We start from the raw sequence: 57,671 nt of genomic DNA, 5'->3' as shown, positions 1-57,671 counted from the left end.
GTCACCGCAGCGGCGGAGGGCCAGACACGACCCGTGCGACTTTCGGTTAAAGCGAACAATCGCGCCGGTAGTTCACCTTTCGGGTGGGCCCGGTTCATGCGTCCGCTCCTTGAGAACTCAACAGCGTGCCATAGAAGTCAGTGCCATATAACCCCGTCTGTGGGTGGTGCTGGTCTGGGTCCTTCTTTTGGGGGGTTTGGGCTGGTGTTGTCTGCAGGTGGTTTTGTAATTCCTTTGGCATATGACGGGACGATCTACTTGATCTTCTGTCTTTATATGCCGGGGCATCTCCCCGTCGAGGGGTTTTAAAGCATCGATGGAGAGTTTGATCCTGGCTCAGGACGAACGCTGGCGGCGTGCTTAACACATGCAAGTCGAGCGGACCTTCGGGTTAGCGGCGAACGGGTGAGTAACACGTGGGCAACCTGCCCCAGGCTCTGGAATAACTCCGGGAAACCGGGGCTAATGCCGGATATTCACATGCTCGGGCATCTGGGTGTGTGGAAAGATTTATTGGTCTGGGATGGGCCCGCGGCCTATCAGCTTGTTGGTGGGGTGACGGCCTACCAAGGCGACGACGGGTAGCCGGCCTGAGAGGGCGACCGGCCACACTGGGACTGAGACACGGCCCAGACTCCTACGGGAGGCAGCAGTGGGGAATATTGCGCAATGGGCGAAAGCCTGACGCAGCGACGCCGCGTGAGGGATGACGGCCTTCGGGTTGTAAACCTCTTTCAGCAGGGACGAAGCGAGAGTGACGGTACCTGCAGAAGAAGCACCGGCCAACTACGTGCCAGCAGCCGCGGTAATACGTAGGGTGCAAGCGTTGTCCGGAATTATTGGGCGTAAAGAGCTCGTAGGCGGCTTGTCGCGTCGGCTGTGAAAACCCGGGGCTCAACCCCGGGCCTGCAGTCGATACGGGCAGGCTAGAGTCCGGTAGGGGAGACTGGAATTCCTGGTGTAGCGGTGAAATGCGCAGATATCAGGAGGAACACCGGTGGCGAAGGCGGGTCTCTGGGCCGGAACTGACGCTAAGGAGCGAAAGCGTGGGGAGCGAACAGGATTAGATACCCTGGTAGTCCACGCCGTAAACGTTGGGCGCTAGGTGTGGGGGACCTTCCACGGCCTCCGTGCCGCAGCTAACGCATTAAGCGCCCCGCCTGGGGAGTACGGCCGCAAGGCTAAAACTCAAAGGAATTGACGGGGGCCCGCACAAGCGGCGGAGCATGTGGCTTAATTCGATGCAACGCGAAGAACCTTACCAGGGCTTGACATGCGGGGAAATCCTCCAGAGATGGGGGGTCCTTAGGGGTCCCGCACAGGTGGTGCATGGCTGTCGTCAGCTCGTGTCGTGAGATGTTGGGTTAAGTCCCGCAACGAGCGCAACCCTTGTCCTATGTTGCCAGCGGTTCGGCCGGGGACTCATAGGAGACTGCCGGGGTCAACTCGGAGGAAGGTGGGGATGACGTCAAGTCATCATGCCCCTTACGTCCTGGGCTGCACACATGCTACAATGGCCGGTACAATGGGCTGCGATGCCGTGAGGTGGAGCGAATCCCAAAAAGCCGGTCTCAGTTCGGATCGGGGTCTGCAACTCGACCCCGTGAAGTCGGAGTCGCTAGTAATCGCAGATCAGCATTGCTGCGGTGAATACGTTCCCGGGCCTTGTACACACCGCCCGTCACGTCATGAAAGTCGGTAACACCCGAAGCCGGTGGCCCAACCCTTGTGGAGGGAGCCGTCGAAGGTGGGACCGGCGATTAGGACGAAGTCGTAACAAGGTAGCCGTACCGGAAGGTGCGGCTGGATCACCTCCTTTCTAAGGAGCGCATGCCGTTTCCGGATGTTCATGCCGGACGGTTGCTCACTGGCGTGGAACACTGACTTCCAGAGGCTGTCGACGGCCTGGTTTGTGTCTAGTACTCCCTATCTTTTTGCGGGGTGGGGGTGGAACGGGCGGCCGGGCTGGTGGATGGTTCTTGTATGGTGCGCTGTTGGGTCCTGAGGGAGCGGAAGCTTCTTCGGTGGCCATGGAGCCCTCGGGTCCTCGTTGGTTGAGGGTTCGGGGGCTGGCTGCGGTACGGACCATGTCCTCCGTGAAACTGCCCTTGTGGGTGTGTCCGGGTGTGGGTGTGGGGTCGTCCGTTCTTTGAGAACTGCACAGTGGACGCGAGCATCTTTGTGGCCAAGTTAGTAAGGGCGCACGGTGGATGCCTTGGCACCAGGAGCCGATGAAGGACGTGGGAGGCTGCGATATGCCTCGGGGAGCTGTCAACCGAGCTGTGATCCGAGGATTTCCGAATGGGGAAACCCGGCAGGATGCCAAGTCCTGTCACCGCCATCTGAACTCATAGGGTGGCTGGAGGGAACGCGGGGAAGTGAAACATCTCATTACCCGCAGGAAGAGAAAACAACCGTGATTCCGCGAGTAGTGGTGAGCGAAAGCGGATCTAGGCTAAACCTGTGTCGTGTGATAGCCGGCAGGCGTTGCGGCATGGGGGTCGTGGGATTTTCCGGGTTGGGCTGCCGCCCTTCCAGAGAGTCAGAAAACAGTGTGTTAGTCGAGCGGTCTGCGAATGGCCGGCCATAGTGGGTAACAGCCCCGTAGGCGAAAACATGCTGTCTCTCGGAGATATTCCCAAGTAGCACCGAGCCCGTGAAATTCGGTGTGAATCTGGCGGGACCACCCGCTAAGCCTGAATACTCCCTGGTGACCGATAGCGGACTAGTACCGTGAGGGAAAGGTGAAAAGTACCCCGGGAGGGGAGTGAAATAGTACCTGAAACCGTGTGCCTACAATCCGTCGGAGCTGGGTTTCGGCCTGGTGACGGCGTGCCTTTTGAAGAATGAGCCTGCGAGTTTGCGGTGTGTGGCGAGGTTAACCCGTTGTGGGGTAGCCGTAGCGAAAGCGAGTCCGAACAGGGCGTTTGAGTCGCATGTCTAAGACCCGAAGCCGGGTGATCTACCCATGGCCAGGTTGAAGCGCGGGTAAGACCGTGTGGAGGACCGAACCCACCAGTGTTGAAAAACTGGGGGATGAGCTGTGGGTAGGGGTGAAAGGCCAATCAAACCCGGTGATAGCTGGTTCTCCCCGAAATGCATTTAGGTGCAGCGTCGTGTGTTTCGTGCCGGAGGTAGAGCACTGGATGGGCTGGGGGGCTTACCAGCTTACTGAACTCAGCCAAACTCCGAATGCCGGTACGTGAAGCGCGGCAGTGAGACTGCGGGCGATAAGGTTCGTAGTCGAGAGGGATACAGCCCAGATCGCCAGCTAAGGCCCCTAAGCGTACGCTAAGTGGAAAAGGATGTGGAGTCGCACAGACAACCAGGAGGTTGGCTTAGAAGCAGCCACCCTTTAAAGAGTGCGTAATAGCTCACTGGTCAAGTGGTTCTGCGCCGATAATGTAGCGGGGCTCAAGCGTACCGCCGAAGCTGCGGCATTCGCACGTGTAGCCTAGCTGCCTCATGCGTGGGGTGGTTCAGGTGTGTGGATGGGTAGGGGAGCGTCGTGTGGCGTGTGAAGCGGCCGAGTGATCGAGCCGTGGATGCCATGCGAGTGAGAATGCAGGCATGAGTAGCGAATGACGGGTGAGAATCCCGTCCGCCGGATGACCAAGGGTTCCTGGGGCAGGTTCGTCCGCCCAGGGTGAGTCGGGGCCTAAGGCGAGGCCGACAGGCGTAGTCGATGGATAACGGGTTGATATTCCCGTACCGGCGCTGGTGCGCCAATACTGAATCTTCCTGTACTAACCTCCTGTCGAGGTCCTTTCGGGGGCTGAGATGGTTGGGATCTTGGGGGGTAGTAGGTAAGCGATGGGGTGACGCAGGAGGGTAGTCCATCCCGGGCGGTGGTTGTCCCGGGGTAAGCGTGTAGGACGATGTGTAGGTAAATCCGCATGTCATGTGTCTGAGACGTGATGCCGAGCCGATTGTGGCGAAGTGGATGATCCCATGCTGTCGAGAAAAGCCTCTAGCGAGTGCCAGGGCCGCCCGTACCCGAAACCGACACAGGTGGTCAGGTAGAGAATACCGAGGCGATCGAGTGAACTGTGGTTAAGGAACTCGGCAAAATGCCCCCGTAACTTCGGGAGAAGGGGGGCCACCACTGGTGACGGCACTTGCTGTCTGAGCTGGTGGGGGCCGCAGAGACCAGGGGAAAGCGACTGTTTACTAAAAACACAGCTCCGTGCGAAGCCGTAAGGCGATGTATACGGAGTGACGCCTGCCCGGTGCTGGAACGTTAAGGGGACGGGTTAGCTCTTCGGGGCGAAGCTCAGAACTTAAGCGCCAGTAAACGGCGGTGGTAACTATAACCATCCTAAGGTAGCGAAATTCCTTGTCGGGTAAGTTCCGACCTGCACGAATGGCGTAACGACTTTCCTGCTGTCTCAACCACAGACTCGGCGAAATTGCACTACGAGTAAAGATGCTCGTTACGCGCGGCAGGACGGAAAGACCCCGGGACCTTTACTGCAGCTTGATATTGGTGTTCGGTCCGGCTTGTGTAGGATAGGTGGGAGACTGTGAAGCGGCCACGCCAGTGGTTGTGGAGTCATTGTTGAAATACCACTCTGGTCGTGCTGGATGTCTAACCTAGGCCCGTGATCCGGGTCAGGGACAGTGTCAGGTGGGTAGTTTAACTGGGGCGGTTGCCTCCTAAAGAGTAACGGAGGCGCCCAAAGGTTCCCTCAGCCTGGTTGGCAATCAGGTGTCGAGTGCAAGTGCACAAGGGAGCTTGACTGTGAGACCGACGGGTCGAGCAGGTGCGAAAGCAGGGACTAGTGATCCGGCGGTGGCTTGTGGAAGCGCCGTCGCTCAACGGATAAAAGGTACCCCGGGGATAACAGGCTGATCTTGCCCAAGAGTCCATATCGACGGCAAGGTTTGGCACCTCGATGTCGGCTCGTCGCATCCTGGGGCTGGAGTAGGTCCCAAGGGTTGGGCTGTTCGCCCATTAAAGCGGTACGCGAGCTGGGTTTAGAACGTCGTGAGACAGTTCGGTCCCTATCCGCCGCGCGCGTAGGAGTCTTGAGAAGGGCTGTCCCTAGTACGAGAGGACCGGGACGGACGAACCTCTGGTGTGCCAGTTGTCCCGCCAGGGGCATGGCTGGTTGGCTACGTTCGGAAGGGATAACCGCTGAAAGCATCTAAGCGGGAAGCTCGCTTCGAGATGAGGTCTCCCACAGGGTCAACCTGGTAAGGCCCCCGAGAGATGATCGGGTTGATAGGCCAGAAGTGGAAGCACTGCGAGGTGTGGAGCTGACTGGTACTAATAGGCCGAGGGCTTGTCCTACAAAGATGCTACGCGTCCACTGTGCGGTTCCCGAGGAACGGCAGACCACCCCCAACCCCCCTCTGCTAGGGGTGTGGGTTGGGGTGAGGTGCCGATATCTCGATAGTGTTTCGGTGGTTTCAGCGGGGAGGGTACGCCCGGTCCCATTCCGAACCCGGAAGCTAAGTTCCCCAGCGCCGATGGTACTGCCCGGGAGACCGGGTGGGAGAGTAGGACACCGCCGAACAATCATTCCGGAACGCCCCCACACCTGACGGTGTGGGGGCGTTCCGCATTCCCGGGAACACTCCCCGGCGAGACCACCAGACGACCCGATGGCCGCCGGGAACACCCGGTCAGGCAGACCCCAGCCGGCCGCGAAGCCCGCGAGGTGGCCCCGGCACCCAGTGGAACGGGTAGATGATCCAGCTCCGGAGGCCCGCGCGGCCGACCGACGCGCGCCGCGGAACGCGGAGATCACCCGGCTCCGAGGCCTCACACTCGATCGCGCGGAGCGCGGAACGCCTGTTAGAAGCACTCAGCAGGCCCTGATCCTGAGGACCGCATCGACTTCGAACAACGCATCACCCCGCCAGACACGAAGACGATCTCCGCGTTCCGCGGCGCGCGCGCCAGGCCTCGTCAGTCAGCGATGGTCCGCGGCCGAAGCGGCGCGGAAGAGTCGCCGCCGTCACGACACCGATGCTGGATGGTCATGCGCAAGTGTGTATAGACTTGCGCTCAAGTCTGATCGCGCGGTTCGACCCGCGCGTGGGTCGAGGTGCAGCAGACTCGGACATCAGGAGCCCCCGACCGGTCGCGGGGCCGCGGACGTGATGCTCGGACGGGAGCGGGACCACACATGAACATCAGTGAGCTCAAGGGCGAGAGCGTCGCGTTCTTCGCGTCGGGCGGGCTCGACAGCTGCACGGTGACCCATTGGATGGCCTCTCACGGCGTCAAGGTCATCTGTTTCACCGCTGACCTGGGGCAGCCGGACGAGACCGAGGGCCTCGACGTCGTCGCGGAGCGGATGAAGGCCTGCGGCGCGGTCGAGGCCGTGATTGTTCCGCTCCGCACCGAGATGGGCGAGGCTGGGATTCAGGCGATCCAGGGCCTGACCCGGTACGAGGGTCGCTACTGGAACACGACGCCGCTGGGCCGGTACGTGACCATCCGGGGCGTGCTGCCGCATCTGCTGGAGCGCGGCATCAAGATCCTCAGTCACGGCGCCACCGGTCGGGGCAACGACCAGGCCCGCTTCCAGCTTGTCCCGAACATGCTGACGCCCAGCATCTCGGTCTATGCGCCCTGGCGGGACCAGAGCTTCCTCGACGCCTTCGGCGGCCGCGAGGAAATGATCGACTACTGCGAGAAGCGCAATCTGCCGATCCGGGCCACCCGCAAGTCCCCCTACTCCACGGACGCGAACCTGCTTGGGCTCACGCACGAGGCCGGCGTGCTCGAATCCCTCGAGACGGGCGCGAACTTCGTCAGCCCGATCATGGGGGTGCGGCCGGTGGACGCTCCGGACGCCCAGGAGCTGGTGACCATCGTGTTCGAGAAGGGGCGCCCGGTGTCGATCGCCGGCGAGGCACTTTCGGACCCGGCGGACATTCTGGAGAAGGCGAACGCGATCGGTGGCCGACACAGCGTCGGCATCAACCTGCACCTGGTGGAGAACCGGTTCGTCGGCGTGAAGTCGCGTGGCGTCTACGAGGCGCCGGGCATGGAGCTGATCGGCAGTGCCTACGAGTACCTGCTGCAGACGATCCTCGACCGGCGTGCCCGCCGGATCTTCCACTTCGCTGCCGACTTCCTGGGTGAGCAGCTCTACCAGGCCTACGGCGAGGATCTCGGCTCGCGGCTGGCCCGCAAGGTCGTCGACGAGGTCGCCGAGCTGGCGACCGGAACGGTGACCTTGGAGCTCTACAAGGGAACGGTGAACTTCGCCGGAGCCAAGGACATCCCGCACTCGCTCTACAGCGAGGAGAACGCGTCGATGAGCCGGGTCGGTGCCTTCGACCACAAGGACTCCGAGGGATTCCTGCAGGTGCTCGGCGTCGGCGCCCGTACCGCGTCGCACGCCGGCCAGGTGCCTGGCGTCCTCGAGACCAGCTAGCCCAGCCCAACCCGGGCGCTGAAGATTGGTCCGGGCGGGATCGTGCCGAGACCCGGGTTCGCAGCCACAAGGGCTGCGGATCCGGGTCTCCGCGCGTCGCGGGCGCGCCGAGCGTGCCCGACAAAGCTCGGCGTCCGTGGCCCGCGGTTGGACCCGTGGCCGACAGGTTGGCGGGCCGGCGAGTTACCGTAATAGGTGAACGGGCCGCGATCGTCCTGATCGTGGCCGCTCTGGCCGGGCCGGCTGAGGTACGCCGCCGACCTGGCGGGGGGTGTATCGCGTCGGTCAGCAGGGACCGCCGCGGCATCAGTACCCTTCGAGGTCTTCCCGGCACGGCTCAGGCGACGGAGCCGGGTTCGCCGCTGGCCGCAGGCCAGCGCCGGAGATCAAACGGAATGTTTCGTGGGTCCGCTTTCCGGGCCAACGGAAGCGGAGATGGACGCCCCTCGCGCCTGCGGGGACGGCGTCGATGACCGGCAGCGGGCCGGTGCTCATCCAGAAGTCAACAGTGGACCGCCCACGATGGTGTGGGCTGATCGGAAGCGATAGACCATGTCGAGCTCTGCAGTCCCTCCCTCATCTTCAGGCGGGGAGCCGACCCATCGGTCGTCTTCCGGGTCCACCTCGTCCGGACCGAGGCGCGCGGGCCGGGCCGGCGGCGCCGCCGGGCACGGCGGCGGTTTCCGTTCCGGCGGCGGGCAGGGCGGCGGTTTCCGTTCCGGCGGCGCTGGTGGCGCACGCCGGGCGGGCGGGCCGCCGCGGCCGGCCGGGGCAGGCGGCGGGCAGCGGCCCAGGTTCCGTGACAGCGCGGACGGGCCGAGCCGGGCCGGCACGTTCCGTCGCGATGACCGCCCCGGCGATGACCGGCCGCGCGGCGAAGGACGTTCGTGGTCCTCCGACCGGCGGGACCGGTCCGGCGGAGGGGACGCCCGTGGCGACCGGTCTGGCGGACAGGGCGGACGTTGGAACGACAGTGGTCGACCGCGCGGATCCGACGGTGGCTCGCGCCCGGGCGGCGGCGGTGGCTACCGCGCCGCGGGCGCGGACCGCGCAGGTGGCGCGGAGCGTGGTGAGCGCCGCCCCTTCTCCGGCGGTGACCGCCGAGAGGGGGGCTTCCGGCCCGGTGGCAGGCCGACCGGTGGTGGCTTCGACCGCCGCGGTGGCGACCGGGACCGGCCGGGCACGGGAGCTCGCCCAGGCGGTGGCTACCGGGCGCAGGGCGGCGCCGACGGCGCCGACCGGCGCCCCGAGCGAGGCGGCGAAAGCAGGTACGAACGCGGTGGTGACGGCGGCTACCGCGCGCAGGGAAGTGCTGACAGCGGCGACCGGCGCCCGGAGCGCGGTGGCGACAGCCGGCATGAGCACGGCGGTGACAGCCGTCCCGGCGGTGGCTGGTCGTCGTCCTCGTCGGCTGGGCCCCGTCGCTTCGGCCAGTCCGGTGCCGGGCCGCGCGGCGCGCGCCCCAGCGGCCAGGACAGGCCGAGCTGGCAGCAGCGGTCTGGCAGCGGTGAGCGCCGCGAAGGCTGGAACCCCGACCGCGGCTCTTCAGACCGTGCTGGCTTCCAGCGCGGCGGAGCGGACCGCGGTGGGCCCGAGCGCGGCGGCGCGGACCGCCCGTGGCAGGACCGTGGCGAGCGTGGGAACTTCCGTCCGCCGAGGGACGGCGCGCCGCGCTCGTTCGACCGCGGCACGGACAACGCGGCGCGTCAGCACCGCGGGCCCGGCGACCGGAACCAGGGCGGCCCTCGTCGCGACGGCGCGCAGGGCGGCTGGACGGGCGCCCGGCCGGCCGGGCCGAGCCGACCGGACCGTGGCGACGGCCCCCGGGAGCGCTCCGAGCGGCCGAGGCCGTACACCCGGCCGGACGACCAGCGGGGTGGGAACTTCCGGACATCCTCCGACAGCGCGCCGCGTCGGTACGACGGCGACAGCGGGTCGCGCCCGGACCGAGGCGGCCCCGGCGGCCGGTCGCCCGGCGGGTTCCGCGGCGACCGGGGTACCGGCGGCGGTACCGGTGGTTACCGAGCGGGCGGCGACCGCCCGACGAGCCGTCCGTCCGCCGGTGGCGACCGGCGTGACGGCGGTCGGGACGGCTTCCGCGACCGGTCATCGGGTGGGTACCCCCGCCGGGACGACAGCCGCGGACCGCGCGACAGCCGCGGCGGTCAGAGCGGCGGCGGCGGTCAGAGCGGCGGCGGCCGTCGGGACGGTCACTTCCGGTCGGACCGGGACACCGGGTCTGGCCGTCCGTCGGGCCCCCCGGCCTGGGCGCTGCCCGCGGACCAGCAGATACCCGCGACGCCGGCACAAGATGAGGGCGCGACCCGAGGTCCGGCCACGACCGCTGGCCCCGGCGCGGACCAGACTGGTTGGTCGGCCGCGTCGGCGAGCGGCGTAAGCGCGCCGTCGGCGCCCGCCGGAGCGGGACCGAAGCCGGCGACGGGCGGATCGGCCCCGGCCGGTGGCGACGACGGTTCGGCGCCCCGCTCGACCGGGAGCTGGGCGGCCGCCGGCCGGCCCACCCACAACAGCGAGGGGGCGGCGCGGGGCGACCGTGGCGGCCGGTTCGGCGACCGGCCGCGCAGCGGCGGCCCGGGACGGTCCGACGGCCCTCGGGGCGGGTCTCGGGCTGCTGGCGGCCAGTCGGTACGCCGTGCCGGCCGGACCACCGCCGAGCGGCGGTCCGCGCCGCCCGAGCGTCGGGTCACGCCGACCACCAGGCCCAAGGTCGAGGCCCCGCCGCTGCCCGAGGAGGCACAGCCCGAGCTGCTCGACTTCGAGGTCCGCAAGGAGCTGCGCGGCCTGCCGACCGGCCTCGCCGACATCGTGGCGCGGCACCTCGTCGCCGCCGCGATGCTGCTGGACGAGGACCCGGCGCTCGCGCTGGCGCATGGCCGGACGGCGGCGAGCCTCGCGGCCCGGCTGCCCGCGACACGGGAGGCCGCCGGGATCGCGGCCTACCACGCTGGTGAGTACGCGACCGCCCTGATCGAGCTGCGGGCCGCCCGGCGGATGGACGGTTCTCCTCGGTACCTGCCGATGATCGCCGACTCGGAGCGCGGCCTCGGCCGCCCGGAGCGGGCCGTCGCCTACCTGACCGACCCGGCCGCCGACGCGCTGGACCCGGCGGGCAAGGCCGAGCTGCTGATCGTCGGCTCGGGCGCCAGGCGTGACCTCGGCCAGCCCGAGGCGGCCGTCGTCCTGCTCGCCGACGAGGCCAACAGCCCAGGCGCGCCCCGGCCGTGGACCGCGCGGCTGCGTTACGCCTATGCCGAGGCGCTGCTCGACGCGGGCCGCCAGGCCGAGGCGCTGCGGGCCTTCCAGTCCGCGGCGGCGATCGACGAGGAGGGGGAGACCGACGCGGAGGACCGTGCCTACGACCTGAGCACCCAGCTCCCCGCCGAGCCGGAGCCCGCGGCCGAGCCCGCCCTCGCCCAGCCCGCGGCCACGCCGGCCCTCGCCCAGCCCGGCCCGGCCCAGCCCGCGGCCACGCCGGAGGCCTCACCGGGCGCGCCGACCGGCCCGGAGCGCGGCCTGCCCGCGCCTGTCGTCGGGAAGGGCGCGCTGCCGGTCGTCTTCGACGACGGCAGCGCCCGGCGCGCGCAGGCCGCCGCCGAGGCGGCCGAGCGGGCGAAGGCGAACGCCGCGCCGGCGCTGCCCGACCTCAGCGTCCTGTTCAGCGACCTGGGACTGCGTGAGGTTCCGGTTGGGGAGCGTCGTCCCGTCGCGCCCCCGGAGGTCGAGGCCGCCGCCGACGACGTGGTGGACATCCTCGACGTGGACGACGTGGACCAAGACGAGGACTCGGACGACGACGCTGACCTGGAAGGCGACGCTGACCTGGAAGGCGACACGGACCCGGCCGACGACTGAGACCGGCCGACGACTGAGACCGGCCGACGACTGAGACCGGCCGACGACTGAGACCGGCCGACGACTGAGACCGGCCGAAGGGCCGGCCCCCGCGCTCGCGGAGGCCGGCCCTTCGGCGTGGTGGGGCCGGTCAGCCCTCGTCGAGGAGGCGGATGAGCAGCCCGGTGCGCGGCTTCGGGGTGAAGAGGGTGGACTTGCGCGGCATGCGCTCGCCGGCACCGGCGACGGCGGTCACGTCGGCGACCGGGGTCGGGTTGAGCAGCAGGGCGGTCCCGCTGTCCCCCGCGGCGGCGATCGCCGCCGGAGCGTCATGGAAGTAGTCGACGACGCCGGCCTTGTCCTCCAGCCCCCAGACGTCGCTGATCAGCGTGAGGTGGGCGACGGTCACATCGAGACGACGGAACGCCGCCGAACGGTCGGCGGGCAGGCTGCGGGCCAGCGCGTCGGCGCTCGGCTCGGTCAGCAGATAGGCGTCGCGCCCATCCGTGATCACGAACGCGTGGCCAATCTGGCCAGCCTTGGCCAGCTCGTCGAGCAGCGGCGAGACGCCGGCCGCCTCCAGCCGGCGGACCGTGAATGCCCCCTCGGCCCGGCGGGCGGCCTCGGCCACGCCCAGGCCGCGCACGGCCCGGTGGATGGGATGCACCCGCGGGCCGGACACCGTCGCGTCGACGAGGAAGGTCAGACCGAAGTCCCACGGGCCCGCGCCGCCGCCCGCCGCGCGCCGCTCGGCCTGGTAGTGCCGGTAGGTGGCGTACCGGTGATGGCCGTCCGCGATGACCGCGCGGCGTCCCAGCAGGTCCGCGGCGATCGCGTCCAGGGTCGCCGCGTCGGTCACGGCCCAGATCCGGTGCGAGACGCCGTCGTCGGTGGTCGTGGCCAGCAGCGGCGGGGTGGCCACGGTCGCGGCCACCATCCGGCTGGTGTCACCGCCGCCCTCATAGAGCAGGAAGATCGGTTCGAGGTTGGCCCTCGTCGCCTGTTGCAGCGACAACCGGTCGGTGACCGGGCCGGCCATGGTGTTCTCGTGCGGCAGGATGATGCCGGCGTCCGGGTCGGCCAGCGCGACCGCGCCGACCAGGCCGCGCTGCCGGTGGCCGTCCTGCTCCTCCTCGTAGACGTAGAGCGCGGGCGCCTCGTCGCGGGCCAGGACGCCGCCGCCGAGCCACTCGGCGAGCGTGGCGGCGGCCCGTTCGTAGCGGCTGCCCGGCTCGCCGTCCCGGTCCCGCGGCAGGATCAGCCGCACCGCGTTGTGCGGGTCGGCGGACTCCAGCGACACCACGCCCGCGTCGTCGATCACGTCGTAGGGCGGCGCGGTCAGCGCCGCGAGGTTCGCGTCCGCGCCGGCGGCGGAGGTGAACCGGACCGCCCGGAACGGCGCGAGCACCAGGCCGGGGGGTGTCGGAACGGCGGCAGCGGCGGCGTCAACCATGGCCCGCATCGTAGGCCGGCGGCCCGCTCGTCCGGCTGACAGTCGCGCCGCGCCCGCCAGCCGGCGCCGGGCCGTGGAGGCCTGGCGGGTCCGGCGGCCGGGCCGAGGCGGTCGATCAGGGCGCGGCCGGGTACGTCGGTGAGGTTGGGCGGAACGCGCGAAGGGACGTACGCGGCACGTCTTTGCGGCGACACTGGACGGCGGGCCGGTATCCCGTTTCCCGGTTCCGGCGGGTCGTCGGCGGTTGTTCGGGCGTCCACGGGAATGGCTGACGGTCCACCGGGTTGGCGTGGAACGGCTTGGGAGGTGCTGATGTCCGAGCAGGACGGCGCGGGCAGGGAGTGGCCGAACGGTGCGGGCACGCCCGCCGGCGAGGTTTACGACTGGTACACCCGCGGGGTCGCGCTCCATGGTCATGGCGACGCGAACGCGGCGGTGCAACTGCTCGGGCACGCCGCCGCCGCCGAGCCGGCGTCACGCAGCGTGCGGGAGGCGCTGGCCCGGGCCCAGTTCGACGCGGGCCAGTACGACGCCGCGCTGGAGACCTTCGCCTGGATCGTCGCCCAGGACCCGACCGACGACTACGCGCAGTTCGGCCTCGGGATGGCGGCCCGGCGGACCGGCGACCTGCCGACGGCGATCGAGCACCTCGCGCTCGCGGCGGCGATGCGCCCCGACATCCAGCACTATGGCCGCGAGCTGCGCGGCGCCCGCGCGCAGAACAACCGGGCTCGCTCGGCGTGACGGTCGACCTGGCCAACCCGGCGGCGCCGGGGGCGGTGCACCCGGCCTACGGGCCGCCGCTCGCGGCCTCAGCCGCCCCGGCCGAGCGGTTCGACGTCGCGCTGCTCGACCTGGACGGGGTGGTCTACCGGGGCGAGGGCGCCGTGCCGCACGCCGCCGAGGCGATCGGTGCCGCCGGGAAGGACGGGATGCGCGCCGCCTACGTCACGAACAACGCCCTGCGAACCCCGGAAGCGGTCGCGGACCGGCTGGTCCGGTTCGGGGTCCCGGCGCGGGCCGAGGATGTGATCACCTCCGCGCAGGCGGCGGCGCACGTGCTCCGCGAGCGGCTGCCGGCCGGGGCGGCGGTCCTGGTGCTCGGTGGCGAAGGGCTGCGGGCGGCGGTGACGGCCGAGGGGCTGCGCCCGGTGACCTCGGCCGACGACGAGCCGTCGGCGGTCGTCCAGGGGTTCGACCCCGAGCTGACCTACGCCCGGCTGGCCGAGGGGGCGCTGGCGGTGCGCGCCGGGGCGCGGTGGGTGGCCAGCAACGCCGACCTGACGGTGCCGACCGAGCGGGGCATCGCGCCGGGCAACGGCTCGCTGGTGGCGATGATCCGCGCGGCGACCGGCGCCGAGCCGCTGGTCGCCGGCAAGCCGGAGCCCGCGATGCACGCCGAGTCGGTGCGCCGCTCCCGGGCGCAGCGGCCGATCATCGTCGGCGACCGGCTCGACACCGACATCGAGGCCGGCACCCGATCCGGAACGCCGACGCTCCTGGTCCTCACCGGGGTGACGGACGGGTCGGAGCTGCTCGCCGCTGGCCCGGCCAGCCGGCCGACCCTGCTCGCCGCCGACCTGCGCGGCCTGCTGCGCCCGCACCCCGCCGCCGACCGGGAGCCGGACGGCACCGCCCACTGCGGAGCCTGGACCTGTCAGGTCGACGCCGAGGGCACGCTGCGTTGGCATCAGTCGCTCGCCCCCGGCGGCTCCCGGCGAGACGGCGGACCTCCCGACGACGGGCTGGACGCCCTGCGGGCCGCCTGCCAGGCCGCCTGGGCCGCTTCCGACGCCGGCCGTCCGGCCCGCCGGCTCGCCGACGACAGGCCGTCCTCCTGCGCGGACCTGACGGTCTAGAGCAGGGAGCGGACGCGCAGCAGGTCGCGGACGCTCGCGTCGACCTTGAGCCGGCCGGTCGCCCAGGCGGTCGTCACCGCGAGCCGGCCCGAGGTGACGGCGATCAGGTCATCGCTGCTGAGGGTGAAGGTGATCTGGGCGGCCCGCGCCCCTTCGCTGATCCCGCGCAGGCTGCCGTCGTGCAGCTCGGCGACGTAGGAGGTGCCCAGGTCGGGCAGTCGGCACATCAGGGTGCGATTGGGCGCGCTCGGCGGCCGCCCGGCCTTTCCCAGGGCGTCGAGGCGGTCGGCGAGGCCCCGCAGGGCGGCCTCGCACTGCTCCCGGTCCGCCACGATGACAGCCCTCCCGCGTGTGCGCTTCCCGATCCGGCCCGGTCGCTCGCCCGGCCCCCGCGGCCGGCGGGCTGCCGCCCGCCGCCGCGGACCTGGGCCGCTCCGAGCCGGCGCGGGACGTGTGCCCTCACCGTCCTACCTGGTCGCGGTCCGCGTCGCCCGGCTTGGCCGGCCGCTGCCGGGCCTGGCAGGGCGGGCGAGTCCTGGGCGAGCCGGGCCGGGCGTGACGGCCGCGCCGACAAACAGCGATTCCCGTCGGGCGGCCGGCCGGTTCGTGGCCGCCCACCGGCGCTGGTGGTCTGTCGCCGGGGGCGAGCACCGGGTCTTCACAAGTTCTGGCCGGCTGTGGGCGACACTAGCGTAGGGACGACCGGACATCGGCCAGACAATCCGAGCGCGTCGGCCGGGCGTCGAGGACGCGCCGGTCCGCCCGGACATCGACCAGCGGGAGGCAGACAGGTGACCACCGAGCCGGCTATGCCGCCGCGGGAGCTGGCGAGCGGTCCGGGCGGCGGTGCCGCCCCGGCAGGGGAGGACGGCCTGTGGGCGGCGCGTGCCCGGCTGGGTGAGCTGCCGAGCCTGCCGGTCGCCGAGCATGTCGCGGTCTTCGAGGACGTACACCGGCTGCTGTCGGGCACCCTCACCGAGCTGGACGCGGCCGAGGGCGCCGAGGGAGCCGGGCCCGGCGGGATCACCGGCGGGCCTCCGACGCCGGTGATCCGGCCGGGCCAGCCGCCTCGGCCCGGTACGCCGAGCCGGCCGGCTGGCCGGCCCTGGCCCGGCGGTGTGCCTGGCAGCCCGCGGCCGGGTCCGCCGCTGCCCGGCCCGGGCGGCCCGCGATGAGCCGGACGGAGCGCCGGCCGTGACGACGCGCAGGATGCGACTGGACGGCGAGCTCGTCCGCCGTGGCCTCGCGCGGTCACGGGAGCAGGCCGTCGAGACGATCGCCGCCGGTCGCGTGCTGGTCGCCGGCCGGGTCGCGACCAAGCCGGCGACCGTGGTCGGCCTCGACACGTCGATCGCCCTGACCGCGGGCGACGACCCTGGCTATGCCTCCCGGGGCGCGCACAAGCTCCTGGGTGCCTTCGCGGCCTTCGGCGTCCCACCACTGCGTGACCGTGCGCCGGGCGCGGCGGATGGGCCCGCGGCGCCAGCCGAGCCGGCCGGTCTCGTGGAGGCGGCCCGGACACCGCCGTCCCCAGCCGAGGTGGCGGGGCCGCCCGAGGTGCTAGGCCCGGCTGGAGGCCCGCTGCGGGTCGCCGGACGGCAGGCGATGGATGTCGGGGCGTCGACCGGAGGTTTCACGGACGTGCTGCTGCGGGCCGGGGCGGCGGGCGTCGTCGCCGTGGACGTCGGATACGGCCAGCTCGACTGGCGGCTGCGCACCGACCCACGGGTCCGGGTGCTGGACCGCACCAATGCCCGCAACCTGACGCCGGGGCTCGTGGGCGCTCCCGTCGACCTGATCGTGGGTGACCTCTCGTTCATCTCGCTGCGGCTGGTGCTGCCGGCCCTGGTCGCCTGCGCGGCCGACGGCGCCGACCTCGTCCTGCTCGTCAAGCCGCAGTTCGAGGTCGGCCGGGAGCGGCTCGGCGCCGGCGGTGTCGTCCGCGACGTCGCGCTGCACGCCGCGGCGGTCGAGGACGTGGCCCGGGCGGCCGCAGAGCGCGGGCTCGGCGTGCGCGGGATCGTCGCGAGCCCGCTGCCCGGCCCGGCTGGCAACGTCGAGTACCTGCTGTGGCTCACGGCCGGCGCGCCGCCGCTGGACCCGGCGGCCCTGGCCGCCGCGATCGCGGCCGGGCCGGCGGGTGGCGCCGCCCCGGCCGCGGACAGCGCGGCCACGGCTGGCGGAAAGGCGGGACGACGATGAGCAGGGAAGTTCTCGTGCTGACCCATCCGCGCCGGGACGGGATGGCGATACGGGCCAGCTGGGTGCTCGACCGGCTGGCCGCCGCCGGGATCGCGCCGCGGATGCTGGCCGACGAGGCGGAGATCCTCGGCCTGACCGCGGTGAACACCGTCCCGCGTGACGACGAGGCGGCGGTCGGCGTCGAGCTGGTCCTCGTCCTGGGCGGCGACGGCACGCTGCTGCGCGGCGCGGAGCTCGCCCGGTCCGCCGACATCCCGTTGCTCGGCGTCAACCTCGGTCACGTCGGCTTCCTCGCGGAGGCGGAGCCGGACGCGATGGAGTCCACCATTGAGGCCGTGATCCGCAAGGAGTACCGCGTCGAGGAGCGGATGACGGTCGACGTCACGGTCCGGCTGGGCGGCCAGGTCGTGCACACCGGCTGGGCGCTCAACGAGATGTCCCTGGAGAAGGCCGAACGGGCCAAGATGCTGGAGTGCGTGCTCGGCATCGACGGCCGGCCGCTGTCGCGCTGGGGCTGCGACGGGGTGATCTGCGCGACGCCGACCGGGTCGACCGCGTACGCCTTCTCGGTCGGCGGGCCGGTGCTGTGGCCGGGGGTGGACGCGCTGCTGGTAGCCCCGATCAGCGCGCACGCGTTGTTCGCCCGGCCGCTGGTGCTCGCCCCGACGTCGACGGTCGCGATCGACGTGCTGGAGCCGGTGCCGGCGGTGCTGTACTTCGATGGCCGGCGCTCGGTCCCGGTCCCGCCGCACTCCCGGGTCGAGGCCGCGCGGGGCAGGCGGCCCGTGCTGCTCGCGGTGGTGCACCCCCGGGCGTTCACCGACCGCCTGGTGGCGAAGTTCCACCTGCCCGTCGAGGGCTGGCGGGGCCGCGCCGCCAGGGAGAACGGCTTCGCCGAGCCGATCGGTGGCTTCACCGTCGACGAGCCGCCGCGGGCGTGACCGCCGGGCGGGTGCCCGGTGGGCCGCGCGCCCGACATGTCCCTTGCTTCCGGCTGTCATAGCCATGCCCTAGAGTTCGGGACGTGCTCGAGGAGATTCGGCTGCGTGGCCTCGGGGTCATTGATGACGCCGTCCTCGACCTCGCCCCGGGCCTCACGGTCGTGACCGGTGAGACCGGTGCCGGCAAGACGATGATCGTTCAGGGGCTCGGTCTGCTGACCGGCGGCCGTGCCGACTACGGCCTGATTCGCCCCGGCTACGACCGCGCCTTCGTCGAGGGCCGGCTGGTCATCTCGCCCGACTCGCCGACGGCGGCCCGGGTCCGCGAGGCCGGTGGGGAGCTCGACGAGGGCGGCGTGCTCGTCATCGGCCGCACGCTGATCTCGGACGGCCGCTCCCGCGTGCAGGTCGGCGGCCGGGCGGTCCCCGCGAGCCTGCTCGCCCAGCTCGCCGAGGACCTCGTCGCCGTGCATGGCCAGTCCGAGGCGCAGCGGCTGCTGAAGACGTCGGCCCAGCGGGCCGCCCTCGACCGGTTCGCGGGCGAGGCCGTCGCGAAGCCGCTGGCCCGTTACGGCGAGCGGCACACGCGGCTCGCCGCCGTGCGGGCGAAGCTCACCGGCATCACCGAGCGCTCCCGCGAGCGGGCCGCCGAGGCCGAGTCACTGCGCTCCCGGCTCGCCGACATCGAGCGGGTCGGGCCGAGCGCCGGCGAGGACGTCGCCCTCGACACCGAGCTGCGCCGCCTCGAGCACGCCGAGGCGCTCGTCCGGGCCGCGGAGACCGCTCACGCGGCACTGGTCGCAGACCCGGCGTCCGGTGACGGCTCGCCCGGTGCCGTCGACATGGTGTCCGCCGCCCGCCGCGTCGTCTCGGCCGAGGGCGACCTCGACCCGGCGCTCGCCGAGCTGGGCACCCGCATCCGCGAGGCCGCCGTCCTGCTCGCCGACGTCGCCGCCGACCTCGCCTCCTACGCCGCCGGCATCGACGCGGACCCGGTTCGCCTGGCCGCCGCGCAGGAGCGCCGGGCCGACCTGGCCGCGCTGACCCGGGCGCACGGCACCGACGTCGACGGCGTGCTCGCGTGGGCCGAGGAGGCCGGGCGACGGCTGCTGGAGCTCGACGGCGGCGCCGACTCGGCCGAGGCGCTCGTCGCCGAGCGGGACGCGCTGCTCGACGACCTGGCCGACCTCGCCGGCCAGGTCTCCTCGGCCCGGTCACGGGCCGCGCACGAGTTCGGCGAGCGGGTCGCCGCCGAACTCGCCGGTCTGGCCATGCCGAGGGCCCGGGTGGTCGCCGTCGTCTCCCAGCGCGACGACCCGGCCGGCCTCGCGATGTTCGGCCGGAAGGTCGCGTTCGGCCCGGGTGGTGTCGACGACGTCGAGCTTCGGCTGGTCCCGCACCCGGGTGCCCCGGCCCGGCCGGTGCACAAGGGCGCCTCCGGCGGTGAGCTGTCCCGCGTGATGCTCGCGATCGAGGTCGTGCTGGCCGCCGACGACGCCGGGGTGACGATGGTCTTCGACGAGGTCGACGCCGGGGTCGGCGGCCGGGCCGCCGTCGAGATCGGCCGGCGGCTGGCCAAGCTCGCCCGCTCCCACCAGGTCATCTGCATCACCCACCTGCCGCAGGTGGCGTCCTTCGCCGACCGGCATCTGGTCGTCTCGAAGGCCTCCGACGGCTCGGTCACCCGCAGCGGCGTCACCGCGCTCGACGACGCCGGCCGGGTCCGCGAGCTGTCCCGCATGCTGGCCGGCCAGGAGGACTCGACGCTCGCCCGCGGCCACGCCGAGGAACTGCTGGCCGCCGCCGCGGCCGACAAGGCCACCCCGTAGGGACGCCCCTCCACGCCCCGGCCAGCTCGAATCCGGGCGAGCGGGACGGAGGCCACGTCGGGGGACGCGGAGGATAGCGCGGCGACATGTTACTGTGAAGTCCCGTGGGCCAGGCGGAGGCTTGGGCACCGACAGTCCGGCGAACCCAGTCCGGCGAAACCCAGTCCGGCACCCAGGACCACGGGAGTGTGTGTGGCGCAGGCACGCAGCAGTAAGCACATCTTTGTCACCGGTGGGGTGGCGTCCAGTCTGGGCAAGGGCCTGACGGCCTCCAGCCTCGGTCGGTTGCTCAAGGCCCGAGGCCTGCGGGTAACCATGCAGAAGCTGGACCCGTACCTCAACGTCGACCCCGGCACGATGGACCCGTTCCAGCACGGCGAGGTCTACGTGACCGACGACGGTGCCGAGACCGACCTGGATGTCGGCCACTACGAGCGGTTCCTCGACGTCGAGCTGGATGGCAGCGCGAACGTCACCACCGGCCAGGTGTACTCGGCCGTCATCGCCCGCGAGCGGCGCGGCGACTACCGCGGCCAGACCGTCCAGGTCGTCCCGCACATCACCGACGAGATCAAGGACCGGATCCGCCGGCTGGCGACCCCCGACGTCGACGTCGTCATCACCGAGGTAGGCGGCACCGTGGGCGACATCGAGTCGCTGCCGTACCTGGAGGCGATCCGCCAGGTCCGCCACGAGGTCGGCCGGGAGAACGCGCTGACCGTCCACGTCAGCCTGGTGCCTTACCTCGGCCCGTCCGGCGAGCTGAAGACCAAGCCGACCCAGCACTCCGTCGCCGCGCTGCGCAGCATCGGCCTGCAGCCCGACGCGCTGGTCTGCCGCTCCGACCGGCCGCTGCCCGACGCACTGAAGCGCAAGATCGCGCTGATGTGCGACGTCGACGACGAGGCCGTCGTCGGCGCGCCGGACGCCTCGTCGATCTACATGATCCCGAAGGTGCTGCACCAGGAGGGGCTGGACGCCTACGTCGTGCGCCGGCTCGGCCTCTCGTTCCGCGACGTCGACTGGACCGAGTGGGACACCCTGCTGCGCCGGGTCAACCAGCCGACCCACCGGATCACCATCGCGATGGTCGGCAAGTACATCGACCTGCCCGACGCCTATCTCTCGGTCACCGAGGCGGCCCGCGCAGGCGGGTTCGCCGTGGATGCCGGGGTGGACGTCCGCTGGGTCGCCTCCGACGAGTGCTCCTCGCCCGAGGTCACCGCGGCCCTCCTCGACGGCATCGACGGGATGATCATCCCGGGCGGCTTCGGGGTCCGGGGGATCGAGGGGAAGATCAACGCGCTGCGGCACACCCGCGAGCGCGGCATCCCGACGCTGGGGATCTGCCTCGGCCTGCAGTGCATGGTCATCGAGGCGGCCCGCGCGCTCGGCGGCCTGGCGAAGGCCAACTCCACCGAGTTCGACGCGGACACCCCGCACCCGGTGATCTCCACGATGGCCGACCAGCGCGACGTCGTCGCCGGCAAGCGTGACCTGGGCGGCACGATGCGGCTCGGGCTGTATCCCTGCAAGCTCGGGCCCGGCACGATCGCCCGCCGGGAGTACGGCACGTCCGAGGTCCCCGAGCGCCACCGCCACCGTTACGAGGTCAACAACGACTACCGCGACCGGCTGACCGCCGCCGGCCTGGTCGTCTCCGGCACCTCGCCGGACGGCCGGCTGGTCGAGGTCGTCGAGCTGCGCTCGGACACGCACCCGTTCTATGTCGGCACCCAGGCGCACCCCGAGTTCCGGTCCCGCCCGACGCGGGCGCACCCGCTGTTCCGCGGCCTGGCCTCGGCGGCCGTCGCCTACGCGGACCGCCGTCGGGGTGTGCTGCCGGTGGACCTCGACGCCAACCCGTCGACGCCGGCCGCCGGTTCGCTCGGTGACGACGCCGCGCTGGTGACCTCGTGACGCGCACCTCCCCGACGGGCGGCGCCGGGCCCGGCTCCCCGACCAGCCACACCTACGAGGTCGCCGAGAGCACGACGCCGTACCAGGGGCGGATCATCGCGATCCGCCGCGACCTGGTCCGGATGCCGGACGGCGACGTCGCTCAGCGCGACGTCGTCGTGCACCCGGGCGCCGTCGGTGTCGTCGCTCTCGACGACGCCGAGCGGGTCGTCATGGTCTTCCAGTACCGGCATCCGGTCCGCCGGCCGCTGTGGGAGCTGCCGGCCGGCATTCTCGACATGCCCGGCGAGCCGGCGTCGATCGCGGCCGCCCGGGAACTGGCCGAGGAGACCGCGCTGCGGGCCGAGCGGTGGTCGGTGCTCGCCGACGTCTGGGCGTCGCCGGGGATGACCGACGAGGCGTTCCGGGTGTTCCTCGCCCGTGGCCTGTCCGAGATCCCGGTCGGCGAGCGGTACGTCCCGGTGCACGAGGAGGCCGAGATGACCGTCGCCCGGGTGCCGCTGGACGAGGCCGTCACCCGCGTGCTCGACGGCGACATCTCGAACGCGATGGCCGTCGTCGGCATCCTCGCCGCGGCGCGCGCCCGCGACATCGGCTTCGCCAGCCTGCGCCCACCGGACGCCCCCTGGGCCGGACGGCCGGCCAACCAGGGCTGAGCGGCCCGGCCGGCTAGCCGTTCCCGGTCAGCACCCCGGCCGCCTCCTCGACGACGACCTGAGCCGTCGCGACCAGTGTCACGGCGTTCAGCGCGAACGCCTGCGCGACCCCTGGGACGGTGAACGTGCCGTCCCAGATGACCGTCAGCGTGACCTGGTAGGTCCCGGGCTTCCGGTACTCGTGGTCGACGTAGGCGTCCGGGAAGTCGCGGGGTGAGATCGCGGCGTCGTACGGCCGCCCGGGCGAGTTCGGGCCGGTGGCGCCGTCGCCGAAGTCCCAGTGGTAGGTGGGGACCGCGCTGATCGTGGCGAGCACGGGCTGGTTGACGTTGAAGGCGAACGCCGGCGGGACCTGGGTGTAGACGATGGTCTGCAGCCCGGTGAAGCTGCGGGCGCCGGGCTGGATGGTCAGCGTCGGTTTCGGGAGCAGCTGGTCGCGGAGATAGTCGGCCAGCTGAGCCCGGACGGTCGCCAGCGGGATGCCGTTCGTCGGGTCGGCGAGCCAGGCCTGGCAGCCGGCGACCGCCTGGTCGTAGGCGGCCAGCTCCTGCGCCGTCATGGTCGGGCTCGAGCCGACGGCCAGCAGCAGGTCGCAGACCGCGGCCGGGTCCGGCGGGCAGGTCGCGCCGCAGCCGGTGCCGCCGGCGACCGGGCCGCCCCCCAGCGGGACCCGGATCAGCTCGCCGCCCTGGTAGCGGTACTGGTAGCCGTTGTCGGTCGTCCTGGTGTCGCAGGTGGCCCACAGCACGCCGCCGCACGGCACCGGTGCCGCGGACGCGGCGCCGACCGGCCCGGCCGTCGCGAGCAGGGCTCCCAGCACCGCGACCAGCAGGACCCGGACCGCCGCGACCGTGAAACGCGTCCGAATCACGCGCGGGGCGCGCGGCGGCCTGTGGCGCGCCGCGACGTGGCCTGGCCTGGTCGACGCTGTCACGGCTGCCTCCGGGCGTAGCGGATCGTCTGGATGCGCCAGCCGCCCCCGGACAGGGCGAGCTCCGCGGTGCCGGCACGGACGGGGACGCCGGGTGCCTCGTCGACGCGGCGGCCGGCCGGGTCGAGCAGGCCCACCGTGCTGGTCGTCGCGAGGAAGGTCACCGCGCAGGCGAGGCCGGTCCGCGGCTGGGCGTCGACGGCGCTGAGCGCGTAGGGGTCGGCGTCGGTGCGCAGGCCGCGCTGGGCCAGGTCGCGGGTGACGCCGACGTCCAGGGCACACGCCTGGCAGCCGGGCAGCGCCAGCGCCGCCACGTCGGCGACCCGGCCGGCCCGGCTCGCGTCGTCGATCTCGGCGAAGTAGGCCGTGAGGATCCCGGCGGCGGCGGCCGGCGAGTCGCCGGCCAGCGGCGCGGTGCTGGCCGCCGGTGCGGTCGTCGGGCTGGCCGTGCCCCCGGCGGGGGCGGTGTCCGTGCCCGGCAGGCCCGTCGCGGTGACATCCGCGCGCGGGGGCGCGACCGCTCCCGCCGGAGCGCCGCCCCCGCAACCGGCCAGCGCGAGCGCCAGCCCGATCCCGACGCCCGTCAGCAGCGCCGCGGACTGGGATGTGGCACGCCGCGGCCGGTCGGCGGCCGGTCCAGCCGGCCGGTTGACGATCATGTCGAACCGCCTCGTCGGGCGCGGCCCGCGGCGGGGCTGGGCGCAGTGTCCTCAACTCGGGTAGACGCCGTGGCCCGCCGGTGGGTTGCCCTCGGGGACAAGACAGTCCAGGTCGCGGCGTCCGTAGCGGATCGGACGTATGCGGCGTAACGTGACGACGCGGCTCCTTTCCGCACAAGCTGTCAGGATAGCGTCGCGATGCGTTCGGGTGGGCGGCGCTTCACGAAGAACTGTCGGCGGTAGGTCCTACTATTCGGGTTGATGATGAACGCGCCGAGGTACGCGCCCGGATACGCGTCAGGTTGCAGCAGGGGCCGGCGGTGGAGGTGACCGCCGCGCGGGATCCTGATGCGGCGCCAGACCATGCGGCGGAGCCGGTCCAGCCAGGCGCGTCGGTCGATCCCGGCGAGCTGATGGCCCGCTATCTCGGCCATCTGGCGGGGGAGCGGGGCCTCGCCCGCAACTCGGTGCTGGCCTACGGGCGTGACCTACGCCGCTATCGCGAGTACCTGACAGCCTGCGGGCTGTTCTCGCTGGCCGACGTCGACGAGGCGGCCCTGGGCGAGTTCGCCGGCGCGCTGCGGGGCGGCGACGCGGAGCATCCGCCGCTGGCCGCGGCGTCGGTCGCCCGGATGCTCGTCGCCGTCCGCTCGCTGCACCGGTTCGCCCAGCGCGAGGGCGCCCTCGTCGAGGACGTCTCGCAGCCGGTCCGCCCGCCCTCCCCACCCCGGCGGCGGCCGAAGGCGCTGACTGTCGACCAGGTGCTGGCCGTGCTCGTCGCCGCCGGCGGAGCCGCGCCGGACGCCGAACGCGCCGTGACAGAGCCGGCCGAGGAGGCGTCGGAGCCCGGCGAGGCGGACGCCCGCGGGGCGGGCGCGACGCAGAAGGAGCTGGCGGGCCTGGCCGAGCCGGCCGAGGTCGTCCGCCGGCTGCGGTCCGCCGCGCTGCTCGAACTGCTCTACGGCACCGGAGCGCGGATCTCCGAGGCGGTCGGCCTCGACCTCGACGACCTCGACCTGGACCAGGTGACGGCGTCGGTCCGGCTGCGGGGCGGCAACGGGCGTGACCGGGTGGTGCCGCTGGGCCGGTGCGCGGTCGCGGCGCTGTCGCAGTACCTGAGCCGGGGGCGGCCCGCGCTGGCGTCGGCGGGTTCCGGCCCGGCCGTGTTCCTGTCCCGGCGGGGCGGTCGGCTGTCCCGGCAGAGCGCCTGGTCGGCGCTGCGCACGGCGGCCGAGGCGGCCGGTATCGAGGGGGTGTCCCCGCACGTGCTGCGCCACTCGTTTGCGCTGCATCTGCTCGACGGTGGCGCGGACGTCCGCGTCGTCCAGGAGCTGCTCGGGCATGCGTCGGTGCGCACGACCCAGATCTACGCGCAGGTCCCGGCGGACCAGGTCCGCGAGGCCTACGCGGCGGCGCACCCGCGGGAGCTGGAGCCGGCCGGCGTCGGGCCGGCGGACCAGGTGCCAGGCACCGGCTGCCCGGCGCTGCCGCCGCAGCCGTCCCGGCTCGGGACGGGCCAGTTGGTCTAGGCGCGCCCGCAGGCGCGCGACGGGGCTCGGACTGGGCCGAACCCGCGCCGCGGCCCAGAGGCTCAGTAGCTGGTGGGGCTCAGTAGCTGGTGGTTCAGGCGGGGGAGTACGGCCCGAGGCTCGGCATGCCGTTGGCCCCCTGCGGCGCGGGCACCCCGGGGGGGCCGCTGCGCTCGGCCAGCGTCTCGCCGACCTTGCGCGCGATCGCCTCCATCAGTCGCAGCGCCTGCGGCAGTGACAGGTTGAGCACTACTTCGCTGTCGTTCGTCATAGCGAAGCGAACAGACACGTCCGCCATTGCCAGACCTCTCCCACCTGGCTCCGAAGATCGAGCCTCCGAAGATCCTGTTGATGTTAGTCGACCCGAACGGTACGGCCCATCTTCACCCGACGTGTACGGGGGGTTGGCCGCGATCCGCGGCACGTTACGCATCGTCACCCCCGAGCTGCCGACGGTCGTTCCCATCGGTGAATAGGCGATCGTCACGGACTGTCACTCCATTGCGTGATGGCGCCGGGCCGCCGGTGCCTGCTGAACGCGCCCGACACGCGCGGGAGACGGTGATTCAACGGCGTAGCTGTCGTGTTGATGCTCTTATGTTCCCTCATGCGACTTTGTCACAGGTAGCCGGGTCGGGGCGGGCTGTGCGCGGGTGACCGCCCGGCCGCGCGGCGGCGCCTGCGCCCGCCGGGCTCCCGGTCACGCAACGCACGCGCAATCAGCTGCCCACCAGTCGGTGTGGCCCTCGTCGGCGGCCCGCGCGTGGGCCTCGCGGTTCGGGCACGATGGGTTCGTGAGCGCTTCCGAAGACGTGTCCTCCCTGTCCATCGGCATCCTGGGCGGCTCCGGGCCGCAGGGCGGCGGCCTGGCGATCCGGCTCGCCGCGGCCGGCCACAGGGTGGTCATCGGCTCCCGGTCCGCCGAGCGTGGCGCCGAGGCGGCCGCCAAGCTGTCCGCCCCGAGCCGGGCCATCGAAGGCACCGACAACGCGGGTGCCGCCGAGCAGGCCGACATTGTGATCATCGCGGTGCCGTGGGAGGGCCACGGCGAGCTGCTCGCGAGCCTGCGCAAGGAGCTCGCCGGCAAGATCGTGATCGACTGTGTGAACCCGCTCGGCTTCGACAAGGGCGGCGCCTACCCGCTGCCGGTCGAGGAGGGCAGCGCCGCGCAGCAGGCCGCGGCTCTGCTGCCCGACAGCACGGTTACGGCCGCGTTCCACCATGTCTCCGCGGTGCTGCTCGCCGACGAGTCGATCGCCGAGGTCGACACCGACATCCTCGTGCTCGGCGACGACCGCGCCGCCACCGACGTCGTCCAGGCGCTGGCGGAGCGCATCCCGGGCATGCGGGGCATCTACGCCGGCAAGCTGCGCAACGCCGGCCAGGTCGAGGCGTTCACCGCCAACCTCATCTCCATGAACCGCCGCTACAAGGCCCACGCGGGCATCCGCATCACCGACGTCCCGCACGCCGAGCCCGCCTGACGGACCTCGAGCGTCCGAAGCCCGGCCAACTCGTACCAAGTGGTTGGGGCGAAGCCGGGATCCGCCTCCACCGGGTATGACTCGTTCGGGCGTCTGGGCGGAGGGGCGATGGAGCAAGGGGACCGCGACGATCTCGGGCTGGCCGTGGCGGTGCCGCGGCGGGTCGAGCGCGTGGTCTCGCTGGTGCCGAGCCTGACCGAGTCGATCGCGGTCACCGCCCCCGGGCTGCTCGTGGGCGCGACGGACTGGTGCACCCATCCGGGCGACCTCGACGTCGCCCGGGTCCGTGGCACGAAGAACCCCGACGTCGAGGCGGTCGTGGGGCTCGGGCCGGACGTGGTGGCCGCCAACGCGGAGGAGAACCGGGAGCCGGACCTGGCCGCGCTGCGTGAGGCGGGCCTGGCGGTCTGGGTGACCGCGCCGACGACGGTCCCGGCGGCGCTGGCGAGCCTGGACCGGCTGCTGCGCGTCGCCTGCCGACTGCCCAGGCCGGGCTGGCTGGACGAGGCGGCCGCCGCCTGGCGGGAGCCGCCGGTGGGGCCGCGCCGGCGGGCCGTCATCCCGGTCTGGCGCCGGCCCTGGATGGCGGTCGGCCGGGACACCTTCACCGGCGACGTCCTGGCTCGCCTCGGCGTCGACAACGTGCTCGCGGGCCACGCCGAGCGGTACCCGCGGATTGCGATCGCCGACCTGCCGCCGCACGACCTGGTGGTGCTTCCCGACGAGCCCTACGCCTTCAGCCCGATCGACGGCCCGGAGGCGTTCGCGGTGCCGGCCGCCTGCGTCTCGGGGCGTCACCTGACCTGGTACGGGCCCTCGCTCGCCCAGGCCCGGCGGGTGCTGACCGAGCAGCTGGCCTAGCCCGGCCGGGGGCGCGGACGCGGCCGCCCCGGGCACCATCGGCACCCGGGGCGGCCCAACGCAGGGGTCAGTCGTACGAGTACTCGACGGTCGGGTAGTGGCCGTCCCGCACGTCGGCGACGTAGGCCCGCGCGGCGTCGCGCAGCGGGGTGCGCAGCTCGGCGAAGCGGCGGACGAACCGGGGCGCGCGACCGGAGGTGAGGCCGGCCATGTCCTGCCAGACGAGCACCTGGGCGTCGCAGTCGGAGCCGGCGCCGATGCCGACGGTCGGGATCATGAGGGCTTTGCTGATCCGGGCGGCGACGTCCGAGGGGACGACCTCCAGCACCACCGCGAACGCGCCGGCGGCCTCGATCGCCTGGGCGTCGGCCAGCAGCGCGGCGCCCGCGTCCTCGCGGCCCTGCACGCGGTAGCCGCCGAGGGTGTTGATGCTCTGCGGCGTCAGCCCCAGGTGGCCCATGACCGGAATGCCGGCGGACACCAGCAGGTCCACCTGCGGCGCGACCCGGGCGCCGCCCTCCAGCTTGACCGCCTGCGCGCCGCCTTCCTTGAGGAACCGGGTCGCGGTCTCCAGCGCCTGCGCCGGGCTCGCCTGGTAGGAGCCGAACGGCAGGTCGGCGACGACCATCGCGTGCGGCGCGCCGCGGACCACCGCGCGCACCAGCGGCAGCAGCTCGTCGACGCTCACCGGGACGGTGGTGTCGTAGCCGTAGACGACGTTGGCGGCCGAGTCACCGACCAGCAGCACGGGCACCTCGGCCTCGTCGAAGATCGACGCGGTCGTGTAGTCGTAGGCGGTGAGCATCGCCCACTTCTCGTGCCGGTCCTTCCAGGCAGCGAGGTCGCGCACGGTGGGGCGCCGGCGCGGCTTCGCCGGAGCGGCGGGCCGGTCGGCGGGCTGAGTCGACGCGCCGTAAAGCGTCGCCATCTCGTTGTCGGGCGCGGAGCTGGGATGACCCTGGGTAACGGAGCTGCTCATGGAGACTCCTTGATGTCCGTCCGGGCGCGAGGCGCGTCCCGGCGTCGGTCACATGCTGCCACCGCCCCCGCTCCGGCCGAAAGTGGTTCGTGGCTCACACCGGCGCCCAGCGGCGGTTGCCAGCTCGTCATGCCCCCTTCGCTGACCTGCGCATATTCCCGGCCAGCCGCCATGTCAACCAGATGCACCTCACGCGCCGGCCACCTACGCTTCGATCTTGAAACAATGGGGTCGGGCGGCCGGCGCGAGCACGCCGGCCAGGGAGGAGATACCGGTGCCTGTGGGGGCGAGCCGGGGCACCGCCCGGCGGCCAGCGGCAGGCGCGCGGCAGTGACGACCGCCGAGCTGGGGCGGCCAGGTCCGCCGAGGCGCCCGGACCGCCCGCCGTCGGGCGTCCGCCCGCCGGGGCGGCCGCGGGACGCGCGCGCCGACGGCGCGATCATCGAGGCGACGCTGCAGACGCTGGCGACGACCGGGTTCACCGGCCTGTCGATGGAGGCCGTCGCGGCCCGGGCCAAGGTGGGGAAAGCCACCCTCTACCGGCGCTGGTCGACCAAGGACACGCTGGTCGCCGACGCGCTGGCGACGCTGGTCGAGACGGCCGAACCGGTCGACACCGGCTCGCTGCGCGACGACCTCGTCGCCTGGCTGAACACCGTCCGCCGGCACACCTTCCAGACCCTCTCGGGCCGGATCATGCCGCGGCTGCTGGCGGAGAAGGACTCCCACCCCGAGCTGTTCGAGACCTACCGCCACCAGGTGATCGAGCCGTTCCGGCAGCAGGCCCAGAAGGTCCTCGCCCGGGGCGTGGCCTCCGGCGAGCTGCAGCCCGACCTCGACGTGGACCTGGTGACCGACCTGCTCGTCGGGCCGGTCTCCTACCGGCAGTCGATCAGCGGGCCCAACGAGGTCAGCGGCACCCGGATCAGTCAGGTCGTCGACATCGTCCTGGAGGGAATCCGCGCGCGGGGCCCGGAGCCGCGCGCCACGGACGGCGCCGGCTGAATCGTCCGGCCTCAGCCGGAGTCACCCTGCGTAGCGGTGGCGTCGGCTGGCGCCACCGTGCCCGGAGTAGCATCGGCGAGCGGGACGAAACCGCCGTGACAGGCACTCGTGACCCACCGATATTGGGGTGGGTGCGGGACGTTCGCCCCCGTCCTTCGACGCATCCCTCGCACGCCGACCCGGGCATGGCCCCGGGCGCCAGACCAGGAGAAACCGGTGTCCGACCTCCGAGTGACCGTCCAGCATGCCGAGCAGCGGGATGATCGGGTGGTCACCACGGGGACTACGGCGGCGGACCTGTTCGCGGCGGACCGTGCGGTCATCGCCGCCCGCGTCGGCGGCCAGCAGCGCGACCTCGCCTACCTGCTGGCCGACGGCGACGTCGTCGAGCCGATCACCGTGGACTCGCCGGACGGCCGGGCGATCGTCCGGCACTCGACCGCGCACGTCGTCGCCCAGGCCGTCCAGGACCTCTTCCCCAAGGCGCGCCTGGGGATAGGCCCGCCCATCCAGAACGGCTTCTACTACGACTTCGACGTCGAGAAGCCCTTCTCCGCCGAGGACCTCAAGGCGATCGAGAAACGGGCCCGCGAGATCGTCAAGGCCGGCCAGCGGTTCTCCCGCCGGGTCGTCACCGACGACCAGGCCCGCGCGGAACTGGCCGACGAGCCTTACAAGCTGGAGCTCATCGGCCTGAAGTCGTCCGCGGGGACCGTGGACGCCAACGACGCGGACGCTGCGGTAGAGGTCGGCGCCGGCGAGCTGACCATCTACGACAACCTCGACGCCAAGACCGGCGAGCTGTGCTGGAAGGACCTCTGCCGCGGCCCGCACGTGCCGACCACCCGGCACATCCCGGCGTTCGCGGTCCAGCGCTCGGCGGCGGCCTACTGGCGTGGCAGCGAGAAGAACCCGCAGCTGCAGCGCATCTATGGCACCGCCTGGGAGTCGAAGGACGCGCTGGCCGGGCACCTGGCGATGCTGGCCGAGGCGGAGAAGCGCGACCACCGCCGGCTTGGCGCGGAGCTCGACCTGTTCTCGTTCCCGACCGAGCTCGGCCCCGGCCTCGCGGTCTTCCACCCCAAGGGCGGCGCGATCCGCACCGTGATGGAGGACTACTCGCGCCGGCGGCACATCGAGGCGGGCTACGAGTTCGTCAACACCCCGCACATCACCAAGTCGACGCTGTACGAGATCTCCGGGCACCTCGACTGGTTCGCCGACGGTATGTACCCGCCCATGTCGCTCGACGGCGGCACGGACTACTACCTCAAGCCGATGAACTGCCCGATGCACATCTTGATCTTCAAGTCGCGCGGGCGCTCCTACCGGGAGCTGCCGCTGCGGCTGTTCGAGTTCGGGACGGTGTACCGGTACGAGAAGTCCGGTGTCGTGCACGGCCTGACCCGGGTGCGCGGTCTCACCCAGGACGACGCGCATCTCTTCTGCGCCCGCGACCAGCTTCCCGAGGAGCTCGACAAGACCCTGAAGTTCGTGCTCGGGCTGCTGCGCGACTACGGCATGACCGACTTCTACCTGGAGCTGTCGACCCGCCCCGAGGGCAAGGCGGTCGGCACGGACGAGGAATGGGAGCAGGCCACCCAGCTCCTGCGCGACGCGGCCCAGAAGCAGGACCTCGACCTCGTCATGGACCCGGGCGGCGGCGCGTTCTACGGCCCGAAGATCTCCGTGCAGGCCAAGGACGCGATCGGCCGGACCTGGCAGCTCTCGACGATCCAGGTCGACTTCCAGATGCCGCAGCGGTTCGACATGGAGTACCAGGCAGCTGACGGCACCCGCCAGCGCCCGTTCATGATCCACCGGGCGCTGTTCGGCACCATCGAGCGGTTCTTCGCGATCCTGCTGGAGCACTACGCGGGCGCCATGCCGCCGTGGCTCGCCCCGGTCCAGGTCGTCGGCATCCCCATCACCGACGAGCACGTCCCGTACCTGGCCGAGGTGGCCGCGAAGCTCAGGGCGAAGGGGATCCGGGTCGAGGTCGACGCGTCCGACAACCGGATGCAGAAGAAGATCCGCGACGCGCAGAAGCAGAAGGTGCCGTACATGCTGATCGCCGGCGCCGACGACGTCGCCAAGGACGCCGTCTCCTTCCGCTACCGCGACGGTACCCAGCGCAACGCCGTCCCCGTCGACGAGGCCATCGCCGAGATCCTCGACGCGGTCGAGCGCCGCATCCAGGTCTGAGCTTCGTCTCGCCCATTGGCGGCCCCGGCGTCCACCGACACCGGGGCCGCCTTGGTGGCCTAGGCCTCAGCCTGTCATGCCAGATGGCTGCGGATCTGTGCGCTCATCCGACCACGGGGCATGAGCTGACGCGGCGGCCCCCCTGGTACGTCCTCTCGGCCAGGCCCGCCGCCGAAAATGTGGCGACTGTCCGCGGCCGGCAGTGGTAGGAACGCCGTCATGCTGACGGTTCGTCCGATGGGGCCTGACGACCTCGGCGCGGCTGAGGCGCTGTCGGCGATCGAGTTCGGCAAGGCGCGTTCGCCGGCGCATCAGCGGCAGTGGCGCATCCGGACCGCGCATCTCCTCGCCACCGATCCGGGCGGTTGCTGGGCGGCCGACGACGATGCCGGGCTGGCCGGCTTCGCGGTGTCGTTCCGCCGGGAGTCGAACTGGCTGCTCGCCACCTTCGTCGTCCGCGGCGACCTGCAGGGGGCGGGCCTGGGCCGCCGGCTGCTGGACGCCGCGCTCGCCCACGGTGCCGGCTGCGAGCGAGGGATGATCTCGGCGTCGGCCGACGCCAGGGCCTTCCGGCGCTACCGTGCGGCCGGGTTCTCCCTGCACCCGCAGCTGTCTTTGACCGGACGGGTCGACCGCACCGCCCTGCCCGCCGGCCTGCCGCCTGTGCGCGAGGGCACCGGCGCCGATCGTGACCTGCTCGATGATCTCGACCGGCGCCGGCGCGGTGCCACCCACGGCCCGGACCACGCGGTTCTGGCGTCCCAGTGCCGGCTGATCGTGCTCGACCGCCCCGCCGGCACCGGCTACACCTATCTCAGCGATGCCGGCGAAGCGGTGCTCCTGTGCGCGACTGACGAGGCCACCGCGGCCGCGCTTCTCTGGGAAGCCGTCGCGACGGCTGCGCCGGACGCCGACTACGAGATCGCGCACGTCACCGCGGCCAACGAATGGGCGATCGACGTCGGCCTCGCCGTTCGGCTCGCCCCGGCGGCCGAGGGCTACCTCGCGCTGCGCGGTCTCACGCCGCCCGTGCCCTACCTGCACAACGGCGCGTTGCTGTGACGCCCGGATGGCTGACGGCCTTCCTCGACTTTCCCGCCGCGGACTTCGAGCGCGGCGTCGCGTTCTGGCGGGCGGTGACGGCGACGACGCTGTCAGCGGTGCGCGGGGACGGCGGCGAGTTCGCGACGCTGCTTCCCGCGGACGGGGACGCGTTCCTGCGGGTGCAGCGGCTGGGTGATGGCCCCGCCAGGGTGCACCTCGACGTGCACCGCGCCGACGCGGAGTTCCAGGCGCGGACGTCGCCGGGCGGCTTCGTGTTCTGCGAGGTCCGCGACGGCGAGTCGGTCCGGCCGGGGCCGGTGGGGTGGCCCGGCGGGCACGCGTCGCTGGTCGACCAGGTCTGCCTCGACATCCCGGCGGACCGGTACGACGAGGAACGCGCGTTCTGGGCCGAGCTGACCGGCTGGGAGCTGCGTGCCGGCAGCCGCCCGGAGTTCCGCTACCTGGACCGTCCAGCCGGCATCCCGTTGCGGCTGCTGCTGCAGCGCCTCGACGAACCGACAGGCTCGGTCCGCGCCCACCTCGACCTCGCGGCCACGGACCGGGCCGCCGAGACCCGCCGCCATGTCGAGCTCGGCGCGACCGTCGTCGCGCGCCTGGGCCGATGGACGGCGCTGCGCGACCCGGTCGGCCTGTCGTACTGCATCACGGACCGAGACCCGGTAACCGGCCTGCTGGCCACGCCGTAGGACGCCTACTGCCTCTAAGCAAAGGAGCTGTCGTGCAACGCAGCGATCGGGCCGCGGCGGCGCCGGCCGTGACCCTCCTCAGACGCACCGTTCAGGGAGGGGACCCACTGCGGGTCTTCCTTAGCCTGCGTGAGTGGCTCGGCGCGGGCGACGTATTTCTTCTGGAGTCGCTGGCCGGCCCTTCCAGCGACCGCCGGTCGGCGGTCCTCGGATTCGGCCCGCTTTTCGAGCTGAGCGCCCGCGGCGATGCCGTCAGCCTGTCCGGGAATGACCGGCTTGTCGCGGCCGCGCGTGCGGCGCTGCTCAGCTCCGCCATCGCCGTGATGGACGGGGAGGACCTGCGGCTCGTCGAGCCCGACGGCCTGTGGGCCGCCGCGCGCGAGCTGCGGGACCTGTTCGCCCTCGCCGAGCAGTCGGCCACCGAGTGGGACTACGGGTTCGTGGCCGTCTTCGGCTACGCCTCGGTCTGGTATGTGGAGGAGCTGCCGAGACTGATCCCGGCCGGCTCGGACGCGCCGGCCGACGTCGTGCTGCGGCTCTACAACGGGACGGTGGTCTTCGACCTCGCCGCGGCGGCCTCGACCGTTCTCGTCGTGAGCAGCGAGGCCTGGCCGGACGTCGACCTGTCCCGCGTGCTCGACGCGCTCGCGGCGCCCGCGTTCAGCCAGCCCGGGATCCCGGCCGTCCCGGCGCCGCAGCGCGTGCAGGACGACATCGACGAAGCCAGCTACCAGGCCAACGTCGCCCGGTGCCTGGAGCACATCGCCGTCGGCGACATCTACCAGGTCCAGATCGGCCACGAGATCACGGTGCGGACGGACGCCGACGACCTCGACGTCTACCTGCGGCTGCGGGCCCGCAACCCGTCGCCGTACATGGGCCTGCTGCCGCTCTCGACGTGTGCGCTGGTCGGGGCCAGCCCCGAGCTGTTCGTCCGGGTCGAGGGCGACCGCGGCGTGATGCGGCCGATCGCGGGCACCGCCGCGCGCAGCGGCGACCCGGACGTCGACGCCCGGCGCATCGCCCAGCTACGCACCGACGAGAAGGAATGCGCCGAGCACGTCATGCTGGTCGACCTCTGCCGCAACGACCTGGGCCGGGTGGCCCGGCCGGCGACGGTGGAAGTGAACGACATGATGGTTGTGGAGAACTTCTCCCATGTCTTTCACCTCGTGTCGGAGGTCCGCGCCCAGCTGACCGGCGACGTCGACGTCTACGACGTGATCCGCGCGACGTTCCCGGCGGGAACGATGACGGGGGCGCCGAAGATCCGCGCCATGGAGATCATCGAGGAGATCGAGACCCGCCGCAGGGGCATCTATGCGGGGGCCTTCGGGCTCATCGGGTTCGGCGGCTACGCCAACCTCGGGCTCGCGATCAGGACCCTGTTCCGGACCGCGCCGGGCGTCTGGCGAGTCCGCGCCTCGGCCGGGGTCGTCGCCGACTCGAAGCCGGACGCCGAATGGCGCGAGACGCTCGCCAAGATGAGCGCCGGCTACTGGGCTTTGACCGGTGGGGAGCTCCTGTGAGGCCGGTGATCGTAGACGCCTACGACAGCTTCAGCCACATCATCTACCAGTACCTGATGGAGCTGGGGGCGAACCCCGTCGTCATCCGGTCCCGCAAGGCGACTCCCGCGGCCATCCGCGCGGTCGAGCCGCGGTTCCTCCTGCTCGGCCCCGGCCCAGGCCATCCGAGGGACTCCGGTCATGTCGAGCTGGTGCGGGAGTTCGAGGGCGAGCTGCCCATCCTCGGAATCTGCCTGGGCCACCAGGCCATCGGCCTGGCCTACGGCGCAGCGGTCTCCCCAGCCCGGCATCTGATGCACGGCAAGACGAGCCGCATCGTGCATGACGGCCGCGGCGTCCTGAGCTGCTACAGCGAGCCCTTCCGGGCGACCCGGTACCACTCGCTGGTCGTGGAGGAACCGTCCGTCCCGGACGTCCTCGAGGTGACCGCCCGCAGCGAGGACGACGGCTACATCATGGGCCTGCGGCACCGGAGCCTGCCGATCGAGTCCGTGCAGTTCCACCCCGAGAGCATCATGACCGAGCTGGGCCTCGGCATGCTGCGCTCGTTCATGGCCAGCTACGTGCTGTAGCTCGTCAGCTCGTCAGCTCGTCAGCTCGTCAGCTCGTCAGCTCGTCGGCTTCTCGCGCCAGCGCGACGTGATGGGCAGCCGGCGGTCGCGGCCGAAGGCCTTGGAGGTGACCTTCGGGCCGGGCGGGTTCTGGCGGCGCTTGTACTCGGCGAGGTCGACCAGCCGGATGACCCGGTCGACGACGGCCGGGTCGTGCCCGGCGCCGACGAGCTCGGCGCGGCCCATGTCGTGGCTGACGTAGTCGTCGAGAACCGGGTCGAGGATGCCGTAGTCGGGCAGCCGGTCGGAGTCGAGCTGACCGGGCGCGAGCTCCGCCGACGGCGGCTTGGTGATGACGGCCTCCGGGATCGGCGGCGTCGCGCCGCGGCGCTCGGCCTCGGCGTTGCGCCAGCGTGACAGTGCCCAGACGTTCGTCTTCGAGACGTCCTTGATCGGGGCGTAGCCGCCGGCCGAGTCGCCGTACAGGGTGGAGAAACCGGTGGCCAGCTCGCTCTTGTTGCCGGTCGTGAGCACCAGATGGCCGTGCTCGTTCGACAGCGCCATCAGCAGCGTGCCGCGCGCCCGTGCCTGCAGGTTCTCCGCCGCGAGGCCGTGCAGACCCCCGGAGCCCGCCAGCGCGGCGTGGAATGCGTCGACGGTCGGCTGGATCGCGATCACCTCGTGCCGGGTGCCCTGCCGGCGGGCCAGCTCGGCGGCGTCGAGGGCGGAGCCCTCCGACGAGTGCACCGACGGCATCGCGACCGTGTGCACCGCCTCGGCGCCGAGGGCGTCGACGGCGATCGTCGCGACGAGAGCCGAGTCGATGCCCCCGGACAGCCCCAGGACCACCGAGCGGAAGCCGTTCTTGCGCACGTAGTCGCGGGTCCCGACGACGAGTGCCTCATAGAGCTCGGCCGCCGGGTCGGGCTGGGCCGCGATGGCCGGCGGGCGGGCCGGGTAGGCGTCGACCGGCTCGCCCGCCAGCACCCGGTGGGTGACCGTCATTGACGTGCCGTCCAGCGCGTCGACCGGGCCGGTGACCAGCCCGGGAGGGCCCGCCGCCGAGCCGGCCGGCAGGTCGAGGTCGACGGTCAGCAGCGTCTCGGTGAACACGTCGGCCCGGGCGATCACCTGACCGGCCGCGTCCACGACGAGCGAGGCCCCGTCGAAGATCAGCTCGTCCTGGCCGCCGACCAGGTTGACATAGGCGATGGGCGCCCCGGCCTCGACGGCGCGCCGGGCGCACAGCTCGTCGCGGTCGTGGTACTTGCCCTGCTCGTAGGGCGAGCCGTTGATGCACAGGAGCAGGCCGACGCCGGCGGCGCGGGCCACCGTGACCGGCCCGCCGGCCTGCCACAGGTCCTCGCAGATGGTCAGGCCGATATCGACGCCGTGCAGCCGCAGCACCGGGAAGTCGTGGCCCGGCACGAAGTAGCGGAACTCGTCGAAGACGCCGTAGTTCGGCAGGTGGTGCTTGGCGTAGCGGGCGACGACCTCGCCGCGCCAGAGCAGGGCCGCGGCGTTCTGGGGCTCGCCGGCGGGACGTCCGACGGCCGGCACGGGCGTGGGCGAGGCGTCCAGATAACCGACGAGGACGGCGATCTCGCCAGCCCCCTCGTCCTCCAGCCGGCGGGCCAGCCGGTGCAGCGCGACGCGGGACGCCGTGACGTAGGACCGCCGCAGCACCAGGTCCTCGGGCGGGTAGCCGGTCAGCGTCAGCTCGGGGAAGGCGACCAGGTGCGCGCCCTCGGCCAGCGCCCGCTTCGTCCACCCGCTGACCAGGTCCGCGTTGCCGTCGAGGTCGCCGACGGTCGTGTCCACCTGGGCGAGCGCGATCCGCAGCTGGGGCATGGACCCAGATTAAGGCCCGCCTTGGTCGCGGAAATACGCATTCTGCGCGGGTAGGGCGGGCTTCACCTCCGGCTGGGCACAACAGCCGGGAAGGGCGTCGCTCGCTAACGGCGGGTTCCGGGTTGGTTGCGGCCTGGCAACGAGTCGCACATCTGGGCCGTCCAGTCGTTAGTGTCTGGGGACCCGGCGGGACGGACGGCGCGCACGCTGGGGCCGCCGCCGAGCCGGGGCCGGTCCAGGCGAGGACGGGTGTCCACGTCTCGACCGGCCGGACGTGAACGTGGCATGGAGATCCCGACGCCATAACCTGAGGTCGAGTCCACACCTCGACGTGGAGGGACCATGGACAAGCAGCAGGAGTTCGTGCTCAGGACGCTGGAGGAGCGGGACATTCGTTTTGTCCGGCTCTGGTTCACCGACGTGCTGGGCGTGCTGAAGTCCGTGGAGATCGCGCCCGCGGAGGTCGAGGGCGCGCTGCTGGAGGGGATCGGGTTCGACGGCTCGGCGATCGAGGGGTTCGCCCGGCTGCACGAGGCGGACATGCTCGCCCGGCCCGACCCGTCCACCTTCCAGCTGTTGCCGTGGCGGGGCGAGAAGGCCATGACGGCCCGGATGTTCTGCGACGTCGTCACCCCGGACGGGCTGCCCGCGGTGGCCGACTCGCGGTGGGTGCTGCGCCGGGCGCTCGCCGCCGCCGCCGAGGCCGGGTTCACCTTCTACACCCACCCCGAGATCGAGTTCTTCCTGCTGAAGGAACCGCCGAAGCGGGGCCAGCCGGTGCCGGGGCCGGTCGACGACTCGGGGTACTTCGACCTCACCCCGAACGACATCAGCCACGACTTCCGCCAGCAGGTCATCGGGATGCTGGAGCGGCTCGGCATCTCGGTCGAGTTCAGCCACCACGAGGTCGCGCCCGGCCAGCAGGAGATCGACCTGCGCTACGCCGACGCGCTGACCATCGCCGACAACGTCATGACGCTGCGCCAGGTGGTGAAGGAGGTGGCGCTGCGGCAGGGCATCTACGCGACGTTCATGCCGAAGCCGTTCACCGAGCACGCCGGCTCCGGCATGCACACCCACATGAGCCTGTTCGAGGGCGACCGGAACGCCTTCTACGACCCGACCGACGAGTACCTGCTTTCCAAGGTCGCCAAGGCGTTCATCGCCGGGCTGCTGGCGCACGCCGCCGAGATCACCGCCGTCACCAACCAGTGGGTCAACTCGTACAAGCGGCTGATCGGTGACGCCGCCGCCGGCGAGGCCGGCGAGCTGATGGAGGCCCCGGCCTACGCGCTGTGGGGACACAACATCCGCTCGGGGCTGGTCCGGGTGCCGCTGTACAAGCGGGGCAAGGCGAACACCGCCCGGGTGGAGTTCCGCCTGCCGGACAGCGCCTGCAACCCCTATCTGACCTTCGCGCTCATGCTCGCGGCCGGCCTGCGCGGCATCCAGGGCGGCTACGAGCTGCCGCCGCCGGCCGGCGACGACATCTGGACGCTGACCGACGCGCAGCGCCGCGAGCGGGGGATCCGACCCCTTCCCGGCTCGCTGGCCGAGGCGACCGCCGTGATGGAGTCCTCGACACTCGTCCGGGACACCCTCGGCGACGACCTGTTCGAGTTCTTCCTGCGCAACAAGCGTTCCGAGTGGGATGGCTACCGGCGCCAGGTCACCCAGTTCGAGATCAACCGGTATCTCCCGCTGCTGTGATCGCCGAGCTTGGTCCCGGCTGACCGGGTCGTAACATAATGGAAACATGATGGTAGGGATCGAGCGTACGCGCCCGGTGTCGCCCGCTGACGCGGCGTCGGGCCGCGCCGGCCATCCGCGCGGCAGCTCGGCACCCGCGCAGCTCGCCCGGCTTGGCTTCACCGATGTCGATCGCGTCGCCGCCGCGCTGCGCCGGCTCGGCTTCCTTCCGCCCGACGGGTCGCCGCTCGCGGGCAACCCCGTCGTCGCCGAGCTGGCCCACGCCGCCGACCCCGACCGGGCACTCACCGGCCTGGACCGGCTGATCGCGGCCCTGGACGCCGCCGCGGGTCCGGCCAGCCCCGCGAGTCCCGGCCGCTCGTCGGCACCGCTGCGTGAGGTGCTCGCCGGCCGATCAGGGGCGCGCCGGCGCCTGATCGCCGTCCTCGGCGCGAGCCTGGCGTTGGCCGACCATCTCGCTTCGCACCCGGCCGACTGGCGAATCCTGGCCGACGACGAGATCACCAGCGTGGCGCCGGACGCTGGGACCCACCGGGCCCGCCTGCTGACCGCGGTCGGCGCCGATCCGGCCGCGCCGCAGCCGCGGGCGGTCGGCGACGGCCCCGAGGTGCTGGACGAGCTGCGCGTCGCCTACCGCCGGGCCCTGCTGGTGCTGGCCGCGCGTGACCTGACCGGTACGGTCAGCGTCGACGACGCGACCGCCGAGCTGGCCGATCTCGCCGCCGCCGCGCTCGACGCGGGTCTCGCCGTCGCCCGGGCGGCCCTGGCACCGACGGCGCCGCCGGTGCGGCTGGCGGTCGTCGCGATGGGCAAGTGCGGCGGCCGGGAGCTGAACTACGTCAGCGACGTCGACGTGCTCTTCATCGCCGAGCCGGCCGCCGCCGGGGACGTCACCGGCACCGGGGAGACCGCTGCTCCCGGGACGGCCGCTGGCACCGGAGGGGCTCCTGGTGCTGGCGAGGCCGGTCGCGTCGGGGAGGACGCCGGCGAGGCGGCGCTGCGGACGGCGACGCGGCTGGCCGAGGGACTGATGCGTGCCTGCGGCGCGACCACCAGCGAAGGCTCGCTTTTCCAGGTCGATGTCGGGCTGCGGCCCGAAGGGCGCGACGGCGTGCTGGTCCGGACCTTCGCCAGCCACCGGGCCTACTACCGGCGCTGGGCGCGGACCTGGGAGTTCCAGGCGCTGCTCAAGGCCAGACCCATCGCGGGCGATCTCGAACTCGGCGCCGAGTTCTGCGCGATGGTCGAGCCTCTGGTCTGGTCGGCCGCCTCTCGGCCCAACTTCGTCACCGACATCCGGGCGATGCGCAAGCGCGTGGAGGCGTCGGTCGCCGGTCGTGGCGGTGAGCGGAACATCAAGCTCGGCCCCGGCGGGCTGCGCGACGTCGAGTTCGCCGTCCAACTGCTCCAGCTGGTGCATGGCCGTACCGACAAGAAGCTGCACGTCCGAGCCACCCTCGACGCGATCGACGGTCTCGCGCGCGGCGGTTACGTCGGTCGCCGCGACGCCACGAGCCTCGCGGCCGCCTACCGGTTCCTGCGCGCCGTCGAGCACCGGCTGCAGCTGCGGCGGCTGCGGCGCACCCACGTGTTGCCGCGCGACGCCGCCGAGCTGCGCTGGCTCGGTCGGTCGCTCGGGATGCTCGACGCCGACGAGTTCGCCGCCGAGCACGCGCATACCGCCAGCTCGGTGCGCCAGCTGCACGAGAAGCTCTTTTACCAGCCGCTGCTGGAGGCGGTCGCCCGGCTGTCCGAGGAGGAGGTGCGGCTGACCCCGGGCGAGGCCGCCGACCGCCTCGCCGCGCTCGGCTTCGCCTACCCGTACCGGTCCCTGAAGCACATCGAGGCGCTCACTGCCGGGGTCAGCCGGACGGCGGTCATCCAGCGCCATCTGCTGCCGACGATGCTGCCGGCCTTCGCGGACGCCGCCGACCCCGATGCCGGCCTGCTCGCGTACCGGCAGGTCAGTGAAGCGCTCGGCCAGGTGCCCTGGTACCTGAGGCTGCTGCGCGACTCGGCCGGCGCCGCCGACCGGCTCGCCCGCGTGCTCGCCGCCAGCGGCTACGTCGCCGCGTTGATGCGGGCCGCGCCCGAGTCGGTGCGGCTGCTGCGCACCGAGGACGACCTGCGGCCGGTCGGCCGCGACGACCTGGCCCGCACCCTGCTCGCCGTCGCCCGGCGCAACCAGAACCCCGCCGACGCGGTCGCCCGGGCCCGGGCGATCCGCCGCGTCGAGCTGGTCCGGGTCGCCTGTGCCGATCTGCTGGGCCTGCTGGACGTCACCGCCGTCGGAACAGCGCTGACCGCCGCGGCGGCCGCGACGATCGAGGCCTCCCTGCTGGTCGCCCGCCGCACCGTCACCGGCCGGGTGGCGGCCGGCCGTCACCCGGCCGACCGCTTCGCCGACCTCGACGGGCTCACTGCCCTGGCCGGCGTCGCCGGCGCCGGCGGACCAGAAGATCTCCGCGTTCCGCGGAACGCGGAGGCTGACGCCGAACGGCTGGTCTGCGACACAGAGAATCTCCGCGTTCCACGGAACGCGCTGCCGGCATGCGGGCTGCCCGCGGACGCACCGCCAGCAGCCTCGCGATCGGCCGGCGCGTTGTCGGGGGGAGCGCCGCCGGCCGGCGCGCCATCCACATGGGTGTCTTTGGCTGGAGGCGGCCTGATCGACGGGGAGCCGGCGCGGATCGCGGTAATCGCCATGGGTCGGCTCGGGGGCGGCGAGATGTCGTACGGCAGCGACGCGGACGTGGTGTTCGTCCATGCTCCGGCGCCGGGCGTCGATGCGGCGGCGGCGGGGGCGTACGCGACCGCGGTCATCGAGGAGCTGGTCCGGCTGCTCGCCCAGCCGGGCTCGGATCCCGCGCTGCGCCTGGACCTGGGACTGCGGCCCGAGGGCCGCAGTGGCCCGGTCACCCGCGACCTCGACGGCTATGGCGCCTACTACCGGCGGTGGGCGCTCGGATGGGAGAAACAAGCACTCCTGCGCGCCCGCCCGCTTGCCGGTGACCCGGAGCTGGCGGCCCGGTTCGTCGAGCTGGCGGACGAGATCCGCTACCCGGCCGAGCTACCGGCGGGCGCGATCGCAGAGGTGGAACGGCTGCGGGACAGGATGGCGATCGAACGGGTCCCCAGGGGTGTCGACCGGTCCCTGCACGTCAAGTTCGGCCCCGGAGGGCTGATGGACGTCGAATGGGCGGTCCAGATCCTGCAACTTCGGCACGCCCACGAGATCCCGGACCTGCGGGTCACCGACACGATGAGAGCCCTGCGCGCGCTGGTCGCCGCCGGCCTGCTCGCCGGCACCGAGGCGGAGTCCCTACGTGCCGCCTGGCTGTCCGCGTCCCGTGTCCGCAACGCCGTGATGCTCGCCCGTGGCGCCCCCGGCGACCAGATCCCGCGTACCACCCCGGCTCTGGACCGCGTCGCCGGTGTCCTCGGCTACTCGTTGGAACGCGTCGCCGATCTCCCGGCGGACCACCGCCAGACCGCGTCGAGGGCCCGCCACATCGTGGCCGAGATCTTCTGCCGCGAGCAGCCCTGATCGGTTACCTGATGTGCCACAGACACGCGGCCGCCACCGCCACGAGCGGGTAGTAGGCGGCCGGGGCAGAGGCGCTGCCCAGGCGGGTGGTCACGGCCCTGTCCGGGTTGCCCGCGGCCGTGGAAAGGAAACGCAGGCGCATCAGCAACGCGCCCACCCGTTCGGCTGTTGGGCCGGCGGACACTCGCGGCTCCTCCGTCGGGTCGTCCAGCGCCGGCACCCTCTGGAACGGGCCGACGCGGGCGGTGCTGTCCGGCTCCCAGGCAATGATCAGGTTCCCGTCGACGCGGCGGACGCCGTACAGACGCGGCCAGGGCACGTCGTGGACCAGGAATCCACGGTTCACCGACAGCCCGGACCGGTCAAGCCGCAGGCCGCGGACGACCCGGGTCCAGCCACGCAGGCCGACATTTCCACCGACGAACAGTGTGACGAGCACCTGCCACCAGTCCCGCGGCGCGCCCAGAGCGACCGCGGCTGGCGCGCCGACGAGTGCCAATGCCATGCCCGCTCCCACCAGCCGGTCCCGGTTGCGCTGCCGCAGCACGAGCGGCAAATCGGGCAGTTCGCTACCCGACGGTGCCTCGATGGGCGTACCAGGCGGACTGCCGGGCACGGCGGTCCCGCCGTCCTCGTCCGACGCCGTGGGCTCCTCGATCGCGGTCTAGTCCCCGGTCCACGAGTCGTCGGCGGTCCACTCCTCGTCCGACGAGTCCTCGGCCTGAGAGTCCGCCGACTCGGCCGGCTGGGACGGCTCCGCCGGCTGGCACAGTTCCGCCGGCTCCGACAGGTCTACCGGCCAGGACGGGTTGCGGGCCGGCCGCCTGGTCCGCAGCGGCGCCGTGGGCAGGAGAGAACCCCCGTCTGAGTCAACAGGACGACCCAGCCGCCGTCGTGGAGGCTTCCGGCCACCGTGACCGGCCACGACGTGGCCGGGGCCAGCCTGGCCCCGGCCACGTGGAGCTGGTCCGGGTCCGCGGGGGTGTCCTTGTCGCGCCATCTCCTTCCGAACTCCGCGGCCCTTTCGCTGGTCCAGTAGTCGTCCTCGAACCGGACGGCGTCCTGTCCCGATCGGGAGACCCACACGGAGGCGAAGGCTGGGGCATCCAGGGCCGGCTGGAGGCCCACCTTCCCGAGGCCCTCCCATTGCGCGAACATTGCTATCCCCGGTGCGCTGCTTCCCAGCAGCCGGCGTCCAGCCGACCAGGCGGCCCAGTCGCGGCTCGCGAGCAGCGCCGCCAGCGCGACCGCGCCCAGGCCGGCAGCCAGCCAGGGCGTCACGTCGTCGGGCTCGGCGACCAGCCGGACCCACCTACCTGAGTCAGCCCTGTCGAACAGGACGGGTACCGTCGGACCCTCGTGATATGTCCTGGCGTCCAGGACGCCGATCTTCGCGTCGTCGCCCTCGTCGGGCAGCCTGACGGTGATGACATCGTTGTCCGGGTCGGTCAGCAGGACGCGGGCGTCAAGCTGGTCAGCGTTGGCCACGTGCCGCGAGATGGCAAGGCTGTCGTGTCGGTAACGCAGCAGCGCGAAGGCTGCGACGAACACGAGCAGGAGGGCCACCGCCGTTCGGGCGCCCCACCGCCGCTCGGCGGGCGGTTGCCGGTACGCGGTCCGGGCGATGCCTACCGGCGTCGCGATAGCGGCGGCGCGGGCCAGCTGGCGCCGCCTGGTCGCCACGATCCAGGCCGCGATGGTCGCGCAGACCACTCCATGCGCCCCGAATGCGACGCGTGCGGCCAGCACCGGCTCGGTTGCGAGATCGAACACGGCGAACCCCATGCCCGCCAGGCAGCCAACGAGCGGCATCCACCAGACGAGGAGCGGTGTCGCGAACAGGGGAACGGACGCCCACGCGAACGAGACACTCGGGCCACAGACGCTGGGATCCGTGGGAGAGCATGGCCGAGTGTCCCCAGCGACGGCGACCGCGAACGCCACCTATAGCCAGCCACAGACCACCACGGCCCGGGGAGTCCACCAAGCGGCCCGGCCCGTCGCCCAGTTCTCGGCTTCCGCCGGGTCGAATGTCGGCTCCGGCTGTTCCCCCATTCGCGACACTTTGCCGCGTTGTCGACCCGCTCGCCACGTCGTTTCCGCCTCCAGACGAGCGGGCTGAGCCGTGGTGGCCGGGCGGGGCCGCGGTGGTGACCGCGGCGGCCTTCAGCGGGACGGGGAGGGAGCCGGGGCGAGGCTGACGGTCAGCCCCGCTGAGCGTCGGGCTGGGTGAGGCTGCCGTAGATCTGGGGCCGCCCCGGATGGTCCGGTTGGCCCTGGGCGCCGTCTGGGCGGACCCTGCGGTCGCCGGCCACAAACGACGGCGCCGCCGGCTCCCCGTGGGGAACCGGCGGCGCCGGGGTGAAGCGGGTGTCCTACCTGAGGATCAGGTCAGACGGTGACGGGCTGGACGGCCGCGGCCTGCTCCGGGACGAACAGGACTGGCTTCTCGCCGGCCAGCGCGCTGCAGGTGGTGTCGATCATCAGCGCGGAGACGATGTACGGGTCCATGTTCGCGTTCGGACGCCGGTCCTCGAGCCACCCCTTGCGGGCCTTGGAGACGGCCCACGGGATACGGATCGACGCGCCGCGGTCCGAGTCGCCCCAGGAGAACTTGTTCCACGGAGCGGTCTCGTGCTTGCCGGTGAGGCGGTCCTGGATGCCGTAACCGTAGTTGGTGACGTGCTCCATGACGCGGGTGCCGAGCGCCTCACAGCAGGTGACGATCGCGTCCCAGCTCTCCATGGTCTGCTTCGTGGAGAAGTTGGTGTGCGCGCCCGCGCCGTTCCAGTCGCCGGGCATCGGCTTGGCGGCGAAGCTCACCGAAGCGCCGAAGTCCTCGGCGATGCGGTGCAGCAGCCAGCGGCCGACCCAGATCTGGTCACCGATCGCCGGCGCCGGCAGGACACCGATCTGGAACTCCCACTGGCCCATCATGACCTCGGCGTTGGTGCCCTCGATCGCGAGGCCGGCGTCGAGGCACGCCTGGGTGTGCTTCTCGACGATGTCCCGGCCGGGCATCTTCTCGCCGCCGACGCCGCAGTAGTACGGGCCCTGCGCCTCCGGGAAGCCGGTGGCCGGCCAGCCGAGCGGGCGGCCGTTCTGGAAGAAGGTGTACTCCTGCTCGATGCCGAAGTGCGGCGCGAAGTCCGCGTACTTCTCGGCCAGCAGGCGGGCCTTCGCCCGGGTGTTGGTCGGGTGGGGGGTGAAGTCGGTCAGCTCCACCTCGCACAGGACCAGGATGTTGTCGCCACCGCGCAGCGGGTCCGGGCAGACGAACACCGGGCGCAGGACGCAGTCCGAGTTCGACCCCGGGGCCTGGTTGGTGCTAGAGCCGTCGAAGCCCCAGATCTCCGGCTCCTTGCCGTCCTTGATGATCCGGGTCTTGCTGCGCAGCAGCGGCTCCGGCTCGGTGCCGTCGATCCAGATGTACTCGGCCTGATAGCTCACACAAACTCCCCGTGATCGGCAAGGTCTAGACAGGCGACTGTTTGGACGGCCGGGGGAGGGCCGACGCTGGTCGCGAGTAGCGGGAGGATCCGTCTGGAGCCTCGCGGGGTGGGGTTTCCCCTCAGTTCCCGCCTTGTTAAATCTGGATCTCAGGCTCGTGAGTTGACGCGGGACCGGCTCGTCCGGCTGCTGTCCGGGCCGGGTGGTGGCCGAAATCACCGCGAAACACGGCTCGTGCCACATCCCGGTAGAAGAATTGGCGCGCAGCCGGCCGGGACCGGCCCGGGCTTGGCTGTGGCGGCGGCTCCCGGGCGGGCGCGATGGTAGGCCTGAGACGAGCTGTCGCATTCTTCCGGAGGGCCGGGCGGGACGCTGTGAAAAGGTCTGGGAAAGACTGGGCCCCGCCGCCCGGATGCGGGCGGCGGGGCTCGTCGGATATTCCCGGCGTTGGCGTTGCTGCGTCAGATGTCCGGTCAGATGTCGTAGTAGAGCTCGAACTCGAACGGGTGCGGACGCAGCCGGATGGCGTCGACCTCGTTCGTGCGCTTGTAGTCCAGCCAGGTCTCGATCAGGTCCGGGGTGAACACATCGCCCGCGGTGAGGAACTCGTTGTCGGCTTCCAGGTGCTCCAGGACCTTCTCCAGCGAGCCGGGCACCTGCGGCACGGCGGCGAGCTCGTCCGGGGGCAGCTCGTAGAGGTCCTTGTCGATCGGGTCGCGCGGCTCGATCTTGTTCTTGATGCCGTCAAGCCCGGCCATCAGCATCGCGGAGAAGGCCAGGTAGGGGTTGCAGCTCGGGTCGGGCACCCGGAACTCGATCCGCTTGGCCTTCGGCGAGTCGCCGGACAGCGGGATACGGCAGCAGGCGGACCGGTTTCGGGCTGAGTAGACCAGGTTCACCGGCGCCTCGTAGCCGGGCACGAGCCGCCGGTAGGAGTTCGTCGTCGGGTTGGTGAACGCCAGCAGGGCCGGCGCGTGGTGCAGCAGACCGCCGATGTAGTGCCGGGCCAGCTCCGACAGGCCGCCGTAGCCCTCGGCGCTGTAGAACAGCGGCCCGCCGTCCTTCCAGAGGCTCTGGTGGCAGTGCATGCCGGACCCGTTGTCCTGGAAGAGCGGCTTCGGCATGAACGTGACAGTCCGGCCGCGGTCACGGGCGACGTTGCGGATCACGTACTTGTAGAGCATCAGGTTGTCGGCGGTCTTCAGCAGCGTGTCGAACCGGAAGTCGATCTCGGCCTGGCCCGCCGTGCCCACCTCATGGTGCTGCATCTCGACGGTGATGCCGACCTTGATCAGCGTCTTCACCATCTCGGAGCGCAGGTCGGTGAAGTGGTCGGTCGGCGGTACCGGGAAGTAGCCGCCCTTGAACCGCGGCTTGTAGCCGAGGTTGCCGCCCTCCTCCTTGCGCGCGCTGTTCCAGGCGGCCTCGACCGAGTCGACCCGGTGCAGCGAGCCGTACGGCGTGTACTCGTAGCGGATGTCGTCGAAGATGTAGAACTCGGCCTCGGGCCCGAAATAGGCCGTGTCCGCGATTCCCGACCCACGCAGGTACGCCTCCGCCTTGCGCGCCACGTTCCGCGGGTCGCGGGAGTACTCCTCCTTGGTGATCGGGTCGTGGATGAAGAAGGTCATCGCGAGCGTCCGGTGCTCGCGGAACGGGTCGAGAAAAGCGGTCCGGGGGTCGGGCAACAGCAGCATGTCCGACTCGTGGATGGCCTGGAAGCCGCGGATGGAGGACCCGTCGAACATCAGGCCGTCGGTGAAGATCGACTCCGTGAAGACCTCCGTCGGAATCGTGAAGTGCTGCATGATCCCCGGTAGGTCGCAGAAACGGACGTCGATGAACTCGACGTTCTCGTCCCTGATATAGCGGAGTACTTCGTCGGCGTTGGCGAACATTCACCCTCCACCTGTATGGTGTCGCTTCCCGGTCCGACAGGATACCCATGTCCGGACGCGCTGCGTAACCCTGTGGTGTGATCGGGACATGGCGTACATGTTTCGCCGAGGTTGCCTGGTGCCTGTTCGTCACGATCGGTGACGGTTTCCTGGCGGGATCCCGGGACGCATAAGCTTGCGCCGTGCGACAGGAGCTCGGACGCTGGTTGGAAGGCCCCGGATCGGTGCGCGCCGACCCAGGCGGCACGCCCGGGGACAGGCTGGGGCTGCCGGCCGAGGGCCCGGGCTCGCTCGCGAGCTCCGGGGCCCGCTTCGGCGCCTATGTGGTCGACGGGATCCTGGCGAACCTGCTGGCCGGCGTGCCCGCCCTGTTCGGCGCCGCTATGTCGGGCTCCGCCCGCGGCCTGGTCGTCTACGGGGTCTTCCTGCTGGAGGAGCTCGTGCTGCTCAGCCTGACCGGGCAGACGGTCGGGATGCGCCTGTTCGGCTTCGGGGTCGCGCGGGTCCCCGGCGGCGGCCGTCAGCGTTTCCCGCTGATCCTGGTCCGCACCGTGCTGCTCGGCCTGCTGCTCCCGGTCTTCTTCGTCGACCGTGACCTGCGCGGCCTGCACGACCGGGCCGCCGGTACGGCCCCGATCCGTGCCGGCAAACGCGCCTGAGTGGCCCCCAGGCAGCGGCTCCCAGACCTGCTCTAGCGAATCTTGCCGCGCGGGACGTTGCGGGGCACCGGGCCCTTCGGGATCGGCAGTGACGGCCCGGAGCCGGCGACGGCCTTGAGGCGCCGGTCGAGCTGGTCGACCTCGCCGCGCCTCAGCGTGCGGCGCATCCGCATCAGGGTCGGCTGCAGCTTCGGCAGCGGGACCTCGCCCTCGCCGGTACCGACGACGATGTCCGTGATCGGCACGTCCCCGGCGACCTTGCGGATCCGGCGGATCTCGGTCGCCAGCAGCTCACGGGCCCCGCGGCCGCGCCCCTCGGCGATGATGATGATGCCGGCCCGGCCGACGACCCGGTGCACGACGTCCTGGTTGCGGTTCACCTGGACGGCCGGGGTCAGCCGCCAGTCGCCGCGCATCCGCTCGACGATGCCGGCGGCGGCTCCGGGCTTGCCCTCCAGCTCCGCGTAGGCACTGTTCTGCACCCGCCGGCTGAACAGGTTGACCGCGACGAGCAGGCTGAGCAGCACCGCGAACGGCGCCCACAGCCAGATCGGCCCGATGACGAAGCCCAGCACGAGAAGCACGGCGAACGGGACCAGGAAGCCGCCCAGCAGGATCGGCACCAGCTTCGAGTCGCGCTCGCGCGTGACCTTGAAGACGAGCCTGACCTGCCTCATCCGGTTCGCGAAACCGGACTCGCCGTCGGCCTGGTTCCCAGGGCCGGAGCCGTTGCTCGTCGGGCCCTTCGCGCCGCGTGCGGTGGGCGATGCCGCAGGCGCGGCGGCGTCGGCCGGCTTCTTCCTCAGTGCCATGTCCGCGAGCCTACGGCTTCTGGTCGCGGACGCGGTCCGCAGGCCGGGCGCAGGGCTGCGCCCGACGAGCCGTCAGCGGTGCGCGACGGCCGCGCGCGCCGGAGCAGGTGCCGGGATCGCCGGCACGATGGCGCGGGCGGCGCCGGCCGCACGCGGCGTCACCGGGGCGAGCGAGGTGACGGAGCCAGGCCCGCCGTCGGTCCAGCGGTAGCCGGAGGTCACATGCAGGTCGGTGGCCGCCCGCCAGGCGTTGCGGCGCGCGGTGCGCTGCCCGCCGTGCGGCAGGATCAGCAGGGTCAGTTCTTCGAGCGTGGACAGCATGGAGCGGAACACAGCGGGTTTGCCCTCCCGACGCGGTCGTCGTTCTCCCCGACGCGGTCGTCGTCCCACCAGTCCGCGGAAGCTGTCGAGCCCTCGCCAGGGCCGGAAGACCGCCGGCCGAGTGACGCGAGTTCTGAGGACCCCGAGTTCCTGTGACGCTGTGAGACGTGCCGTGACGCTGTCCGTGAGCCTAGTCGCGTACCGGAGCAGTCACCACTCGTATCGGTGCCTGGTGGGCGTGTTCTTGGGCACAACGCGGGGTCATCGCACCCCTACAGGTGAGCAACGCCCTGCCGCGACCGGGCGGCGATTGCCTGCTGGTAGAGCCGCCCGGCCCGGTAGGACGAGCGGACGAGCGGCCCCGCGAGGACGCCGGCGAAGCCGAGCTGTTCGCCGCGCTCGGCCCAGGCGACGAACTCCTCCGGGCGCACCCAGCGCTCGACCGGGTGGTGGCGTGGGGTCGGGCGCAGGTACTGGGTGACGGTCAACAGGTCGCAGCCCGCGGCGAGCAGGTCGGTCATGGCGGTCTCGATCTCGGCGTCGGTCTCGCCCAGGCCGAGGATGAGGTTCGACTTCGTCACCAGGCCGGCGGCGCGGGCGGCGGTGAGCACCTCCAGCGACCGCTCGTAGCGGAACGCCGGCCGGATCCGCTTGAAGATCCGCGGAACGGTCTCGACGTTGTGGGCCAGCACCTCGGGCGCCGCGCCGAAGACCTCGGCGAGCTGGTCGGGCTGGCCGCCGAAGTCGGGGATGAGCACCTCGACGCCGGTACCCGGCGAGCCGGCGTGCACGGCCCGGACGGTCTCGGCGTACAGCCACGAGCCGCCGTCGGGCAGGTCGTCGCGGGCGACGCCGGTGATCGTGGCGTAGCGCAGGCCCATCGTGGCGACCGACTCGGCGACCCGGCGGGGCTCGTCGACGTCCAGCGGGGTGGGCCGGCCGGTGTCGATCTGGCAGAAGTCACACCGGCGGGTGCAGACGTCGCCGCCGATCAGGAACGTCGCCTCGCGGTCCTCCCAGCATTCGTAGATGTTGGGGCAGCCGGCCTCCTCGCACACCGTGTGCAGGCCTTCGGCGCGGACCAGGTTCTTGATGTCGGTGTACTCCGGACCGGTGCGCAGCCTGGTGCGAATCCACGGCGGCTTGCGCTCGATCGGGGTGGCCGCGTTGCGCGCCTCGAGCCGAAGCAGCGGCCGCCCGTCCGGAGCGACCGTGGTCACGCCGACACCGCCTGGGACGCGTCGACCGGATCGGCTGCCGGCGTCAGGATCGCGCCGTCGCCGGTGGACGGCCGGCCGCCGGCCAGGAAGGCGCCCAGATGATGGAGCATCTGGCGCTCGACGACGGGCCGCGCCTCGGCGACGGTGACAGTCCGGTCCAGCTCGGCGGTGAGGCTGCCAGCGCTGGCGTCCGTGATGCCGCAGGCGATGATCCGGCTGAAGGCGGTCAGGTCGGGGGCGCAGTTCAGCGCGAAGCCGTGGTAGGCGACGCCCTGGCGCACCCGGATGCCGATCGCGCCGAGCTTGCGTGCGTCGTCCATCGTCCAGACGCCGGATCGGCCCTCGACCCTGTGGGCCGGCACGCCGAACTCGGCGCAGACGGCGATCATGGCGTCCTCCAGCGCCCGGACGTAGGCGACCACGTCCAGCGGCCGGGGCAGTGCGACGACCGGGTAGCCGACCAGCTGGCCCGGCCCGTGCCAAGTGATCTTGCCGCCGCGGTCGACGTCCACGACCGGGGTGCCGTCGGCGGGGCGCTCCCAGTCCTCGGTGCGCCGACCAGCGGTGTAGACGTCCGGATGCTCCAGCAGGATCAGCGTGTCCGGCGCCTCGCCCGTGGCGCGGCTGGCTGCCAGGTCACGCTGCAGCTCCCACGCCTCGAGGTACGGAACCACCGGCAGCCGCAGAACATCCACCAGGTCAGCCTACAACCACCGGTCCGCGCGGCCCTACCACATGATCACCAAGCCGGAGAGCTGCGCGGCGTCGCTGGCCCGCGCCGGCCGGTTCAGCCGCGCGGGTCCGGCAGCAGCCTCGGCTCGACGGCGGTCTCGACGACCGCGCCGTCCTCGCCGAGCGCGACCCGCCAGGCCTTCGCCCGCGGCCGGTCGGCGACCGTCTCGACCAGCTCGGTGCCGCGGAAGTGCAGCCCGACGCCGTCGTCGGTGGCCCAGCCGGCCGGCAGGACGCCGTCGCCGACGAGCTTCTGGTAGAGCGGCCGGCGGCCCGGCTCGGAGTCGTAGTGCGGAGTGTTGCTGAACGGCAGCAGCGCCAGACCGCTGGTGACCGGGCGCAGCTCGGGCCCGAACGAGTCCGTCGTACCACCGACGTGCCAGCACAGTGATCCGGCGGACACCCCGGCGAGGACGACCCCGGCCCGCCACGCGTCGGCGAGGATCTCCGGCAGGCCGTGGGTGCGCCAGACGGCGAGCAGGTTCGCGACGCTGCCGCCGCCGACCCAGATGACGTCCTGGGCCAGCAGGTGCGCGCGCACGTCGTCGACGTTCGGCATCGGGAACAGCGCCAGATGGCTCGGCCGGACGTCCGGCCGGTCGCGGCCCATGGCCTCGTACCAGCGCAGATAGGCGACGGGGTGGTCGCCTGTCGCGGTCTCGAGCAGGCAGACGCTCGGCCGTTCGCCCGCCTCCGACAGGGCGATCGCATGCTCGATCATCGGCCCGATCCGGGCGCCGCCCCGGCCGTCCGGGCGGTAGCCCGCGCTCGTCGCGAGGATGTTCACCGCCGCGCTCCCGTCGCTGTGACTGTTCCGGACTCCCCGGCGTGCGTCGCCGGTTCGCCGCTTGTGGCCAAGAAGTTATCCACAACCGAAGGCAGAACCCCGACAAGCGGCCTGAATCGGCCTAGCGTCGCGGGTCGTGACCTCGTCGTACGGATACGGGACAGATCCGCCCCGCCCCGACGGTCCCGGGGGGACGTCGGGCTCCGGCGCGTCCCGCCCGCCCGCCCGCCCGAATCCGGCCGGCCGGCCGATCGGGCCCGGAGCTCCGTCCGCGGACGAGGCCCCTGCGGTGGCGGGCGTGGTGGTCACCGGCCGGGCCCCCGACGCGGGCGCCGGCGAGGCCTGGGCTGGCACGCTGGAGCCTGCCGGTACACCGTGCGTGGTCCGGCTGGTGCGGCTGCCGGGTGACCCTGCCCGCCGCCGCCGGGCTGTCGCCGCCGCCCGGCCGCTGATCGAACTACGCCACCCGCACCTGGTGCCCGTGCTGGCGGTCCGCGAGGCCGAGGACGGCCTGGCCGTGGTGATGGAGCAGGTTCCGGACGCGGTCAGCCTGCGTCGGCTGATCGGCGCGCGCGGCCGGCTGGATCCGGGCGAGGTGGTCACCATCGGCCTGCCGGTCGCGCAGGCGCTGACCGCGGCGCATGCGGCCGGGCTCGTCCACGGCTCGCTGGGCCCGGCCGACATCCTGCTGGAGCCGAACGGCCGCCCGCAGCTGACCGGCGTCGGGGTCGGGGCGCTGGGCATCCCGCCGCCAGGCCCGCCCGAGCCGGGCCTGGTCGCCCCGGTCGACGTGTACGACCTCGCCGATCTGCTGCTGGACCTGATGGCTCGGGCGACCGGCGCGGACGCGGCGGCGGTGGCGGTCGCCGTGGCGACCGCGCTCGTGCCCGACCTGACCCGGCGCCCGAGCGCCGCCGAGCTCGCCGCGAACCTCGCGCACAGCGCGCGCCCCGCGCCGGTCCAGATGATCAGCCCGCCGCGCCCGGCGGCTCCTGGCCGCGGCCGAGACGCCCAGGAGACCGCCGAGCTACCCGGCCTGCGCCGAGCCCCTGGAGCCGGATCGGGTGGCCGGGACCAGGGCGATCCCGGCCGTGGTGGCGTCCCGCGCGCCCGGGACGCGCCCGAGCCGGACGAGCTGGCCGGCCGCGCCGCGAGCGTCGGGCCAGGACGCGGCCCGGGGCTGGAGCATGGGCCGGGGCCTGACGGCGGCCCACCGGGAGAGGACAGCGACGGCGACCCCGGTGGCCTGGCCGCCGACGGCGCGATCCTGGAGGGGGACGTCGTCGATCGTGACGCCGCCCTGCTTCCAGTGCTCCCGCCGGACGAAGACCCGGCGCCGCTCGGCGATGCGGCCGCGGCGCGCCGGCCCGGCCCGGCCCGCGCCCGCCGCCAACGGCCCGACGGCATCGGCGGTCCGTCGAGGCCACGGCCGGCGGGCCGGCTGCCACCTGGAGAGTCCTCCGAGCAGCGGAGGGGTGCGCGGCCGGCCGGGCGGGGGAGTGGCGCCCGCCCCCCGCGGCAGGGCAGCCGCGGGGGGCGGCGTGGGCCGCGCGGCTGGCTGCTGGCCGCGACGGCCGGGGTCGGCCTGGCGGCGGTCATTGCCGCCGTGCTGCTGCTGCACAGGTCCGGGTCCTCCGGTCAGCGCGACGTGGGCACGGCGGTGTCGGCCGCGGCCGGGCCGGCCGGCGGCCGCACGGGCACCACCCGGCCCAGCACAGCCCAACCCGGTCCCGCGCAGCCCGGCACCACCCGGCCCAGCACAGCCCAACCCGGTCCCGCGCAGCCCGGCACGACCCAGCCCGGCCCCGCCCAGCCGGCCTCGGCCAGCCCGGCCCCGGACCAGGCGTGGCGGACCGTCCTCGCCGGCCTGAACGTGAAGCGCAGCCAGGCGTTCGAGCGCGACGACGAGGCCGCGCTGGCGGCGGTCTACCAGGTCGGCAGCGCCCTCTACGTCCAGGACCTGCAGTCGCTGCGGGAGGTCGCCGGCCGGGGTGCGCACACCACGCCCTTGACGACGCACATCCTCGACCTGGAGGTCCGTCAGCAGGGCACCGACCAGACCGTCCTGCGGGTCACCGACCAGCTTGACGCGTACAACTTCCTGGACGCCGCGGGGAAGGTGCTCGCGCACAAGGACGGGGAGCAACCGAAAAGGGGCGACGTGACGCTGGTGCGCACCGCCGACGGCTGGCGCATCTCGCAGCGCATCCCGGTGGCCTGACCCGGACGGCCTGGAGTACTCGCCGGTCGGGTCGGCCCCGAGATGTTCCGTGACGGTGTGGTGACGGGTACCAGATCGTGCGACTATGGCGGGACTCTCGGGACGATCACGGGCCCGCTCGCCGGTGTGGCCGCGCCAACCCGGCCGGGGAGATGGGCAGTTATGGACGAGTCCGAGCAGCTCGGCACGGTGGCCTCGTGTCATGCCCTCCGCGCGCCACCCGCCTTGACCGCGCCGACGTGCGAAAGTATGCGGGTCATGCATGCCGGCCCGGGACGGATCGGAAGGCGTCGAACCGAGCTGGGGGACAGCACCCCGTCCGCTTGGGCGGCACCTGGGCGGGCAAGGACCGACATTGTGGGGCTCGAGAACACTGTCCGGTGGGGTAGCGTCCCGAGGACGGCGAGATGCGGCGTCAGCGGCTGGAACGTCCGCTTCCCGGTGGTCGGTGTGGACGGACCTGGGGAGGCGTGTCGCGGGGAGACCGCGCTGCTGTTGGGAAGGCGCCCGGAGTACGACACGCGGTCTTGGCTCGGCTTGCGAACGGCTGGGTCTGCGGCCAACAGGCCGGCCCGCTCCCGCCCATCACAGCCAACTGTGTCGTATCCTGGGGGCGAAACCCCGCCACTATACTACAACACCGCAGTTCGGTCAATACATCGGTGATGCCCGCCGCGGCGGGCGACGCGGGTCGAACGGGAGAGCGGAGGAGGTGCGATCTTGGCGAACGCGTGCGCATTCCCCAGTCTTGGTCTCCTGAGCGATTACTGTAGGTCGGTCGATCACGCCAGATCGGTCCATCATCGTCATTCCGGCAACAGAATTCGGGAGGGGTGGCGTTGACACAGCCCGCGACACAGCCTGTCACGCAGTCCTCGGGGCAGTCGTCCGCGCAGGAGCCCGGTGCCCAGGGCGCGGGGCAGCCGACGGCGCAGGCCCCCCGGCAAGCCACGAAGGGCTCGCGCCGGCCCGCCGCCGGTGGCGCGGCCTCGCGTCGCAAGACGGCCGAGGCCGAGAAGCCACCGCCGCCGGCCGAGGGCACCCCGACGCCGCGCGCCGCCGGGGGTGACGAGGAGGAGGCCGAGGACGCCGAGTTCGACGCGACCGCCGAGGCGGAAGCCGAGAAGGAGACCGAGAAGGACGACGACGAGCGTGAGGCCGGCCCGGCGCCGTCGGCCGCCGACCGCATGTCGCACGACAGCGTCCGCCAGTACCTCTCCCAGATCGGCCGTGTCCGGCTGCTGACGGCGGAGGAGGAGGTCGACCTCGCCAAGCGGGTCGAGGCCGGCCTGTTCGCCGCCGAGAAGCTCGCCGCGGACGCCGCCGGGCTGGTGGGCGACCTTCGCCGGGAGTTGGTGTGGGTCGAGCGTGACGGTGAGGTCGCCAAGAGCCGCCTCGTCGAGGCGAACCTGCGGCTGGTCGTCTCCATCGCCCGTCGTTACGTCGGTCGCGGGATGCTGTTCCTGGATCTGATCCAGGAGGGGAACCTGGGTCTGATCCGGGCGGTCGAGAAGTTCGACTACACCAAGGGTTACAAGTTCTCGACGTATGCGACGTGGTGGATTCGGCAGGCGATCACGCGGGCGATCGCGGATCAGGCGCGGACGATCCGTATTCCGGTCCACATGGTCGAGACGATCAACAAGCTGATCCGGATCCAGCGGCAGCTGCTCCAGGATCTGGGCCGTGAGCCCACTCCGGAGGAGATCGCGAAGGAGATGGACCTGACCCCGGACAAGGTCCGGGAGATCCAGAAGGTCGCCCAGGAGCCGATCTCGCTGGAGACGCCGATCGGTGAGGAGGAGGACTCCCACCTCGGTGACTTCATTGAGGACTCGGACGCGGTCGTTCCGGTGGACGCGGCGAGTTTCCTGTTGTTGCAGGAGCAGTTGGACTCGGTGTTGCACACGTTGTCGGACCGGGAGAAGAAGGTCATCCAGCTGCGGTTCGGGTTGACGGATGGGCATCCGCGGACGTTGGAGGAGGTTGGCCGGGAGTTCGGGGTGACGCGGGAGCGTATTCGGCAGATCGAGTCGAAGACGTTGTCGAAGCTGCGTCATCCGTCCCGGTCGCAGAAACTGCGGGACTACCTCGAATAAGGCGGCGTGGCCGGAGACGGCGCTTCGCGCCTCCGGCCCCGCCGCCTCGGGCGCTGAGCGCCCTCCCAACCTCTGATGTCCGCAAATGTGGATGTCGGGGGTTGGGGGCGTATCTGGCTCGGTTTCTTGCTCGGTTTCTTGGCTGGGTTGGCAGGTTCGGTCCGCCGGTCGGGATTGCGTGGTTGGGTTGGCGGCGCGGTTCTTGGCTGGAACTGGGGGGTCCGGTCTGCCGGTCGGGATTGCGTGGTCCGGTTGGCGGCGCGGTTCCTGGCGGGTTCGGTCCCACCTCTCGGGATTGCCTGGTCGGGTTGGCGTGGCGGTTCTAGACGGTCGGGCCGCCTCTGCGGGATCGCGTGGCTGCGTGGCGGTTCTTGGCTGGGTTGGGGCGGTCGGTCTTGTCTCTCCGGTGGGTGGCCGGGTGCTGCTACTAGGAAGGCCCGACATGAGTGGCAGTCCTGAACCGGTGGCCCGGCTGACCAACGCCGCGCGTGACCTTGACGGTGAGCCGTGGGAACGCGACGAGTTCGCCCGTGTGCTGTCGTGGCGGCTGGATCGGCCGATCTCGGTGCACGCCGTGCTGCTGACCGAGGCGGAGACCATGGTCGCGTCACGTCTGCTCGAGGAGCTCGCTGGCGTCTACCCCGATGAGCCGCTCGGCCAGCTTGCCCGTTACCTCGCGATGACCCTCTCCACGAAGGCGTGGTCGGGGGAGGGCTAGTCCGCTCTCTCGCGGGCTGATTCGGTCGCGCACCGGTGGGGGATGGTGAGGACATG

The 57,671-nt window shown here is 72.0% G+C and carries 41 protein-coding genes and 3 rRNA genes; 28 read left to right on the top strand and 16 right to left on the bottom strand.

Annotated features, from left to right (window positions below; translation table 11 throughout):
• The first annotated feature begins 313 nt into the window (after positions 1-313).
• From FRADC12_RS04175 to FRADC12_RS04155, 5 genes are all read left to right on the top strand, one after another.
• Positions 314-1,819 (top strand): 16S ribosomal RNA (locus FRADC12_RS04175).
• Between the two features lie 364 nt (positions 1,820-2,183).
• Positions 2,184-5,293: ribosomal RNA gene (locus FRADC12_RS04170) — 23S ribosomal RNA — on the top strand.
• A 109-nt stretch (positions 5,294-5,402) separates the two neighbouring features.
• Positions 5,403-5,519 (top strand): 5S ribosomal RNA (rrf, locus tag FRADC12_RS04165).
• The 16S, 23S and 5S rRNA genes sit together here, the layout of an rRNA operon.
• 615 nt (positions 5,520-6,134) lie before the next feature.
• Complete coding sequence (gene argG, locus FRADC12_RS04160) at positions 6,135-7,394, top strand: argininosuccinate synthase (protein ID WP_045875630.1); 1,260 nt, start codon at positions 6,135-6,137, stop codon at positions 7,392-7,394.
• A 2,826-nt stretch (positions 7,395-10,220) separates the two neighbouring features.
• Positions 10,221-11,267, top strand: coding sequence for a tetratricopeptide repeat protein (locus FRADC12_RS04155; RefSeq protein WP_232303603.1), 1,047 nt, complete (start codon positions 10,221-10,223; stop codon positions 11,265-11,267).
• Between the two features lie 130 nt (positions 11,268-11,397).
• Here FRADC12_RS04155 and FRADC12_RS04150 read toward each other — a convergent pair whose 3' ends face one another.
• The gene (locus tag FRADC12_RS04150) at positions 11,398-12,708 is read right to left on the bottom strand and encodes a DUF1015 domain-containing protein (RefSeq protein WP_045875629.1); all 1,311 of its coding nucleotides are present in this window, start codon (positions 12,706-12,708) and stop codon (positions 11,398-11,400) included.
• A 303-nt stretch (positions 12,709-13,011) separates the two neighbouring features.
• Between FRADC12_RS04150 and FRADC12_RS04145 the strand changes: the two genes are divergently transcribed.
• A complete protein-coding gene (locus tag FRADC12_RS04145) occupies positions 13,012-13,443 on the top strand; it encodes a tetratricopeptide repeat protein (protein WP_045879063.1) in 432 nt (143 codons plus the stop codon).
• Positions 13,440-14,558, top strand: coding sequence for an HAD-IIA family hydrolase (locus FRADC12_RS04140; RefSeq protein WP_084010436.1), 1,119 nt, complete (start codon positions 13,440-13,442; stop codon positions 14,556-14,558). The genes FRADC12_RS04145 and FRADC12_RS04140 overlap by 4 nt, the downstream gene beginning before the upstream one ends.
• Here FRADC12_RS04140 and FRADC12_RS04135 read toward each other — a convergent pair.
• A complete protein-coding gene (locus FRADC12_RS04135; RefSeq protein ID WP_045875628.1) occupies positions 14,555-14,890 on the bottom strand; it encodes an SCP2 sterol-binding domain-containing protein in 336 nt (111 codons plus the stop codon). The two genes, FRADC12_RS04140 and FRADC12_RS04135, sit on opposite strands and share 4 nt — an antisense overlap.
• Positions 14,891-15,349: 459 nt before the next feature.
• Between FRADC12_RS04135 and FRADC12_RS04130 the strand changes: the two genes are divergently transcribed.
• From FRADC12_RS04130 to FRADC12_RS04105, 6 genes are all read left to right on the top strand, one after another.
• Positions 15,350-15,733, top strand: a complete 384-nt coding sequence (locus FRADC12_RS04130) for a hypothetical protein (RefSeq protein ID WP_157488687.1) — start codon at positions 15,350-15,352, stop codon at positions 15,731-15,733.
• A gap of 34 nt (positions 15,734-15,767) precedes the next feature.
• Positions 15,768-16,760, top strand: coding sequence for a TlyA family RNA methyltransferase (locus tag FRADC12_RS04125; RefSeq protein WP_045879061.1), 993 nt, complete (start codon positions 15,768-15,770; stop codon positions 16,758-16,760).
• Positions 16,757-17,701: an NAD kinase gene (locus FRADC12_RS04120; protein WP_045875626.1), complete on the top strand. Its 945-nt coding sequence runs from the start codon at positions 16,757-16,759 to the stop codon at positions 17,699-17,701. The genes FRADC12_RS04125 and FRADC12_RS04120 overlap by 4 nt, the downstream gene beginning before the upstream one ends.
• Before the next feature lie 83 nt (positions 17,702-17,784).
• Positions 17,785-19,530 (top strand): DNA repair protein RecN, encoded by a 1,746-nt coding sequence (recN, locus tag FRADC12_RS04115; protein WP_045875625.1) that lies wholly within the window; start codon positions 17,785-17,787, stop codon positions 19,528-19,530.
• A gap of 192 nt (positions 19,531-19,722) precedes the next feature.
• Entirely contained in the window at positions 19,723-21,450 is a 1,728-nt protein-coding gene (gene pyrG, locus FRADC12_RS04110; protein ID WP_045875624.1) for a CTP synthase, read from the top strand.
• The gene (locus FRADC12_RS04105; RefSeq protein WP_084010435.1) at positions 21,447-22,106 is read left to right on the top strand and encodes an NUDIX domain-containing protein; all 660 of its coding nucleotides are present in this window, start codon (positions 21,447-21,449) and stop codon (positions 22,104-22,106) included. Before pyrG ends, FRADC12_RS04105 begins: the two co-directional genes overlap by 4 nt.
• A gap of 13 nt (positions 22,107-22,119) precedes the next feature.
• Here FRADC12_RS04105 and FRADC12_RS04100 read toward each other — a convergent pair whose 3' ends face one another.
• Together FRADC12_RS04100 and FRADC12_RS04095 are read right to left on the bottom strand one after the other, a co-directional pair.
• Positions 22,120-22,977 carry a PKD domain-containing protein gene (locus FRADC12_RS04100; protein ID WP_232303602.1) on the bottom strand — a complete coding sequence of 286 codons (858 nt, stop codon included), beginning with the start codon at positions 22,975-22,977 and terminating at the stop codon, positions 22,120-22,122.
• A 59-nt stretch (positions 22,978-23,036) separates the two neighbouring features.
• Positions 23,037-23,696, bottom strand: coding sequence for a hypothetical protein (locus tag FRADC12_RS04095; protein ID WP_052710672.1), 660 nt, complete (start codon positions 23,694-23,696; stop codon positions 23,037-23,039).
• Between the two features lie 413 nt (positions 23,697-24,109).
• Here FRADC12_RS04095 and FRADC12_RS04090 point away from each other — a divergent pair, with 413 nt between their 5' ends.
• A complete protein-coding gene (locus FRADC12_RS04090) occupies positions 24,110-25,225 on the top strand; it encodes a tyrosine recombinase (RefSeq protein ID WP_045879058.1) in 1,116 nt (371 codons plus the stop codon).
• A gap of 94 nt (positions 25,226-25,319) precedes the next feature.
• On the opposite strand, the gene FRADC12_RS04085 is transcribed toward FRADC12_RS04090, so the two are convergent.
• Entirely contained in the window at positions 25,320-25,523 is a 204-nt protein-coding gene (locus FRADC12_RS04085; protein ID WP_013422912.1) for a hypothetical protein, read from the bottom strand.
• A 496-nt stretch (positions 25,524-26,019) separates the two neighbouring features.
• Here FRADC12_RS04085 and npdG point away from each other — a divergent pair, with 496 nt between their 5' ends.
• Both npdG and FRADC12_RS04075 read left to right on the top strand, forming a co-directional pair.
• The gene (gene npdG, locus FRADC12_RS04080; protein ID WP_045879057.1) at positions 26,020-26,709 is read left to right on the top strand and encodes an NADPH-dependent F420 reductase; all 690 of its coding nucleotides are present in this window, start codon (positions 26,020-26,022) and stop codon (positions 26,707-26,709) included.
• Between the two features lie 108 nt (positions 26,710-26,817).
• Positions 26,818-27,570, top strand: a complete 753-nt coding sequence (locus FRADC12_RS04075) for a helical backbone metal receptor (protein WP_045875622.1) — start codon at positions 26,818-26,820, stop codon at positions 27,568-27,570.
• Positions 27,571-27,637: 67 nt separating this feature from the next.
• Here FRADC12_RS04075 and panB read toward each other — a convergent pair whose 3' ends face one another.
• On the bottom strand, positions 27,638-28,549 hold the full coding sequence (gene panB, locus FRADC12_RS04070; RefSeq protein ID WP_045875621.1) for a 3-methyl-2-oxobutanoate hydroxymethyltransferase: 912 nt from the start codon (positions 28,547-28,549) through the stop codon (positions 27,638-27,640).
• Between the two features lie 330 nt (positions 28,550-28,879).
• On the opposite strand from panB, the gene FRADC12_RS04065 reads away from it, so the two are divergent.
• From FRADC12_RS04065 to FRADC12_RS04040, 6 genes are all read left to right on the top strand, one after another.
• On the top strand, positions 28,880-29,554 hold the full coding sequence (locus FRADC12_RS04065) for a TetR/AcrR family transcriptional regulator (protein WP_045875620.1): 675 nt from the start codon (positions 28,880-28,882) through the stop codon (positions 29,552-29,554).
• A gap of 216 nt (positions 29,555-29,770) precedes the next feature.
• Positions 29,771-31,759 (top strand): threonine--tRNA ligase, encoded by a 1,989-nt coding sequence (gene thrS / locus FRADC12_RS04060; RefSeq protein WP_045875619.1) that lies wholly within the window; start codon positions 29,771-29,773, stop codon positions 31,757-31,759.
• A 219-nt stretch (positions 31,760-31,978) separates the two neighbouring features.
• Complete coding sequence (locus tag FRADC12_RS04055; RefSeq protein WP_045875618.1) at positions 31,979-32,821, top strand: GNAT family N-acetyltransferase; 843 nt, start codon at positions 31,979-31,981, stop codon at positions 32,819-32,821.
• Positions 32,818-33,510 (top strand): VOC family protein, encoded by a 693-nt coding sequence (locus FRADC12_RS04050; protein WP_045875617.1) that lies wholly within the window; start codon positions 32,818-32,820, stop codon positions 33,508-33,510. Before FRADC12_RS04055 ends, FRADC12_RS04050 begins: the two co-directional genes overlap by 4 nt.
• A 32-nt stretch (positions 33,511-33,542) precedes the next feature.
• On the top strand, positions 33,543-35,039 hold the full coding sequence (locus FRADC12_RS04045) for an anthranilate synthase component I family protein (protein ID WP_198152769.1): 1,497 nt from the start codon (positions 33,543-33,545) through the stop codon (positions 35,037-35,039).
• Complete coding sequence (locus tag FRADC12_RS04040; RefSeq protein WP_045875615.1) at positions 35,036-35,611, top strand: anthranilate synthase component II; 576 nt, start codon at positions 35,036-35,038, stop codon at positions 35,609-35,611. Before FRADC12_RS04045 ends, FRADC12_RS04040 begins: the two co-directional genes overlap by 4 nt.
• 36 nt (positions 35,612-35,647) lie before the next feature.
• On the opposite strand, the gene FRADC12_RS04035 is transcribed toward FRADC12_RS04040, so the two are convergent.
• Positions 35,648-37,441 carry an NAD+ synthase gene (locus FRADC12_RS04035; RefSeq protein WP_045875614.1) on the bottom strand — a complete coding sequence of 598 codons (1,794 nt, stop codon included), beginning with the start codon at positions 37,439-37,441 and terminating at the stop codon, positions 35,648-35,650.
• 342 nt (positions 37,442-37,783) lie between these two features.
• Between FRADC12_RS04035 and FRADC12_RS04030 the strand changes: the two genes are divergently transcribed.
• Together FRADC12_RS04030 and FRADC12_RS04025 are read left to right on the top strand one after the other, a co-directional pair.
• Positions 37,784-39,151: a glutamine synthetase family protein gene (locus tag FRADC12_RS04030; RefSeq protein ID WP_045875613.1), complete on the top strand. Its 1,368-nt coding sequence runs from the start codon at positions 37,784-37,786 to the stop codon at positions 39,149-39,151.
• A gap of 49 nt (positions 39,152-39,200) precedes the next feature.
• Positions 39,201-42,698, top strand: a complete 3,498-nt coding sequence (locus tag FRADC12_RS04025; RefSeq protein WP_045879056.1) for a bifunctional [glutamine synthetase] adenylyltransferase/[glutamine synthetase]-adenylyl-L-tyrosine phosphorylase — start codon at positions 39,201-39,203, stop codon at positions 42,696-42,698.
• Between the two features lie 4 nt (positions 42,699-42,702).
• Here FRADC12_RS04025 and FRADC12_RS04020 read toward each other — a convergent pair whose 3' ends face one another.
• The 4 genes from FRADC12_RS04020 to glnA all read right to left on the bottom strand — a co-directional run bounded on the left by FRADC12_RS04020 (position 42,703) and on the right by glnA (position 48,046).
• Positions 42,703-43,314 carry a hypothetical protein gene (locus FRADC12_RS04020; RefSeq protein WP_157488686.1) on the bottom strand — a complete coding sequence of 204 codons (612 nt, stop codon included), beginning with the start codon at positions 43,312-43,314 and terminating at the stop codon, positions 42,703-42,705.
• Between the two features lie 176 nt (positions 43,315-43,490).
• Positions 43,491-44,471: a hypothetical protein gene (locus FRADC12_RS04015; protein ID WP_198152768.1), complete on the bottom strand. Its 981-nt coding sequence runs from the start codon at positions 44,469-44,471 to the stop codon at positions 43,491-43,493.
• Positions 44,472-45,089: 618 nt separating this feature from the next.
• On the bottom strand, positions 45,090-46,148 hold the full coding sequence (gene glnII, locus FRADC12_RS04010) for a glutamine synthetase GlnII (RefSeq protein WP_045875610.1): 1,059 nt from the start codon (positions 46,146-46,148) through the stop codon (positions 45,090-45,092).
• Positions 46,149-46,621: 473 nt separating this feature from the next.
• On the bottom strand, positions 46,622-48,046 hold the full coding sequence (gene glnA / locus FRADC12_RS04005; RefSeq protein ID WP_045875609.1) for a type I glutamate--ammonia ligase: 1,425 nt from the start codon (positions 48,044-48,046) through the stop codon (positions 46,622-46,624).
• Positions 48,047-48,228: 182 nt separating this feature from the next.
• On the opposite strand from glnA, the gene FRADC12_RS04000 reads away from it, so the two are divergent.
• Positions 48,229-48,705: an RDD family protein gene (locus FRADC12_RS04000; RefSeq protein WP_232303601.1), complete on the top strand. Its 477-nt coding sequence runs from the start codon at positions 48,229-48,231 to the stop codon at positions 48,703-48,705.
• Positions 48,706-48,737: 32 nt separating this feature from the next.
• Here FRADC12_RS04000 and FRADC12_RS03995 read toward each other — a convergent pair whose 3' ends face one another.
• From FRADC12_RS03995 to FRADC12_RS03975, 5 genes are all read right to left on the bottom strand, one after another.
• Complete coding sequence (locus FRADC12_RS03995; RefSeq protein WP_045875607.1) at positions 48,738-49,517, bottom strand: DUF4191 domain-containing protein; 780 nt, start codon at positions 49,515-49,517, stop codon at positions 48,738-48,740.
• 72 nt (positions 49,518-49,589) lie between these two features.
• Entirely contained in the window at positions 49,590-49,838 is a 249-nt protein-coding gene (locus FRADC12_RS03990; RefSeq protein WP_232303600.1) for a hypothetical protein, read from the bottom strand.
• 272 nt (positions 49,839-50,110) lie between these two features.
• Positions 50,111-51,058 carry a lipoyl synthase gene (gene lipA, locus FRADC12_RS03985; protein WP_045875605.1) on the bottom strand — a complete coding sequence of 316 codons (948 nt, stop codon included), beginning with the start codon at positions 51,056-51,058 and terminating at the stop codon, positions 50,111-50,113.
• Complete coding sequence (gene lipB, locus FRADC12_RS03980) at positions 51,055-51,753, bottom strand: lipoyl(octanoyl) transferase LipB (RefSeq protein ID WP_045875604.1); 699 nt, start codon at positions 51,751-51,753, stop codon at positions 51,055-51,057. Before lipB ends, lipA begins: the two co-directional genes overlap by 4 nt.
• Positions 51,754-51,845: 92 nt before the next feature.
• A complete protein-coding gene (locus tag FRADC12_RS03975) occupies positions 51,846-52,577 on the bottom strand; it encodes a Type 1 glutamine amidotransferase-like domain-containing protein (protein WP_045875603.1) in 732 nt (243 codons plus the stop codon).
• A gap of 289 nt (positions 52,578-52,866) precedes the next feature.
• Between FRADC12_RS03975 and FRADC12_RS03970 the strand changes: the two genes are divergently transcribed.
• The 3 genes from FRADC12_RS03970 to FRADC12_RS03960 all read left to right on the top strand — a co-directional run bounded on the left by FRADC12_RS03970 (position 52,867) and on the right by FRADC12_RS03960 (position 57,615).
• Positions 52,867-54,798 carry a protein kinase family protein gene (locus tag FRADC12_RS03970; protein WP_045875602.1) on the top strand — a complete coding sequence of 644 codons (1,932 nt, stop codon included), beginning with the start codon at positions 52,867-52,869 and terminating at the stop codon, positions 54,796-54,798.
• 833 nt (positions 54,799-55,631) lie between these two features.
• The gene (locus FRADC12_RS03965) at positions 55,632-56,897 is read left to right on the top strand and encodes an RNA polymerase sigma factor (protein ID WP_045875601.1); all 1,266 of its coding nucleotides are present in this window, start codon (positions 55,632-55,634) and stop codon (positions 56,895-56,897) included.
• A 442-nt stretch (positions 56,898-57,339) separates the two neighbouring features.
• Positions 57,340-57,615: a hypothetical protein gene (locus tag FRADC12_RS03960; RefSeq protein ID WP_157488683.1), complete on the top strand. Its 276-nt coding sequence runs from the start codon at positions 57,340-57,342 to the stop codon at positions 57,613-57,615.
• The last annotated feature ends 56 nt before the right edge of the window (positions 57,616-57,671 follow it).

It is taken from the genome of Pseudofrankia sp. DC12 (assembly GCF_000966285.1).
GTDB lineage: Bacteria > Actinomycetota > Actinomycetes > Frankiales > Frankiaceae > Pseudofrankia.
Note: the sequence above shows the minus strand (reverse complement) of the source record. Positions and strands in the feature narration are given on the sequence as shown.

Coding starts and splice junctions, on each gene's coding strand:
- argG (WP_045875630.1), top strand. CDS start 6,135: ATGAACATCAGTGAGCTCAAGGGCGAGAGCGTCGCGTTCTTCGCGTCG.
- FRADC12_RS04150 (WP_045875629.1), bottom strand. CDS start 12,708: ATGCGGGCCATGGTTGACGCCGCCGCTGCCGCCGTTCCGACACCCCCC.
- FRADC12_RS04145 (WP_045879063.1), top strand. CDS start 13,012: ATGTCCGAGCAGGACGGCGCGGGCAGGGAGTGGCCGAACGGTGCGGGC.
- FRADC12_RS04125 (WP_045879061.1), top strand. CDS start 15,768: ATGCGACTGGACGGCGAGCTCGTCCGCCGTGGCCTCGCGCGGTCACGG.
- FRADC12_RS04120 (WP_045875626.1), top strand. CDS start 16,757: ATGAGCAGGGAAGTTCTCGTGCTGACCCATCCGCGCCGGGACGGGATG.
- FRADC12_RS04095 (WP_052710672.1), bottom strand. CDS start 23,696: ATGATCGTCAACCGGCCGGCTGGACCGGCCGCCGACCGGCCGCGGCGT.
- FRADC12_RS04090 (WP_045879058.1), top strand. CDS start 24,110: ATGGCCCGCTATCTCGGCCATCTGGCGGGGGAGCGGGGCCTCGCCCGC.
- FRADC12_RS04085 (WP_013422912.1), bottom strand. CDS start 25,523: ATGGCGGACGTGTCTGTTCGCTTCGCTATGACGAACGACAGCGAAGTA.
- FRADC12_RS04075 (WP_045875622.1), top strand. CDS start 26,818: ATGGAGCAAGGGGACCGCGACGATCTCGGGCTGGCCGTGGCGGTGCCG.
- panB (WP_045875621.1), bottom strand. CDS start 28,549: ATGAGCAGCTCCGTTACCCAGGGTCATCCCAGCTCCGCGCCCGACAAC.
- FRADC12_RS04055 (WP_045875618.1), top strand. CDS start 31,979: ATGCTGACGGTTCGTCCGATGGGGCCTGACGACCTCGGCGCGGCTGAG.
- FRADC12_RS04035 (WP_045875614.1), bottom strand. CDS start 37,441: ATGCCCCAGCTGCGGATCGCGCTCGCCCAGGTGGACACGACCGTCGGC.
- FRADC12_RS04030 (WP_045875613.1), top strand. CDS start 37,784: ATGGACAAGCAGCAGGAGTTCGTGCTCAGGACGCTGGAGGAGCGGGAC.
- FRADC12_RS04025 (WP_045879056.1), top strand. CDS start 39,201: ATGGTAGGGATCGAGCGTACGCGCCCGGTGTCGCCCGCTGACGCGGCG.
- glnA (WP_045875609.1), bottom strand. CDS start 48,046: ATGTTCGCCAACGCCGACGAAGTACTCCGCTATATCAGGGACGAGAAC.
- FRADC12_RS03995 (WP_045875607.1), bottom strand. CDS start 49,517: ATGGCACTGAGGAAGAAGCCGGCCGACGCCGCCGCGCCTGCGGCATCG.
- FRADC12_RS03990 (WP_232303600.1), bottom strand. CDS start 49,838: ATGCTGTCCACGCTCGAAGAACTGACCCTGCTGATCCTGCCGCACGGC.
- FRADC12_RS03960 (WP_157488683.1), top strand. CDS start 57,340: ATGAGTGGCAGTCCTGAACCGGTGGCCCGGCTGACCAACGCCGCGCGT.